We start from the raw sequence: 56,197 nt of genomic DNA, 5'->3' as shown, positions 1-56,197 counted from the left end.
GCGAGCCAGAAGAAGTTTTGCGCGGTGGCGTCATGCGTCGACAGCCACCAGCCGGTCGTCGCGATGTAGGCGAGCCGCGCGGTCTGCGCCAGCACAGGGCCAATCACCTTGGCTGCGCCTTGCGATGAGAAGTACATCGTCGAGGCCAGGCCGATGAAGGCGTAGAATGGTGCGACCGTCGACAGATATTGATGGCTGGTCGCGCGCACCGTGGCGCTGTCGGTAAAAATGTTGACCCAGAGGTCGGGGAACAGCGCGACGAGGCAAGCGGGCGCGCCGACCGCGACGAATGCAGACGCGCCTGCGATCCAGGCGATGCGCCGGGCGCGCGCGATACGGCCGGCACCGACCGCCATGCCGATCATCGGCACCGAGGCGATGCCGAACGAGAACGCGATCGAGGTCAGCAAAAATTCCAGCCGCGCGCCGATGCCGTAGCCGGCGAGGATCGCGGTGCCGAATTTTGCCAGCATGTGGGTGAAGATCGAGATCGTCAGCACCGATTGCAGCGGCGAGAAGCAGGCGATGGCGCCGACCTTCAGGATATCGAAGAACATCGCCCACTGAATGCGAAGTCCGCGCAGCTTCGGCACCACACGCGCGCGGCCAGAGAACAGATACCAGCCCATCACGCAGATATTCATGGAATAGGCGATCAGCGAGCCGGCCGCGACACCGCGCATGCCGAATTGCGGCACGGGCCCGAGCCCCAGACCCAGCGTGCCGCCAAGCACGACCTGCCAGACCGCGGAATTGAGGATCAACAGCGACGGCAGCTTCATGTTGCCGGTGCCGCGCAACACGCCCGCCATGGTGTTGAGCAGCCAGGGCAGCACCGCGCCGCCGAAAAATACCTGCGTGTAGGCGACCGCATGCGCCAGCACATTGCCGCGACCGCCGAGCATCTCGAGCACCTTGGGTCCGAAGATCAGCATGCCCAGCATGAAGACGACGCCGAAGGTGATGCCGATCAGCAGCGCATGTGCCGCGAGCGTGCCGGCGCGTTCGCGATCGCCGGCGCCGAGCGCACGTGCGATGGAGGAGGCCACCGCGCCGCCCATGGCGCCGCCCGACATCGTCATGGTCAGGATCACTGTCGGAAACACCAGCGCCATCGCGGCCAGCGCTTCCACGCCGAGACGTCCGATATACGAGGTCTCCGCGATCACCACGCAGGTGCCGGCCGACAGCGCGACCACATTGGGCCAGGCGAGGCCAAGCAGCGTGCGCAGGATCGGTCCGTCGGTCAGCGCGCTCCTCAGGGGGCGCAGAAGCGGCGGCAACGGACGTTCTTGCTCATCGACCGGGATTTCGGCGATGTCGGACATTTCCTCTCCCGGGCACGAGCGCCATTTGCGGCGCGGCAATGAGTAAGTGTGCCAATAAATTTGTTCGCGCACAGGGCGCAGCGAGGGCTTGTTAGCACGGCGCGCAGCGATTCCTCCTGCGCCACGTGCAGGCGTGCCCTGCGGCAGCGCATTTCAAGTGGTGGAATTACCCGATGGTCCAGACCATCGGCGAACGGCCGCCTGCCGTCGGGCGCAGGTGCACACCGATATGCCGCCCGCATCCCGCAGCGAGGCCCTCGAACAATCCCTCCAGCACCTTGGCGCAGGCGCGGTGATAGTCGGCGACGTCGTCCATCAGCTTCCAACTCTGCTGGCGGAGTTCGAACGTACCTTCGGATTGTGTCGCCTCGGCCGCATCGTCCTGCGCGGCGAACAGCGCGTTGAGGAACGACGCAAACTCGCTCGCACCGCCGCGGCTCATCGACAGCGCGGCCGCGACCTCGTCAAAGTATTGCATGCCGATCAGCTTGCCGGTGAGATGCAGCAGATAGCCGGCATCTTCAGGCCCGAACAATTGCACCATCACGGGCGCGGCGGTGCGCACATATTCCATCGCGTAGTTGCGATAGGCTTTTTCCAACCGCGGTTTTGGCCAGCTCGACACAGGCAATGCCGGGGCCGTCTTCGCATCGAACAGCGGCGCGTCCAGATGCCGCGCGAAGACGAGGCGTTGGTCCAGCTCGAGCGGCAGGTCGTACTGATGGTAATAGCCTTCGAGCCCGTCCTGGCCGTCGACGCTCTGCTTGGTGCAGACGAAGCCGAGCCTGAGATCGCCGAGCGCGACACCATTGTTGGCGTGCCAGCCGCGCAGCATCGCGCGCGAGACCTCGCCGGGCACGCCGCAGATCGCGGTGCCCTTCCAGATCCAGCGCGGCGGCGGATAGCGGATCCAGGCCTTGGTGTCGCTCTCATACATGTACTCGACATGCACGCCGCCGATCCAGTTGGAGAGATAGTGATATTGCGCAGCCGCGACGGCGGGCGGCAGATGGCTGAGCCCGAGCTTCTCGAGCCCTGGCAGAAAACGCTCTTGCTGCTGACGGCGAAACACGCGGAAGGCGAACTCGGCCGCATCCGCCGTGCCGCGCCGCGTGACGACGGTGAGGATGAGGCCCGTGAAGTAAGCGTGGTAGAGGTCAGCGACCGCGCGCCACCGTTTCCATTGGGCATCCTGCGCGGAGTCAGCTGCGGCGGTCATGTTCGCTCCCGGCTTGTTGTTTTGCGGGAGTGTGTCATCGCGAATGGAGCGGCGCAACCAGCCACACATTGGCTGTCATCGCCCGGCGAAGACCGGGCGATCCAGTATCCCAGAGGCGGTTGTGATTGAGCCGAGAGGCCGCGGCGTACTGGATTTCCCGCCTGCGCGGGGAATGACAGTGGAGGATGCGGCTACACCCGGAAATGCTTGCTCAGCTTCAGGCCCTGCGCCTGATAGTTCGAGCCGATGCGCTGGCCGTACATGGCGTCGGGACGCGCCAGCATCTTCTCGTAAACGAGGCGGCCGACGATCTGGCCGTGCTCGAGGATGAAGGGCACTTCGCGCGAGCGCACTTCGAGCACGGCGCGCGAGCCCTGCCCGCCGGCACCGGCATAGCCGAAGCCGGGATCGAAGAAGCCGGCATAATGCACGCGGAATTCGCCGACCAGCGGATCGAACGGCACCATCTCCGCGGCGTAGTCGGGCGGCACCTGCACGGCCTCTTTCGAGGCAAGGATATAAAACTCGCCGGGATCGAGGATCAGGCTGCCGTCGGGACGTGCGGAGATCGGCTCCCAGAAGTCTTGCACCGAATAGCCCGAGCGACGATCGACGTCGATGACACCGGTGTGGCGCTTGGCGCGGTAGCCGACAAAGCCAGACCCCTTCTCGCCGGAAAGATCGACGGAGACGGCGACGCCGCCGGAGAGATCGGCATCGTCGATATCGACGAGCCGCTCGGACGCGTGCAACGCGTCGAGCTCGTCGGCATTGAGGATGGCGTCGCCGGTGCGGAAGCGCACCTGCGACAGCCGCGAACCTTCACTGACCAGTACCGGAAATGTCTTCGGGCTGATCTCGGCATAAAGCGGGCCGTGATATCCTGCGCCGATCATGTCGAAACGACGCGTGCCGTCGGCGATCACGCGGGTGAAGACGTCGAGCCGGCCGGTCGAGCTCTTCGGGTTTGCGGCCGCAACGATCTCCGGCGGCAGCGCCAGGCTTTCCAGCAGCGGCACGATGTAGACGCAGTTGGTCTCCAGCACCGCGCCGTCACTGAGGCTGAACTCATGCAGCTTCAATTCGTCGATGCGCTCGGCGACGGTGGCACCGGGGCCGGGCAGGAAGCTCGCGCGCACGCGATAGGCGATGTCGCCGAGGCGAAGGTCGAGGCTCGCGGGCTGGATCTGGCTCTCGACGAAGTCGTAGGCAGGCAGGATGAGGCCCGCCTCCGCCATCGCCGCGATCATGCGGTCGGGCAGGATACCATTGGCGTCGGCGGCGACCGTGAACGTCAAACTTGGGTCCTCGTCAGGGGGCAAATGTATCCGGACATGCGGAAAATACAGCCTTTTACGGCTATCCGATGGACGCCTTGACGAAAAGGGCATTGCGGAATATGAGCATGACTTATCCCGTGGTGATTTGAGCCGGCCGGCTTGCAGCCACGTTAAATAAGTCGCTAAACAGGCCGGGGACCTCTGTGATCCCGGCCCGTGGAGATATCCAGGCCGGTTTTTTTGTGACCATTTTCGATGGTCACGCAGGAGGTCCTATGTCGAAGTCCCCGGCGTCCACCGCCCACTACCGCCCCGAAACCCGTCTGGTCCATTCCGGCACCCTGCGCTCGCAATTTGGCGAGACGTCGGAGGCGCTGTTCCTGACCCAGGGCTATGTCTACAACAGCGCCGAGGAGTGCGAGGCGCGGTTCAAGGGCGAGGACCCCGGCTTCATCTATTCGCGCTACTCCAACCCAACCATCGCGATGTTCGAGCGCCGCATGATCGAGCTCGAAGGCGCCGAAGCCGCCCGCTCGGCCGCGACCGGCATGGCCGCGGTGACGACCGCGATCCTCGCGCCGCTGAAAGCCGGCGATCACGTGGTGGCGTCCCGTGCGCTGTTCGGCTCGTGCCTTTACGTCATTCAGGACCTGCTGCCGCGCTACGGCATCGAGACCACGCTGGTCGACGGCTTCGATCTCGACCAGTGGCAGCGCGCGCTGAAGCCGAACACCAAGACATTCTTCCTGGAGAGCCCGACCAACCCGACGCTCGACGTGCTCGACATTCCCGCGATTGCCGAGATCGCGCATAGCGGCGGCGCGCGGCTCGTCGTCGACAATGTGTTCGCGACGCCGATCTGGCAGAGCCCGCTCGCGCTCGGCGCCGACGTCGTGGTTTATTCCGCGACCAAGCACATCGACGGCCAGGGCCGTTGTCTCGGCGGCATCATCCTGTCGTCGGAAGCCTTCATCGCGGAGCACATCCACAATTTCATGCGCCAGACCGGCCCGTCGATCTCGCCGTTCAACGCCTGGGTTTTGCTCAAGGGCCTGGAGACGCTCGGCGTGCGCGTGCGCGCGCAGACCGAGACCGCGGCGCGCATCGCCGACGCGCTGGCGAGCCATCCAAAAGTTTCGCGGCTGATCTACCCCGGCCGCGCCGATCATCCGCAGGCAGCTCTCGTGAAGAAGCAGATGCGCGGCGGCTCGACGCTGGTCGGCTTCGAAGTGAAGGGCGGCAAGCAGGGCGCGTTCCGCGTGCTCAACGAGCTCAAGCTCGCGAAGATCTCGAATAATCTCGGCGACGCCAAGAGCCTGGTGACGCATCCGGCCACGACGACGCATCAGCGCCTGAAGCCCGAGGATCGCGCAGCGCTCGGCATCAGCGAGGGATTCATCCGCTTCTCGGCGGGGCTCGAGCATGCCGATGATCTGATCGAGGATCTGACTGCGGCGCTGGAGAAGGCGTGAGGTTGCGACACGCTCGAAATCGTAGGGTGGGCGAAGCGAAGCGTGCCCACCATTCACGATCTCGATGTCGATAGATGGTGGGCACGGCGCTCTGCGCCTTTGCCCACCCTACGACATCACATCGGCCGATAGGTCCGCACGTCCGCGGGCACGTTCACGCCGAGCTTGATCTGGCCGACGGAGCGGATGATGTCGTCGCCGAGGAGTTGGGCGAAGCAGGCATAGCCCCAATCGTTCATGTGCAGGCCGTCGGCGATGACGAAGCTCTCGACCGGGATCGCCTGCTTCTCGTGCCAGTCGCGCATCACCTCGAAGCGCGGGAAGATGCCGACATGACGGAGCTCGGCGACCTTGCCGAGCAGCTTCACCATCTTGCTGGCGCTTTCGGCGCGCTGCGTCACCTGCGGCGAATATTGCGGATCGACCAGCACAACGTCGGCGCCGCCGGCGGCCTGGATGCGCGAGATACCGTCCTCGACCATTTTGGCGGTATCGCCGGGATCGAGGTTGCGCAGCACGGCATTGGTGCCGACCTGCCAGATCACGAGATCCGGATGCACGTCGATCACCTCGTTCTGGAGACGCTTCATCATCTCGGGCGCGTCCTCGCCGCCGACGCCGGCATTGATGACAGTAATGCTGGCGGTCGGATATTGCCGGCGCAGCTGCGCGGCGAGACGGTTCGGATAGTTGAAGTCAGGCGAGCTCGCGCCATAACCTGCGGTCGACGACGAGCCGAACGCGACGATCAAGACGGGCTGGCCGGCGACGAGCTTGTTCGCGACATGCGGCAGCGAGCCCATCGCTTTCGCGCCGCCCTTCGGCGACAGGCAAGGCACGCGGCTAAAAATGTCGCCCGCGGATTTCGCGACCTGCTTCACCTTGTCGATGGCGCGCGTCGTGAGGCCACGCTGCTCGGCGGGCGGATGGGTGGCCGCAACGGTGGTCTGGGACGGCGAGGATGCAGGAGCGGGATCAGCCGTCTGTGTGGGCGCGGGCGATGCCTGCGCGGTTTGTGCGTAAGCGGGTACCTGCGGCGCCAACATCAGCAGCGCCGCCGCTGCGAACGCAGCCAGCCATGCCGTCAGGCAAAAAGGGCGGAGAGAACTCATTAACGCTAGACCTCAATTTTGCTGCTGGGCCGGGCCCAGATGGGCAGCGTCGATCACAAACTGTGCCAACGCGCGGCCAAGGCAATCATGGACCTGTTTCGCCAGTTCAGGGCCGCGGGACGGGCTGAACAGGTCGAACTGACCCTGATCATTCCATTGCCGCATGATCGCGAAACGGTCGAACAGCGGGACATCATGCTCCTGCGCCACCACCCGCATATTGTCGAGATAAGGCGGCGCCGAGATCATGGTTTCGGTACGCGGGCTGTATTGCAAATTCATCAAGACGACGTCAGCCCCTGCATTTTGCAACGCAGCAACCCCATCGGTCACCGCGCCGCGAAAATCGTCGGGATCGATGGATCGGATAGCATCCACTGTCCCGGTCTGCCAGATGACCAAAGTAGGTGTTTTTGCTTCCATCAGCTTAACGAAGGTGGTGGCGGCCTCCTCCGCGGTTTTCTTGCTCTGTATTTCTACGGAGACGTGCACCGCCTCCGCAGGTGGCAGCTTTTCCTTCAAAATTGCCTGCATCCGCGCCGGATAGGAAGCCTCCTCCGAGGCTGGAATGGTCGTTGAACGGCTGCCGACGACCAGGATTTCAAGTGGTTTGCCGGCCTTGACGGCATCGGCGACCTTGTGGAGCTGGCTTTCGGTGGTGAGCAGATAGGACGGCAATTCGCAGGCTGCGGGGGCCGCAGGCGCAGTATCGCCCGCGCGCGCCGGGGGCGCGGCGAGGTTACCGCACAGCAGGATCAGGCTCAGGAGAACCTTCGCCTTCATCAGCCCCCTCCCGCCATATCGGCGCTGCCGACGGCGTTTTTGGTTTGCGAACCGCTCTTGTCAGCCACCCGCTTATACCACGAAATCACCCAGGCTACGGCCCACATGATCAGGATTCCGGAGAGACTAATCAGCGCATGCATGCCCGGGCCGCCCGAGACCTCGGCCAGGATGAAATGGCCGGCGAAGGCCAGGAAAACGCCGAGGCAGAAGATCTCGAGGGAATGCTGGCCGCACAGGATCAGCGGCCGCAGCAAGGGCGATTTCAGGCCCGGCCAGTCCCGCGGCAGGAAGCGCACGGTGAGCGCGGCCAGCGCCAGGAAATGCGTGAAGCGCAGCACGTCCAGGTCGGTCTTGTCGATCGGATACATCCATTGCTCGAGTAGCTTCGGCATGAGATGGCCGAGTTGCGGCACGTACCAGGTCAGCGTCACGTAGAACGCCGCGACCAGATAGGCGATCGATATCCACATCGTCACGGGCGACACCAGAATGCGCGACATGCGTCGCGCACCCCCGAGCGCGCACCATGCCCCAAACACGAAAAGCAATTGCCAGGCCAGAGGATTGAACGCCCAGAAGCCGTTCGGATAGGCGGACAGATACAGATCGTATTCCCAGGTGACGGCGTAGAGCAGGACCGAGAAGCCGAGCGTGACGTCCGGCTTCCACTTCATCGACCACAGGATCAAGGGCAGCGCCAGCATCAGCACGATGTAGAGCGGCAGCACGTCCATGTTGACGGGACGAAAGCGCAGCAGCAGCGCCTGCACGATGGTGACGTCTGGCTGCTTGAGGAAATCCATGATGCCCATCTCTTCGGTGTAGAGCGGGTTCTCGAAGCTGGTGGCGACGTAGGAGATCTCGGCGAGGAATATCGTGAACAGGAAGACGTGGGCGACATAGATCTGCCAGACCCGGCGCAGGATGCGCGCGGTGGCGATGACGACGCCGGACTCCAGCATCGCGCGGCCATAGACGAAGGCGGCGGTGTAGCCGGAGATGAAGATGAAGATCTCGGTGGCGTCGCTGAAGCCGTAATTGCGGATCGTGAACCAGGTCAGGAGATTCGGCGGCAGATGGTCGATGAAGATCAGCCACAGCGCCAGGCCGCGGAACAGATCGAGCCGGAGCTCACGCTCGCCGATGACGGGCAGCGTGATGGCCGGCGCGGCCGTGCGCGGCCTTGCGTCCACGGGCTTGGCATCCACAGGTTTTGCACCCGCGGTTCCCGCGATCGTCGATCCCGTCACTTGATCGGCAATGGTCATCGGGGCCCAAAAACCCTTCCGCAAATCGCGATGTTTGAGGAGTGTAGCGGTCCAGTCGCCGCCTCGCAAAGCGGCCGGATCACATCAGGGTGTATTTCCCTGGAGGTGTCCTTCCCTGTCAATTCTGGCGGGACGATGTCGCGAAAGCCGCCTGCGGCGTTTGGTTCCCGGCCGGGATTTCGTTATGATGGCAACCATGTACCGCGCCGTGACCCGCCAGATCGAAGTGACCGTCGAGCCGAACTTTGTTCCGGAGCAGTCGTCGGCCGACCGCTCGCGCTATTTCTGGTCCTACACCATCGTCATCACCAATTCCGGCGACGAGACCGTGCAGCTCAAGACGCGGCACTGGATCGTCACCGACGCCACCGGCCGGCAACAGGAGACCAAGGGCGAGGGGGTGGTCGGCGAGCAGCCGACGCTCGCCCCCGGCGAGCGCTTCGAATACACCTCCGGCGTCCCGCTCTCGACCGCGTCGGGCTTCATGACCGGCCGCTACCAGATGGTCAGCGAAAGCGGCGAACGTTTCGAGATCGACGTGCCGACGTTCTCGCTGGATAGCCCGGATAATAAGAGGGTGTTGAACTAGCCTGGCTGTCATTCCCCGCGAAGGCGGGGAATCCAGTACGCCGCGGCCTATCAGCTCGATCACTGCCGTCTCGGAGTACTGGATCGCCCGATCAAGTCGGGCGATGACACCGAGTGCGTGGCGCGCAATGACGGAGGATAGACAGGCGTCTACGCGTCTTCCACGCCCGCTTCTTGCGGTGTGAATCCGTACACCGAGCTACAGAACTCGCAGGTCACCACGACCTTGTCGTCCTTGACCATCGCGGCGCGGTCGTCGGGCGAGAAGCTCTGCAGCATGGCGGCAACGGCATCGCGCGAGCAGGAGCATTGCGCTTTCAGGGCCAGCGGATTGAACACGCGCACGCCGCGTTCGTGGAACAGGCGATAGAGCAGCCGCTCGCCGGACAGGTCGGGATCGATCAGCTCGACGTCCTCGACCGTCTCGATCAGCGAGCGTGCCTCGACCCAGGCATCGTCCTCGGCGACTGCGTGCACTTCCACGCCCTCAGGCGCATCGCCGGGATGCAGGTCGGCCTGCCGCGCGCGCTCCGGCGCCTTCGGCAGAAACTGCATCAGCATGCCGCCGGCGCGCCAGCGATGCTTGCCGCCGTCGCTCGAGCGCCATTCCTCGCCGACCGCGAGGCGGACGCGCGTCGGGATCTGCTCGGAGCGCAGGAAATATTCGTGGGCGGCGTCTTCCAGGCTGCCGCCGTCGAGCGCAACCAGGCCCTGATAGCGGCTCATGTCAGGACCCTGGTCGATGGTCATGGCGAGATGGCCGTGGCCGAGCAGCGTGCCGGAATCCTTGGCATCACCGAGGCGCGACGCGTCGTAGCGGGCATAGGCGCGCAAGCGATCCGGCGCATTGTAGTCCACCACCAGGAACGACACCGGACCGTCGGTCTGGGCCTGGAGGATGAAGCGGCCCTCGAATTTCAGCGCCGAGCCGAGCAGCGTCGTCAACACGATGGCCTCGCCGAGCAGCTTGCCGACCGGCGCGGGATAATCGTGCCGGGTCAGGATCTCGTCGAGCGCCGGGCCAAGCCGCACCAGCCGCCCGCGCACATCGAGCGCGTCGACCTCGTAAGGCAGCACGGCGTCATCGATCGGAATCGCCGATGGCGCGCGAACCGGGCCCTCGAGCCCGGTATTCATGTCAGGGGATTGGGAAACCATGGCGCATTATCTGGGGTCGGAGGGTAAAAATGGAAGGGGGGTGCGGGGTGGGATGTTCCGTCTATTGGATTGCATGCAGGTACGACAAACTCGGTGTCGTCCTGGCGAAAGCCAGGACCCATAACCCCAGGGAGAAGTTGTGGCGCGCGCTAGCAATTGCCGGTCTTCGCCAAACGAGCGCCGGTGGTAATGGGTCCTGGCTTTCGCCAGGACGACGATGAATATCTACTTTACTTCACCGCGTCGAAGCACCAGGCCAAAATACCCTTCTGCGCGTGCAGGCGGTTTTCGGCCTCGTCGAACACGACCGATTGCGGGCCGTCGATCACCTCGTCGGTGACCTCCTCGCCGCGATGCGCGGGCAGGCAGTGCATGAACAGTGCGTCGGGCTTGGCGAGCGACATCAGTTTCGCATTGACCTGGTAGGGCTTGAGCACGTTATGGCGGTGCTCGCCCTCCTTGTCGCCCATCGACACCCAAGTGTCGGTGACGACGCAATCGGCGCCGCTCACGGCGGCTTCCGCATCGGTGCCGAGCACGATCGGCGCGCCGGTGGCCTTGATCCAGTCGCGCATCACTTTTTTCGGCGCGAGCTCCGGCGGCGTCGCGACATTGAGCTGGAATTTGAAACGTTCGGCCGCATGGGCCCAGGACGCCAGAACGTTGTTGTCGTCACCGGTCCAGGCCACGGTCTTGCCTTCGATCGAGCCGCGATGTTCCTCATAAGTCATGAGGTCGGCCATCACCTGACAGGGATGCGAGCGCCGCGTCAGGCCGTTGATGACGGGCACGGTGGCGTTCGCCGCGAGCTCCAGCAGCGCGTCGTGGTTCAGGATGCGGATCATGATGGCATCGACATAGCGCGACAGCACGCGCGCGGTGTCGGCGATGGTCTCGCCGCGGCCGAGCTGCATCTCCGCGCCGGTGAGCATGATGGGCTCACCGCCGAGCTGGCGCATGGCGACGTCGAACGACACCCGCGTCCGCGTCGACGGACGCTCGAAGATCATCGCCAGCGTCTTGCCTTCGAGCGGCTTGACCGGCTGATGCGCCTTCTGCTTCGCCTTCATGGCGGAAGAGGCGGCGAGCATGCTCTTGAGCTCCGACAACGGGAGCTCATCGATGTCGAGGAAGTGTTTTGGCGTCTTGCTCATCAGCCTGCCGCCCGCTTGCTCTGACTGGCCGAGATCGCGGCGCAGGCGCGTTCAAGCCGCGAAACGCCGTCCTCGATCTCCGCTTCGGTCACGATCAAGGGCGGCAGGAAGCGCACGACGTTGTCGCCGGCGCCGACGGTGAGCAGCTTTTCGTCGCGCAATGCCGCAACCAGATCGCCCGAGGGCACCACGGCCTTGATGCCGATCAGAAGCCCCTCGCCGCGCACTTCGCTGACGACATCGGGATGACGATCGATCACGGAGGCGAGTTTCTGCTTGAGCAGCAGTGACATCTTCTGCACGTGATCGAAGAAGCCGGGCTTGAGCATGACGTCGAGCACCGCGTTTGCCGCGGAGACTGCGAGCGGATTGCCGCCGAAGGTCGAACCGTGCGAGCCGGGCGTCATGCCGGAGGCCGCTTCCGCGGTCGCAAGGCAGGCACCGATCGGAAAACCGCCGCCGAGCGCCTTGGCCAGCGACATCACGTCCGGCGTGATGCCGAAACGGCGATGCGCAAACAGATCACCGGTCCGGCCCATCCCGGTCTGCACCTCGTCGAACGCCAGCAACAGGCCCTTCTCGTCACAGAGCTGGCGCAACGCGCGATAGAATGCCGGCGGCGCCGAGCGCACGCCACCCTCGCCCTGGAGCGGCTCGATCAGGATGCCGGCGGTCTGCGGGCCGATCGCCTTCTTCACGGCGTCGAGGTCGCCATGCGGGACCTGGTCGAAACCGTCCATCGGCGGGCCGAACCCTTCGAGATATTTTGCCGAGCCCGTCGCCGCCAGCGTTGCCAGCGTGCGGCCATGGAAGGCGCCCTCGAAGGTGATCATGCGATAGCGCTCGGGATGGCCCTTGGCGGCATGATGGTGGCGGACCAGCTTGATCACGCATTCCAGCGCCTCGGCGCCGGAATTGCAGAAGAATACGAAGTCCGCAAAGCTCTCATTGCAGAGACGCGCGGCCAGCCGCTCGCCGTCCGGGCTCTGGAACAGGTTCGACATGTGCCAGAGCTTGGTGGCCTGCTCCTGCAACGCCTTGACCAGCGCGGGATGGGCATGGCCGAGCGCATTCACCGCCACGCCCGAGGTGAAATCGAGATAGCGATCGCCATTGGTCGCGATCAGCCAAGAGCCCTCGCCACGCTCAAAACCGATGTCGGCCCTGGCGAAAACGGGGAGCAAATGCGGCGCGGCGCTGTTGGTCATGACGCTCTCTTGGATGTTTCAGACGGCCTGAACGCGCGTTGCGCAGCGCGTCATTTGGTCCGGAAAACGAAACGTGCCGCCTTTTAAGGGCGGCACGCGTCACTATCTTATGCTTGGCACCACGGGTGTCAATGCCGCCGGGAAAGCCTCGCGAAACGCTGAATCCGTAGTCTTGCGGTGCCGAATTTGCGGATTTTGGCCACGGAACATGTGGAAGCGAGTCGGCGGACTCTTGCGCGTGAGTCACGCCATATTGTAGCGTTTGGTTTGTCAGATACGACATCTCGTGCAGCGGTTCTGATCTCTAAGTCCTCTTGTACCGGCGTAAACGTTCGGGCGCGTCTTCGTGCCCGGCGAGCCTTAAGGGATTCTGACGGCACGGGTTTTTCGAGACTTAGCATTCGTTGTGCGCCCCAGGATGGCTGGCGCGCGGCGAAGGAAAGGGTGCAATGACGGTTTTGACTTGGTCGGACGATCGCGTCGAGCAGTTGAAAAAGCTCTGGGAGGCCGGATTGTCGGCCAGCCAGATCGCGGCCGAGCTCGGCAACGTGACCCGCAACGCCGTGATCGGCAAGGTGCACAGGCTTGGCCTGTCGGGCCGCGCCAAGAGCCCGTCGTCGGCTGCTCCGCGGCCGCGCAAGGCGCGTCCCGCGCAGCACATGATGCGGGTGAGCCGGCCGATTGCGCGCGGCAACACCGCGCTGGCGCAGGCCTTCGAGGTCGAGGTCGAGGCTGAACCGGTCACCTACGACAACGTGGTGCCGATGAGCCAGCGGCTGTCGCTGCTTGAATTGAACGAGGCAACCTGCCACTGGCCGGTCGGAGATCCCTCGAGCCCGGATTTCTTCTTCTGCGGCGGCAAGGCGCTTTCCGGCCTGCCCTATTGCGCCCAGCACTCGCGGGTCGCCTACCAGCCGGCGTCGGATCGCCGCCGTGCGCCGGTGAAGCCGGGTCCGCGCTGAGTTAGTCGATTTAGCTGGTTGCTAACGGCTGCCGTCACATGATGACGGCGCAACAAATTCAGTGTCGTCCCGGCGAAGGCCGGGACCCATACTCCGAGAACGCAGTTATTGCGCGAGAGGGCGACTCCGAGTCTTCGCCAAACCACACCCTGTGGTTATGGGTCCCGGCCTTCGCCGGGACGACATCGGAGATGGTCGCGGCGGTTAACAAACTAACCGCAGAAACCTACGCCTGCTCCGCCTTCGCAAAACGATCGTCCAGCGCATAACCGGCACCGCGCACGGTGCGGATCGGGTCCTGCTCGCGGCCGAGATTGAGCAGCTTGCGCAGGCGGCCGATATGCACGTCGACGGTGCGTTCGTCGATATAGATGTCGCGGCCCCAGACGCTGTCGAGCAGCTGCTCGCGCGAAAACACCCGGCCCGGATGCTCCAGGAAGAACTCCAGCAGGCGATATTCGGTCGGACCGAGATCGATCGGACGGCCCGAACGCGCCACGCGGCGTTTTTCACGGTCGAGCTCGATGTCGCCAAAAGCGAGCACCGTGGCGAGCCGCTCGGGGCTTGCGCGCCGCAGCAGACCCTTCACGCGCGCCAACAGCTCGGGCACCGAGAACGGCTTGACGATGTAATCGTCGGCGCCGGTCGCCAGTCCCCGCACCCGCTCGCTCTCCTCGCCGCGCGCGGTGAGCATGATGATCGGGAGTTGCTTGGTGTCGGACCGCGCACGAAGCCGCCGGCACAGCTCGATGCCGGAGAGGCCCGGCAGCATCCAGTCGAGCACGATCAGATCGGGGATGTGCTCCTTGAGACGGGTGTCGGCGTCGTCGCCGCGCATCACCGTCTCGACGTCATAGCCGTCGCCTTCGAGGTTGTAGCGCAGGAGCTCGGTGAGAGCTTCCTCGTCTTCAACAACCATAATGCGTGCGCCCATGGGGTCGTCGCTCCTTAAGTCTTCAGGTGTTCGGGACCGTCGTGGCGAAGGTCGTCATGTCGCCCTTCGGGCGCTTGTCGGTCATCGCCTGACCTTCGATCATGTAGAACACGGTCTCGGCGATGTTGGTGGCGTGATCGCCGATCCGCTCGATGTTCTTGGCGCAGAACATCAAATGGATGCAGAACGAAATGTTGCGCGGATCTTCCATCATGTAGGTGAGGAGCTCGCGGAACAGCGAGGTGCAGATGGCGTCGACTTCCTCGTCGCCCTTCCACACCGCCATCGCCGCCGGCAAATCATGCGCGGCATAGGCGTCCAGCACCGACTTGACCTGCTGCTGCACCAGATCGGTCATGTGCTCGAGGCCGCGGAACAGCTTGAGCGGATGAAAATCCGTCTCCAGCGCCGCGACGCGCTTGCCCATGTTCTTGGCGAGGTCGCCGATGCGCTCGAGATCGGTCGCAACGCGCATGGCGCCGACGATCTCGCGCAGATCGACCGCCATCGGCTGGCGGCGGGCGATGGTGAGCACCGCGCGCTCCTCGATGCGCTTCTGGAGCGCGTCGAGCTCAACGTCGGTGATGACGACGCGCTGGCCGAGCGCGACGTCGCGGCGGATCAGCGCGTCGACGGAATCGACGATCATGCGCTCGGCAATCCCGCCCATCTCGGCAACCAGGCGCGTAAGTTCCTGGAGGTCGGTGTCGAAGGCCTTTGCGGTATGTTCAGAACCCATGTCCCGTCTCCTCAGCCGAACCGGCCGGTGATGTAATCCTGCGTGCGCCGATCAGTCGGCGACGTGAAGATCTTGCTGGTGTCGTCGAACTCGATCAGCTCGCCGAGATACATGAAGGCGGTCTTGTCGGAGACGCGGGCCGCCTGCTGCATGTTGTGGGTGACGATCGCAATCGTGTAGCTCTCGGACAATTCCTGGATCAGCTCCTCGACCTTGGCGGTCGAGATCGGGTCGAGTGCCGAGCAGGGCTCGTCGAACAGGATCACCTCGGGCCGCACCGCGACGGTGCGGGCGATGCAGAGGCGCTGCTGCTGGCCGCCGGAGAGCGACAGGCCGGACGCGTTGAGCTTGTCCTTGACTTCGTTCCACAGCGCGCCGCCACGCAGCGCCTTCTCGACGCGGCCGTCCATCTCGGACTTCGATATCTTTTCATAGAGACGGATACCGAAGGCGATATTCTCATAGATCGTCATCGGGAACGGCGTCGGCTTCTGGAACACCATGCCGACGCGGGCGCGGAGCAGATTGAGGTCGAGCTTGGGGTCGAGAATGTTGGTCTGGTCCAGCATGAGCTGACCGGTGACGCGCTGACCCGGATAGAGGTCGTACATCCGGTTGAAGATGCGCAGCAGGGTCGACTTGCCGCAGCCCGACGGGCCGATGAACGCCGTGACGCGGTTGGCACCGAGCGTCAAGTTGATGTTCTTCAACGCGTGGTGCTCGCCATAATAGAAGTTGAGGTTGCGCACCGTCACCTTGGGGGGCGCCTCGGGCAGCACCGGCGCCTGGGGCAGGCCGCCGGCCGCGCTCATCGAAACGGAAAGATCACTCATTTTGCGGTCCTCTCGGCGCCAAGGATGCGCGCACCAATATTCAGGGCAAGAACGGTCAGGGTGATGAGCAGCGCCCCGCTCCAGGCCAACTGCTTCCAGTAGGCGTAAGGGCTCTGCACGAAGTTGTTGATGGTGACCGGCAGGTTCGCCATCGTCTTGTTAAGGCTCAGGCTGAAGAACTGATTCGACAGCGCGGTGAACAGCAGCGGCGCGGTCTCGCCGGCGACGCGGGCGGTGGCGAGCAGCACGCCGGTGATGAGACCGGAACGCGCGGAACGATAAGCGATCCGCTTGATCACCAGCGAGCGCGGCAGGCCGAGCGCCGAGGCCGCCTCACGCAGCGCGTTCGGCACCAGCAGCAGCATGTCCTCGGTCGTGCGCAGCACCACCGGGATCACGATCACGGCGAGCGCGAGACAGCCGGCGAACGCCGAGAAGCCGCGCATCGGCACCACCACCGCGCCATAGATGAAGAGACCGATGATGATCGAGGGCGCCGAGAGCAGGATGTCGTTGATGAAGCGGATCACCGAGGTCAGGCGGTCGTTGCGGCCGTATTCGGCGAGATAGGTGCCGGCGAACATGCCGAGCGGCGCGCCGATGCCGACGCCGATCACGGTCATGATCAGCGAGCCGACGATGGCGTTGAGCAGGCCGCCCTCGTTCGATCCGGGCGGCGGCGTGTTCTCGGTGAAGAGCTGGAAATTGAGTCCGGCCAAGCCGTTGTAGAGCAGCGTGATCAGGATCAGCGCGAGCCAGGTGACGCCGAAGGCCGCGGCAGCGAAGCACAGACCGCGAATGACGATGTCCTTGCGGCGGCGGCGTGAATAGATCGGGTTCATGGCGTTAATTCCCCGCCTTCTTTTCCAGCCGCATCAGCATCAGCCGCGCGGCTGCGAGCACGAAGAACGTCAGCACGAACAGCAGCAGGCCGAGCAGGATCAGGCCGGACTGGTGCAGCCCGTCGCTCTCGGCGAATTCGGATGCGATCGCCGCCGAGATCGTGGTACCGGGGGCGAAGATCGAGGACGAGATGCGGAACGAGTTGCCGATGATGAAGGTCACCGCCATGGTCTCGCCGAGCGCGCGGCCCAGCGCCAGCATGACGCCGCCGATGACGCCGACGCGGGTGTAGGGGATGACCACGCTGCGGACGACTTCCCAGGTGGTGCAGCCAACGCCGTAGGCGGCCTCTTTCAGAACCGGAGGCACCGTCTTGAACACGTCGACCGAGATCGAGGTGATGAAGGGCAGCACCATGATCGCGAGGATCAGGCCGGCATTGAACAGGCTGAGATAGGACGGCGGGCCGGCGAAGATCGCACCGAGCACGGGGATGCCGTCAAATATCTTGATCATGAAGGGCTGGAAGCTGTTGGCCAGAAACGGGCCAAGCACGAAGAAGCCCCACATGCCGTAGATGATCGAGGGAATGCCGGCGAGCAGCTCGATCGCCATGCCGATCGGGCGGCGCAGCCATTGCGGGCAGAGCTCAGTCAGGAAGATCGCAATGCCGAGACCAACCGGAATGGCGATCAGCATCGCGATGAAGGAGGTGACGAGTGTGCCGTACATCGGACCGAGCGCGCCGAGCACGGGCGGATCGGCCGACGGCGCCCAGCGCTGCGTCCACAGGAAGGCGAAGCCGTATTCCTTCATCGCCGGGAAAGCGCCGACGATCAGCGACAGGATGATGCCGCCGAGGATGAGGAGCACCGAGATCGCGCTGAGCCGCGTGATCCAGTAGAAGGTAACGTCGCCGAGCTTGAACGCGCTCAAGGCCTTGGCGCGATCATACGGGCCGGCGTCGTCGACGATATCGCTCTGAACGGCCATCTCTGCCACGCCGATCCCCTGTACCAAATTATATACGCTTGTTGTTGGCCTCGTGCCCCGGATGCAGCGCGACGCTGATCCGGGGCCTTGTTCTTGTGGGTCCCGGCTCAGCCGTGCAGCATTTTCATGCTGCGCCGCGTCCGGGACACGAGAGCAGAGTGTTAGCTCTTGATGTCGGCAGCCCAGGTCTTCTCGATCAGCTGGACGACGCTGTCGGGCATCGGGATGTAGTCGAGCTCCTCAGCCGCCTTGCCGCCGTTCTTGAAGGCCCAGCGGAAGAACTTGATGGCTTCCTGCGAGGACGCCTTGTCGGTCGCATCCTTGTGCATGAGGATGAAGGTCGCCGCCGTGATCGGCCAGGACTTGTCGCCGGGCTGGTCGGTCAGGATGACGTAGTAGCCCGGAGCCTTGGCCCAGTCGGCGTTGGAGGCGGCCGCCTGGAAGGCTTCAACCGTCGGCTGCACCGTCTTGCCACCCTTGTTGACGAGGGCGGTGTAGGTCAGCTTGTTCTGCTTGGCGTAGGCATACTCGACATAGCCGATCGAGTTCTTGGTCTGGCTGATGTTGCCGGAGACGCCCTCGTTGCCCTTGGCGCCGACGCCGACCGGCCACTCGACGGCCGTACCCTCACCGACCTTGCTCTTCCAGTCCGCGCTGGCCTTGGCGAGATAGTTGGTGAAGTTGAAGGTGGTGCCCGAACCGTCGGAGCGGCGGACCACGGTGATCGCCTCGGACGGCAACTTCAGGTTCGGATTGAGCTTCTTGATGGCCGGATCATCCCACTTGGTGATCTTGCCGAGATAGACGCTGGCCAGCGTCTCGCCGTCGAACACCAGCTCGCCGGCCTTCACACCCTCGATGTTGACGACGGGAACGATGGCGCCCATCACCATCGGCCACTGTGCGAGGCCGTCCTTCTCGAGCTGCTCGGCCTTGAGCGGGGCATCGGTCGCGCCGAAGGTCACGGTCTTGGCCTGGATCTGCTTGATACCGCCGCCGGAACCGATCGACTGGTAGTTCAGACCGTTGCTGGTCTCCTTCTTGTAGGCGTCGGCCCATTTGGAATAGATCGGGAACGGGAACGTTGCGCCCGCACCGGTGATATCGGCAGCGAAGGCCGACGTCGATGCGGCGACCAAGCCAGCAGCGACGATAGTTTTGATGAAATTCATGCTGGTCTCCATACAGGGGAGCGAAGCGCATTCGCGCCCGATCGCGCTCCCCGTCCCGCCCCTTTAGGAGCAGTCGGCTGTGCTTTTACGAAGGTTTCGTGACAGTCGGATGACAGACCTAACCAGCTGAAATTGCTGTAATTTCAAGCGGAGATCGGAGGCTTGGCCTGGGGGAAACAGGCGGTGAAAGTGGCGCCCTGTTTGGGCACGCTTTCGATCAAAAGCCGGCCGCGATGCCGGTTAAGGATATGTTTCACCAGCGATAAACCGAGCCCGGTCCCGCCCTGTGAGCGGCTGTCGCCGACGTCTACCCGGTAGAAGCGCTCGGTCAGCCGCGGTAAGTGCTCGGGCGCGATGCCGGGGCCGAAATCGCGCACCAGGACCCGGATTTCCTGAGTTCCGTCGGTCGCCGGGTTCGCGGTCAGCGACACGATAACGCGCCCGCCGGAAGCGCCGTATTTGAGGGCATTCTCGATCAGGTTCTCGAACAGGCGGAGCAACTCCTCGCGGTCGCCCGCGATCATCACCGGCGCCTGCGGCAAGTGGATCTCGACATCGACCTGGCGCTCGCGCGCAAGCGGCTCGAGCCCGTCGGCGACCTGGAGGATGATCGGCAGCAGATCGACCAGCGTATCCGGCCGCACATGGGCCGACAGCTCTACCCGCGACAGCGACAGCAAATCGTCGATCAGGCGCGCCATGCGGGTGGCCTGGTTGTGCATGATGCCGAGGAAGCGCTCGCGCGCCTTGGGATCGTCCTTGGCCTGGCCCTGGAGCGTATCGATGAAGCCCGACAGCGCCGCGAGCGGCGTGCGCAATTCATGGCTGGCATTGGCGACGAAGTCGGCCCGCATCTCCTCGACCCGGCGCAGCGGCGTCTGGTCGTGGAAGGTCATCAGCATGCATTTGTCGGCGCCGCCGAAGGTGGTCGGTACCGGCACCGGCGTAATGGTCAGTTCCATCCAGCGGTCGACCGGCACATGGTCGAGATAGGTCGTGCGCCGCGGTTCGGAGGTCGCAATCGACTCGCGCAGCGCCGTGATGATCTCAGGCGAACGCAGCGCGAACTGGGCGAGCTCGTTCCTGCGCAGCGCCGGCGCAAGCTGGGCGGCGGCGGCATTGAGATGGATGACGCGGCCGGCGCGGTCGAGCAGCACCGCCGGATCCGGCATGCCGGCAACGACTGCGGCCACTGCTGCGCCCTCGACCGGATTGACGCGGCGGGTGTCCTCACGCGAAGCAGAGGTATCATGCAGCCGCCAGGGGATCAGCGCCGCGGCCGCGATGCAGAGGAACACCGTCGCCGCCCGCATCACCGACAATTCGCCGAGCGAAACCACCACCGACAGCGCCAGCGCCGCGGCGATCAGGATGATGGTCGAGTGCCGCAGCCGGTCGGACCAGGGCTGGGCGGAGGGAGACGATGGGGCGTCAATCGCCATCGGGGCGGGCTTCTCCTAAAGGCTTGCGCCGGTGCTCAGGCGCCGCTGTCGCTACGCTTTCGCACATAGGCGGCTTCAGGCGGCGGCCCTGGATCGAGCTTGAGCGCGGCCTGTTGCAGGCGTTTCGATCGGGCGCCAATTATAACTTCGCGAAACGTCAGCAAGATTACAGATATGACGAAGGGGGAAAGATAATAGAGCACCCGGAACAGCAGCATGCCGCCCAAGAGTTCCTCGCGGTCCATCTGCCAGAGGCCAACCAGCATGGCGGCGTCGAACACGCCGAGCCCACCGGGCGAATGGCTGGCGAAGCCGAGCAGCGTCGCCGAGACGAAGATGACTGCGACCACGACGAAGCCGAGATTGGGCTCGTCGGGGACCAGCACGTACATCGCGAGCGCGCAGAAGCCGAGATCAATGATGCCGATGGCGATCTGGAGCAGCGTCAGCGGCCCACCCGGCAGCACCACAGTCCAGGGACCGCGCCCAACCACACGCGGCTGGGTCCAGACCCAGACCACATAGCCGACCAGCGCTGCGAGGATCATCATCGCCAGCGTCCGGTTCAGCCAGGGCGGAAGCATATCGATCGCGGCGGCCGCCTCCGGATGGTAGGAGATGCCGAGGCCAAGCACGGCGGCATTGCCGAGCCAGAAGGTCAGGCCGGCGAGGAAGCAGATTTTTGCGACGTCGATCGCGTTCAGACTATAGGCCGAGTAGATGCGATAGCGCACCGCACCGCCGGTGAAGACGCTGGCACCGACATTGTGGCCGATCGAATAGCTGGTGAAGGCCGCGAGCGCATTGATGCGATAGGGCACGTGGGCATGGCCGATCGCGCGCACGGCAAACAGATCGTAGAAGGTCAGCGTGAAATAGCCCGCGGCAACGAACAGCGCGGCCATCGCAATCTGGCTCGGCTCGGTGCTCTTGATCGCTTCGATCACCTCGTTCATGTCGATGCCGCGCAGCATGTGGTAGAGCACATAGCAAGCGATACCGATGACCGCGACGCTGATCACAACTCCAAGCTTATGCAGGATTTGCTTCTGGCGCAGAAACGACATCGCCCTGCGTATGGCTTCCAGCATCTAGACCTCGAACAACGCTTCAGCGGCCAGGGTGGCCGGCGAACAGGCGGACGACGCACAGGCACTCAACGAACCCTCGCCGCCGGCTCCGGCATCGCGCATGCCCCCCACCCCTCCACTAGCGCGTTTTCGGGCGGAGTGGAATTCGCCAATACGAACAAAATCACGTGCCTTCAATATTTTAGGCAGGTTTGCGGGCTCAAGATGCACGGTTTGGCGCTTTCGGTGGCAGGTTCGACGGCAGGACTGACGCGAATCTCCACGGCAATCCTGCGCAGGGGCCGTGAAGTTTTGATGATTTCGGCCGCTCAATGTTCCGTCACGCCTTAAGCCGATCTCAATCTATGGGCCACGACAGCCTATTGAAAGAGGAGGCGATCCAATCGTTCCAGACGGATTTTCCGATTTCTGCAGCGAAAGCGGCGCGCCTTTGGGCAGTCCGAAAAACTCAGGCGGCCGGCTGGCTCCGCGACACCACCCGGTCGCGCAGCCAGGCGCCGATGGTGCAGCCGACGAGGTAGCAGGCAAACATGGTCAGGCCGAGGTCGAGCCAGTAGCCGAAGCGACCGGGGACGACATGTGCGAAGGAGGCCGCGACCAGGCCTGCGACCAGCACCGCCAGCCAGCGCGCGGTCACCTTCGAGGTGCCGTTGCCGCGTTGGACCACCGAGATCCAGCCCATGCAAAAGCCGAGCAGCAGCGCGCCGATCAGCCAGCCCATATGAAACGAGACGAGATAGGGCATCGTCACCTCACCAGAAATTCGATGCGGCGATTTTGCGCCTTGCCGTCGTCGCTGTCGTTGCCGGCGACGGGCTGGGTACTGCCATAGCCGACCGCGGTGAAGCGGTTGGCGGGCAGGCCGGCCTTGACCAGATAGTCGATCACCGCCTGCGCGCGCTTCTCGGAGAGCGCCTGGTTGAAGGCATCCTCGCCGTCGGAATCGGTGTGGCCTGCGACCTCGATATTGGTGGAGGGGCAGCGCAGCGCGGTCTCGATCAGATGATCGAGAATGCCGGCGGAATCGGGATCGATGTCGGCGCGCTTGGACTCGAAGCGGATATTGCCCTTGGCGAGCAGCTCCGAGAACAATTGCTGGCAGACGGTGCCGTCGACCGGCCCCGCCGCAGGCTTCACCGTGATCTCCGGCTTGTACTGCCAGTTTTTTGGAAAGTCCTTGCCCAGGCCTGCGCGGATGTCGTTCGCGGCGCCTTCATACAACGCATCACCCGACAGCTTCACCTCGCGATCGGAGACGACGAGCGTACCGGTCGACAGCCGCGACAGCGCGCCGAGCGCTGCGACCACGGCGGTGTTGAAGGCGCCGGGCGCACCGACGCTGGCCTTGAGATTGTCGACGACCTTCTCGTTGAAGAATTTTCGCGACGCACCGGTCGCGATGGTGGCGTGGACATTGTTGTCGGGCACGTAGCCGGTCAGTGTCACGGTGGCTGCGACCGGATCCTTGTAGGCCTGGAAGATGTAGGGCGGCGCCTTGATCTCGTTGGCGGCGATCGAAAAGCCTTCGGGCAGGTTTTTGAGCGCAGCCGCGATCGCCTCGCGGCCGCCGATATCGCGCGCCATGCCGGACAGATTGATCTTGGTGTCGGAGATCGTGATCTTGCCGTCCTTCAGCTTGCCGATCTGGTCGAGCAGCAGCGTGGCGGCAGCCTCGAAACGCGGCGGCGCACCGCGCGCCAGGCCCATCTGATCGGCCACCTCGACGCCACCGAGCTCCTTGCGCGCCGCCTCGGTCAGGCGGGCCTTCATCGACGGCAGAGGTGCGGAGCCCGACAGCGTGACCCGCACGACGTCACGCTCGGCGTTCCAGACGAATGGCTTGGCCTCGGCGACCAGGCGGGTCCCGTCATCGACCAGACGCACGCCGGGAACATTCTCGACCGCCATGACCGCGTCCCGCCGCCCCTCCTCGGAGAAGGCGTCGGCCGCCAGGCTGATGTCGCGGCCGTCGACCGCGATCCGGGTCTTGTCCAGAACGGTGTCCTTGAGCGCGGCGGCGCTGCGGGCCGAAAGGTCGGCCTCGACCGGCAAGGTGTTATTCCAGGCCGCAAATCCCCACATGACGGCCAGGGGGATCAGCCCCGGCCACCATTTACTTGCCCACCTGAAAAGCTTGTGCATTCGACGACCCGAACTCTGGAACCGGAGACAAAACAAACCCTTGGCGGGCTGTCAAACCGGAAATGGTGCCCTTCCGAAGGCCATGTGTGCGCAATTGGAATAACTTTTTCTTCAAGGGTCACACCCTAAGTTGAGGGCGGAATGCCCAGGGGTCGGCCAGCCGGTCATGAAACAACTCCGTAACAACGTCATTCGCGCCGGACTGGGAGCACTCTATTTCAGCGGGGCGCACCATTTGCTGCGCCCGCTTCTGTCGGGCGTCGGCGCCATTTTCATGCTGCACCACGTGCGGCCGGCCCGTGAGGGCGAGTTCCAGCCGAACCGGCATCTCGAGGTCACCCCCGACTTCCTGCGTGCGACCCTGTGCCATTTGCGCTCGCGCGAGATCGACATCGTCGGCATGGATGAGCTGCACGAACGGCTGGTGCAGGGCCGGTTCAACCGCCGCTTCGCCGCCTTCACCCTCGACGATGGCTATCGCGACAATCGGGACTATGCCCTGCCGGTGCTGCGGGAATTTGACGCGCCCGCGACCGTCTATGTCGCCAGCGATTTCGCCGAGGGCACCGGACGGCTGTGGTGGGCCGCGCTGGAGGCCGTGATCGCCAGGACCGAGCAGGTCGACGTGCAGATCGGCAATTCCGCGCTGCGACTCGATGCGACGACGCCAGCCGCAAAACAGGTCGCGTTCGACCGGCTGCACGATTGGCTGCGCGCGCTGCCGGGCGAGCACGATCTGACGCGCGAGATCGAGGCGCTCTGCACGAAATACGATGTCGACATGGCCGCGCTGTGCCGCAGTCTCTGCCTGTCCTGGGATGAGGTGAAGCTGTTGGCCGCCGATCCGCTGGTCACAATCGGCGCCCACACCATCAGCCATTGCAACCTCGCCAGGCAGAGCGAGGAGATCGCCGCGCAGGAGATGGCGGTGAGCCGCGTGCGGATCGAGCACGCGCTGGAGCGCCCCGTGCTGCACTTCGCCTATCCCTATGGCGACCGCGAGGCCGCCGGGATGCGCGAATTCGCGCTGGCCGCATCCGCCGGCTTCAAGACCGCAGTGACGACGCGGCCCGGCATGCTGTTCGCCGAGAACGCCGGCCACATGACCGCGCTGCCGCGGGTCTCGCTCAACGGCAACTACCAGGATGCGCGGATTCTGCCGGTGCTGACGTCGGGGGCTGCGACCGCGATGTGGAACGGCTTTCGCAGGTTCGCGGCGGCTTAAGCTCAGCTTTCGCCAGGACGACACCGAGATTGACTCCCCTCCCCGCCGCGCTCAAAACGTGGCCAAACCAAGGGAGGCACTATGTTCAACGATCTGTTTTCGCTCAAAGGCCGCGTCGCGCTGGTGACCGGCGGATCGCGCGGCATCGGCAAGATGATCGCGGCAGGCTTCCTCGCGCAGGGCGCGGCCAAGGTCTACATCACCGCGCGCAAGGCCGGGCCGTGCGAGGCCACGGCGAAAGAGCTGTCAGCCCAATATGACGGAGAGTGCATCGCGCTGCCGATCGACATCTCGACCGTCGAGGGCTGCGACAGGCTGGCTGGCGAAATCATCAAGCTGGAGCCGAAGCTCGACATCCTCGTCAACAATGCGGGTACGGCCTGGGGCGCGGAGTTCGACGAATTCCCGGAGAGTGGCTGGGACAAGGTGATGGACCTCAACGTCAAGTCGCTGTTCTTCCTGACCAAGGCGCTGGCGAAACCGCTGCGCGCGGCGGCTTCGCTCGAGCGGCCCGCCAAGGTCATCAACATCGCCTCGGTCGACGGCATCTTCGTCAATCCGAGCGAGACCTATTCCTACGCCGCCAGCAAAGCCGCCGTGATCCATCTGACGCGGCGCATGGCGACGAAACTGATCAAGGACAACATCAATGTCACCGCGATTGCGCCGGGCGCGTTCAAGTCGGACATGAACCGGGCCGCGCGCGACCACTCGGACGACGTCGCCAAGCGCATTCCGGCGCAGCGCATCGGCACCGACGAGGACATGGCGGGGGTGGCGATCTATCTCGCCTCGCGCGCGGGGGATTACGTGGTCGGCAACACCATCGCGGTGGATGGCGGCGTGGTGTACGCCAATGCCGGGTTGGAGATTGCGGGGTAGGCCCTCGCCTCACACTCCGCTGTCATGCCCCGGCTTGACCGGGGCATCAAGTACGCCGCGGCTTCTCGTTTTGTCTCTGCCGCCTCTGGAATACTGGATCACCCGCTTTCGCGGGTGATGACAGTCTTCGTGTTGTAAGAGCGTCCGCCCCTGAGCGTTACGACTCGATCTTCACGTACTCGAAGTCACCGGGCTTGTTGTCGATGCCGACCTTCGGCGGCGAGATCCAGGAGGCGAACTTGGCGGCCTCGGTGACGGGCTGCATCAGCGAGGTGATGAAGTCGCCGTCGGCAGTCGAGGGCAGCCAGTCATCCTTGCGCTCGGCCCAGGTGGCGTCGTCGATCAGAAGGCCATCCGGCGTCGCGTGGATGCTCTTGAACTCGCCGATGTGGCGATGGAAGGCGACGTTGGGCAGCTTGAGCTGGAAGTCGTAGCCCGCGGTCGAGATCACCTTGTTCCAGCGCAGCATGCCCTTGACGCAATCCTGGCTGTAGTCGTCGCGCAGGCGCATGTTGAGCGCGGTCAGCGCCGGCTCGTCGACCAGCTTGATCTCGCCGTCGATGAACTTGAGCACCGGATAGGTGGCGTTCTTGAGCTGATGATCGTCCTCGATCTGGGTCTCGTGATAACGGCCCTTGATGCCGGTGTTGAAAGCGTTGGCCGCGTTGGTCGAAACTTCCGAGCCAAAGAGATCAAGCGACAAGGTATAGTGCAGGTTCAGCTTCTTCTGGATCGTCGGCAGGTCGATCACGCCGAGCGCGCGGACCTTTGCGATCTCGGTGGGATCGGTGATGCCGGCTTCCTTCATCGCATCGCAGGTGCGCTGAACGACGCGGGTGATGCCGGTCTCGCCGACGAACATGTGGTGCGCTTCCTCCGTCAGCATGAAGCGGCAAGTGCGCGACAACGGATCGAAGCCCGATTGCGCCAGCGAGTGCAATTGCATCTTGCCGTCACGGTCGGTGAAGTAGGTGAACATGAAGAAGGACAGCCAGTCCGGCGTCGCCTCGTTGAAGGCGCCGAGCATGCGCGGCGAATCTGCGTCACCGGAGCGGCGGCGCAACAAATCGTCGGCTTCCTCGCGGCCGTCGCGGCCGAAATATTTCTGGAGCAGGTACACCATCGCCCAGAGATGGCGGCCTTCCTCGACATTGACCTGGAACAGATTGCGCATGTCGTAGAGCGAGGGCGCGGTCTTGCCGAGGTGGCGCTGCTGCTCGACGGAGGCGGGCTCGGTGTCGCCCTGGATCACGATCAGACGACGTAGCATGGCGCGATATTCGCCGGGGACTTCCTGCCAGGCCGGCTCGCCAAAATGCTCGCCGAACGGCACCACACGGTTCTCTTCCTGCGGCGCAAGTAGAATGCCCCAGCGATAATCGGGCATGCGGACATAATCGAACTTGGCCCAGCCGCGCGGATCGACCGAGTAAGCGGTGCGCAGATAAACCAGCGATTCCTGGAAGCCCTCCGGCCCCATGTCGCTCCACCAGTCCATATAGCCGGGATGCCAGCCCTCCAGGGCTTTGAGCACCTGGCGGTCTTCGGCGAGATTCACGTTGTTCGGAATCTTGGTCGAGTAGTCGACGTTCATGATGTTCATGCTCATGGCCGTGCTTCTCCCTAAACTCTTGTCATATCGAATTTCGGCTTCTGGCCGCTGCCGTAGCGGCGCAGCGCGCCTTCCTCGCCGACGGCATTCGGGCGCTGGAAGATCCAGTTCTGCCATGCGGTCAGCCGTGAAAAGATTTTCGATTCCATCGTCTCCGGACCTACGAAGCGCAGGCTCGCTTCCATGCCGGTGAGGCTGTCGGGCGAGAAGCTGGCGCGCTCCTCGAGGAACACGCGGACCTCGTCGTCCCAGTCGATGTCGTCGAGCGCGAAGGTGATGAGGCCAAGCTCTTCGGCCGCCTCGGCGTCGAGGCTGGTACCGACGGTGTCTTCGGCGCGGTTCACATCGGACGGATCGGCCTGGAAGCGCGATTGCAGCCGCGTCAGGCCATGGCTCATCGGATACGGGCCAAAATTCATGGCCGAAAGCTCGATCGACGGCGGCGGACGGTTGTCGCCCTGGCGCGTGCCGATCAGCATGTAGGAGCGGTCGGCGGCGAAGACGAACTCGGCGAGCGTGCCGACAAAGCAGGAGCCGGGCTCGACCAGCGTCACCAGCGTGCGCGAGGTGACGTCAATGCGCTTCAACACGCGCTTCCAGTAGTGGCGGATCTCGTTGACCAGCCAGTGCGCCTTGTTGGCTTCGAGGAAGGCGTCGGACGCCAGCACATGGGCGCGGTCGCCATGGCTCTTGAACACCAGCATGGCGATCTCGAGCTCGTTGATGCGCAGATGCAGGATGGCGTCATCGAGCTCGCGCGCCACTTGCAACGGCCAGAACGACGCGCCTTGCGCCATCATGCCGACGATGTCGGCGGGCGGTGCAGCCTCGGGCGCCTTGATCGAGATGGTGGCGATGCGCGCGGTGCGATCGATGTCGACGGTGACGAAACCATAGCGGATGCTGGTCTCGTCGATGATGCGCTTGAGCGGCGTCAACGCGACGCCCTTGCCGGAGCCGTTGCGCTTGGAGCTGGCCGCGAATTCCTTCGCGCGCTCGACGACCTTCGCTTCCAGCTTCGAATTCGGCGCGATCTCGTCGACGAGCCGCCACTGCACGGCACGCTTGCCCTTCACGCCTTCCTCGATGGTGCAGAAGAAGTCGGCATGGTCGCGGCGCACCTTGCGCTTGTCGACGACACGGGTGAGACCGCCGGTGCCCGGCAGCACCGCGAGCAGCGGCACTTCAGGCAGAGCGACAGCAGACGCGCCGTCATCGGCGAGGATGATGTGATCAGTCGCAAGCGCGAGCTCATAGCCGCCGCCGGCGGCCGAGCCGTTCACCACCGTGATGAAACGCTGGCCGGAATTCTCGGAGGAATCTTCCATGCCGTTGCGGGTCTCGTTGGTGAATTTGCAGAAGTTCACCTTGTGGGCATGGGTCGAGCCGGCGAGCATGCGGATGTTGGCGCCGGCGCAGAACACGCGGTTCTTGGCCGAGCGCATCACCACCACCTTCACCTCGGGATGCTCGAAGCGCAGCCGCTGGACCACGTCCGCGAGCTCGATATCGACGCCGAGATCGTAGGAATTGAGCTTGAGCAGGTAGCCCTCGAACAGGCCGCCATTCTCGTCGACATCCATGGTCAGCGTCGCGACGTCACCGTCGACCGCGAGCTTCCAGTGCCGATAGCGGGACGGCTGGGTCTGGAAATCGATGAATGTCGCACCGCCTGCGAGGCGCCGATCTTCCCCGGCCATGGGCAACCCTTGTGGTTCGTCTTGGTTTTACCGTTAGATGCACAATAGTGCATATTTCTGGGCGCGTCTAGTGCCCAACTGCCAATACATGCACTTTGTTTCATAGCGCCTACTGGGACCGCACGATCGCGCTGAGCGCAATCCAGTCCGCCTTAGTGAGCTCCGCCCGGCCGAGCTTGGCCTGGAGCAAGGCCGTCAGTGCCGGGACCGGAAAGCTCTCGACAAAGCCGTCGCCCGCGGCCGCGACCTTGCGCGAGCTCAGCGCCCGCAGCTCCCCGAGCGCCTCCCCGAACATGCGTGCGGCCGAATGCGCCTTCTGCATGCGCAGCCGCAAATTCGCATTGGCGGTGTGGATACAGGCGCGGAGCAGAATGCGCTCGCGGCCGCCTTGCGGGGCTGCGGCCCACACCGCCTCCAGCACCTCCTGCGCTTCCCAGAAATAGCCGCGATCGTTCAGCGCGAGCCCGTAGCGCAGCGCCGGATGGCGCGCCGGCACATAGCCGCGGAAGACCGGGGGCACCAGCGCCTTGGCGAGAGCGAGCGTCTCGTAATCGGCATCCAGCCCCGCGGCCTCGCCAGGCACATAGGCCCATTGCGGCCATGGCAACGGGCCGTGCACATTCGGTGGCACACTCATAGGAGATGTGCCTCCGCAAAATCATGCGGCGCGCACCCCGAGTCCCTGATCGTCGCGCAGGGCCGCCTTTGCAAATTGCTCAATCGCGTCAAGCGTCGCCTCCGGCGCTTCACGATGCGGGGAATGTCCCGCGCCTGAAATGACTTTCAAATCTACTGGACAGTAACACTCTTCCTGCGCGATCTCGACCTGACGCAGTGTCCCATATTGGTCGTCCACACCTTGCAGGACCATGACAGGAACGCGGATGTAGGCCAGATATTCCGAGATATCCCAGTCGCGGAATTTCGGGTCGAGCCAGGCGCGGTTCCAGCCATAGAAGGCGTTGTCGACATCCTTGTGCCAGCGCCCGAGTTTTGCCTTGAGGTCCGTGGTCTCGTAGGTGGTCTTGATCGCGGCGATCGAGGCCACCGAAATGTCCTCGACGATGAAGTGCGGTGCCATCAGCACGAGGCCTTGCAGACGGTGATCCTGATGCGCCCCGGCATAGATCGTCGCGATCGAGGCGCCATCGGAATGGCCGAGCAGCAGGCCGCGCCTGAAGGAAATCGCGTCGAGCAGCTTCGGCAGCACATCCAGCGCCTCGCGCTGCATGTAGTCGAGCGGCCGCGGCAGCGTTGCCGGACTCGACTGGCCATAGCCCGCGCGCGAATAGACAAAGATGCCGGCGCCGGTCGCCTCTCGAAGTTTTTCCGGGAAGTCGCTCCACAGCCCGACCGAGCCGAGGCCTTCATGGAGCATCACGATGGTCGGCGCATCCGATGATTGCGGCGCGAGCCATTTGTATTCCAGGCTGGCGCCGTTGATGGTGAGGAAGCCTGTGGGGGTGAGATTGGTCATGCTGTCACTCTGCTTTTCAGCCTTGTCGAACGTGGGACGTCATCACGCGCCACTCGCTCAGTCGTTCCCTCCCCCCTTGCGGGGGAGGGCTAGGGAGAGGGGTGCCACGCGGGGACCCTCAGTGTGGCGGAGAACGTCTGGCGCACGACAACAAACACCACTTCCTGGGCTACCCCTCTCCCCCGCCCTCCCCCGCAAGGGGGGAGGGAGCTCAGTGGAGTTGGCCGTGGCAGCGCGAGTCATACGCCGCGCAGTCACACTTAGTTCGCCCCGTCGCGCAGCTTGAAGCGCTGAATCTTCCCCGTCGCCGTCTTCGGCAGCGACTCCACCACGTCGATCCAGCGCGGGTATTTCCATGGGCCGATCTTCTGCTTGACGTGATCCTTCAGCATCTCCTGCAAGTCCGTCGTCTTCACGCCTGGACGCAGCACGACGAAGGCCTTCGGCTTCAGCAGGCCTTCCGGATCGGCCTCAGGCACGACGGCGGCCTCGAGCACTGCGGGATGCGTGATCAGCGCGCTCTCGACTTCGAAGGGCGAGACCCAGATGCCGGAGACCTTGAACATGTCGTCGGCGCGGCCGCAGAAGGTGTAGCGGCCCTCGGCATCCCTGACATATTTATCGCCGGTGCGGGTCCACGGTCCCTCAAATGTGCGGCGGCTCTTGTGGCGCTGGTTCCAGTAGCCCTCGCCGGCGGAGGGCGCATCGACCAGCAACTCGCCGACCTCGCCGTCGGCCACATCCTGGCCCGCTTCGTTGACAAGCCGCACCGCGTAGCCCGGCACCGGTTTGCCGGAAGAACCGTATTTGATGTCGCCGGGCGCGTTCGACAAGAAGATGTGCAGCAGCTCGGTCGAGCCGACGCCGTCCAAGATGTCGACGTTGAAGCGGCCTTTCCAGCTGTTGCCGACGGATTCCGGCAACGCCTCGCCGGCCGAAGTGCAGATGCGCAGCGACTTGCCGCCGCGCTCGCTCTTCATCGTCTCGTCGTTAAGCATCGCCGCGAACAGCGTCGGCACGCCGTAGAAGATCGACGGATTGTATCGGTTCATCAGGTCGAACATCCGCGCCGGCGTCGGACGCTCGCTGTTCAGGATCGTGGTGGCGCCGACCGACATCGGAAAGGTCAGCGCATTGCCGAGGCCATAGGCAAAGAACAGTTTTGCAGCAGAAAGGCCGACATCGTTCTCGCGGATGCCGAGCACCTGGCTGGCGTAGGTGTCGGCGGTGGCCTGCAAATTCGAATGCAGATGCCGCACGCCCTTGGGCATGCCGGTCGAGCCCGACGAATATAGCCAGAATGCCGGCTCGTCGGGATGCGTTGCGGCGGTCGTGAACTGATCGCTCTCGCGCGCGAGTTCTTCGGTGAGCTGCTTGTGGCCGTTGGTCTTGCCGCCGGACACCACGACATGCTCGAGATCCGGCATGCGGCCGACCACGTCCTTGATGACGGGGTAGAGCGCCTCGGAGACGAACAGCACGCGCGCGCGGCAGTCGGCGAGAATGTAGGCGTATTGATCTGATGTCAGCAGCGTGTTGAGCGGCACCGGCAAAATGCCGGCGCGGATCGCGCCCAAAAACACGACCGGAAAATCGACCGTATCCAGCATGATCATCGCCACGCGCTCTTCGCGGCGGACGCCGAGACGGCGCAGCATGTTGGCGATGCGCCGCGTCTGTTGCTGGAGCTCGCCATAGGCGAGTCGCGAGACGGTGTCGTCGAAAACGAGCTTGCTGCCGCGGCCCTCCTCGACGTTGCGGTCGAGCAGCCAGGTCACCGCGTTATAGGATCCCTCGCTCACGGACGTCTCTCCCGAATTTAGAATTATAATTCATAGAAAGACACCGCATCGGCTTGCTGTCAATGCTATCAGGCATTATGTTTCCATTTAAACGCGCCGCAGGACCTTCTTCAAGGAAGGCATCCGCTAAAGAAGGCTCATGACCGAAAGTCCCGACGCCGAATCCCGCTTTCTCGAACAGCTCGGCCAGCGCGTGCGCACCATGCGCGCGCTGCGCGGCATGTCGCGAAAAGTGCTCGCCAAGGTATCGGGAATTTCGGAGCGCTACATCGCGCAGCTCGAGAGCGGCAAAGGCAACGTCTCCATCGTGCTGTTGCGCCGCGTCTCGGACGCGATGGGCGCGCATCTGGAAGATTTGCTGCCCTCAGTCGACCCGACGCCGGACTGGCAGATGTTTCGCGATCTCCTGCGCAAGGCGACGCCCGCCCAGATCGCGCAGGCCAAGGATCTGCTCGCCGGCGGCAGCGCGTCGGCGCCACGGCGCGCGCCGTTCTGCGGCATCGCGCTGATCGGCCTGCGCGGCGCCGGCAAATCGACACTTGGGCGGATGCTGGCGAAGAAGGTCGGCTGGAGTTTTGTCGAGCTCAACAAGGAAGTCGAGCAGCAGAACGGCCTCTCGGTCGCCGAGATCATCGCGCTCTACGGCCAGGAGGGCTTTCGCCGTATGGAGCAGGCCGCGCTGCAACAGCTGCTGGCGCGCAACGAGCTGATGGTGCTGGCGACCGGCGGCGGTATCGTCTCGGAGCCTTTGACCTTCGACCAGATCCTGTCGTCGTTCTACACGATCTGGCTGAAGGCCGAGCCCGAAGAGCACATGGCCCGCGTGCGCCGCCAGGGCGATCTGCGCCCGATGGCCGACGATCGCTCCGCAATGGCGGAACTGCGCAACATCCTGCTCAGCCGCGAGCCGCTGTATTCGCGCGCGACGGCGGTGGTGGACACGGCGGGGCTGAGCGTCGATGCCGCCGCCGCGCGGCTGATCGATGCGGTGCGGCCGGTGCTCCAGAACGAGGCGCGCAGCTTTGGGCTGCGCAGCGTAGCGCTGTAGGCTGGGCCGCGGAATGACCGACAGCGACGTCGCAATCTCCATGTTCGCACGGATCGGCGGAAGTACCACGATCGACCGGCTGGTCGACCGCTTCTACGACCGCATGGACACGCTGCCGGAGGCGAAGGTCATCCGCGCCATGCATGCCGGCGACCTCGGCCTGATCAGGGACGTGCTGAAACGCTATCTCACCGAATGGACCGGCGGCCCGAAACTCTACTCCATCGAGAAGGGCCATCCGAGGCTGCGCCAGCGCCATATCGGCTTTGCCATCGGCGACGCCGAGCGTGACGCGTGGCTGCTGTGCATGCGCGGCACGCTGGAGGAGACGGTCACTGACGCTACCGCGCGGCAGGATCTTGATCGCGCGCTGTCGGGGCTCGCTGACTGGATGCGCAACCGGTAGTGATGTCTCCACCAGTCGTAGCCCGGATGAGCGGAGCGACATCCGGGATTCTTCGCGAGAGTTGTCCCGGGTATCGCTTCGCTCACCCGAGCTACAAGAGCTACAACAACTGCGACCGCACCGACTCCGCACCCGCGCGCAGCAGCGGCAAAAATCGATCGATCAACTCTTGCTCCGGTACGCGGTCAACGTGAGCGCCCATATTGATGGCGGCGACGATCACATCGTCGTAGCGACGCACGGGGACGGAGATCGAGCGGAAGTGCGGCTCGGCCTCGCGATCGACCAGCGAATAGGCCTGGGCTCGGTCGGCAGCGATGCGTGCGAGCAGCGCCTTGGGATCGGTCACCGTCTGCGGCGTCAGCTCTTCGCGTTTCATCGTCTTCAGGCGCGCGGCCAGCTCGGCATCATCAAGCTGGCCGAGCATGGCGCGGCCGACCGAGGTGCAGAAGGCCGGCAGCCGGTAGCCGATTTCGAGCCCGCCTGAAAACATCCGCGCCGGGCTGCTGCGCGCGATGAACACGACCTCATCACCGTCGAGCACCGCGAGCGAGGAGATTTCATTTGCCGCAGTCGCGACGCGATCGAGCACCGGTTGCAGGACCGCGACGAGCTGATTGGACCGCAGATACGACGCCGCGAGTGTCAGCACATGCGGTGTCAGCGAGAACAGCTTGCCGTCGCCACTGACGAAGCCACCGCGCTGGAGCGTGAACAGCATGCGGCGCGCGGTGGCACGCGGGAGATCGGCGGCGCGGGCGAGATCGCTCAGCGTCATCGGACCGGTGGTCGCGCCAAAACATTGCAGCAGTCGCAGGCCGCGATCGAGGCTTTCGACCCAATCCGTCGCGCGCTCGTCGGTGTCACTCCGCTTCAGCTTGGGCATGGGCTCGGGGATAGTCCTGCAAAATAGTGCTTGCTGCCGATCCCAAGCATGGCATAATTCGCCCATTCGTTCAATAGGCGAACAGACGCCACTCCAAGAAGGATGCACTCGCCATGATGAGCCAGGAGCAGAACGACCTGATCACCCGCACCGGTCCGAAGGACCCCTGCGGAAAGCTGATGCGGAGCTATTGGCAGCCGGCGGCGCTGGTCGATGAGCTGGAGGGCGCGCGGCCGATCCGCCCCGTCAAACTGCTCGGCGAAAATCTGGTGCTGTTTCGCGACGAGACCGGACGTTACGGCCTGATCGATCGCCACTGCGCGCATCGCGGCGCCGATCTCGCCTTCGGACGGCTCGAGCATGGCGGCCTGCGCTGCGCTTTCCATGGCTGGCTGTTCGACGCAACCGGCCAGTGCATCGAGACCCCGGCCGAGCCGAAGGACTCAAAGCTCTGCCAGAATGTCCGCCAGCGCTCCTATCCCGTGGTGGAGAAGAGCGGCATCCTCTGGGCCTATCTCGGCGAAGGTGAGCCGCCGGCATTCCCGGAGCTCGACTGCTTCGTCGCGCCCGGCACGCACACTTTTGCGTTCAAGGGCCACATGGCCTGCAACTGGCTTCAGGCCCTCGAAGTCGGCATCGATCCCGCGCACGCCTCCTATCTGCATCGCTTCTTCGAGGACGAGGATACATCCACGGCCTACGGCAAGCAGTTTCGCGGCGCCTCCGCCGGCTCTGACCTGCCGATGACAAAGATCCTGCGCGAATACGATCGGCCCATCATCAATGTCGAGCACACCGAATACGGGCTGCGGCTGATCGCGCTGCGCGAGATCGACGAGGAGCGCACCCATGTACGCGTCACCAACCAGCTCTTCCCGCACGGCTTTGTCATCCCCATGAGCACGGAGATGACGATCACGCAGTGGCACGTGCCGGTCGACGACAAGAACTGCTACTGGTACGCGATCTTCACCAGCTACACGAACCCGGTCGATAAAAAGAAGATGCGCGACCAGCGGCTCGAACTCTACGAGCTGCCCGACTACAAATCGCGCAAGAACAACAGCAACGATTACGGCTTCGATCCGCACGAGCAGCAGACCGCGACCTATACCGGCATGGGCACCGACATCAACGTCCACGACCAATGGGCGGTGGAATCGATGGGCGCGATCCAGGACCGCACCAAGGAGCATCTCGGCACGAGCGACAAGGCGATCGTGCAATATCGTCGCCTGCTGCGGCAGGAGATCGAGAAGGTCTCGGGCGGCGAGAAGCCGATGCTGTTTCTCGACGAGGCCAACGCGCGCAGCATCCAGGGGCCGGCGACCATGGACGGCATCGGGCCGACGCGCGGCTGGGAGACCTACTGGATGGAAGTCGACGTCAAGCGCCGCCGCGGCGCGCCCTGGACCGCGCCGGTGCCGAAGGAAATCGCGGACAATGTGCATCGGCTGACGGCGGCGGAGTGACGATCTTGCACGGAGCCCGTAGGGTGGGCAAAGGCGCAAAGCGCCGTGCCCACCATGCTTCCATGCGAACGACAGACATGGTGGGCACGCTACGCTTTGCCCACCCTACGGCAGTTGAAGGAGTAGCAAAGTGACTTTCGTCGCGCGTCATGCGCTGTGGTCGGATGAGCAGAAGGACGCGGCAACGCGGCTGCGCCGCATCGTCGAGGAGAAGAACCTCGAAGTCATCCGCCTCGCCTTCCCCGACCAGCACGGCATCTTGCGCGGCAAGACCATCATCGCCTCCGAGGCGATCGCCTCGCTGGAGAGCGGCTGCTCCATCACCACCACCATGCTCGCCAAGGACACCTCGCACCGCACGGTGTTTCCGGTGTTCACATCAGGCGGCGGCTTCGGCATGAAGGAGATGGAGGGCGCGGCCGATGTGCTGATGGTCGCCGATCCCACCACCTTCCGCGTGCTGCCCTGGGCGCCGGCCACGGGTTGGGTGCTATGCGATCTCTATTTCAACAACGGCCGTCCCGTACCGTTCGCGACGCGCGGGCTCTATCGCAAGGCGCTCGATGAGCTCGGAAGCCGCGGCTACGATTTCGTCGCTGGGCTCGAGGTCGAATTCCACATCTTCAAGCTCGACGACGCGCATATGCGACCCGAGGATGCCGGCCAGCCCGGCACACCGCCCTCGGTGAGCCTGCTCAGCCACGGTTATCAATATCTGACCGAGCAGCGCTTCGATCAGATGGAGCCGGTGCTGGAGATTCTTCGTCGCGACATCCTGGCGCTCGGGTTGCCCTTGCGCTCGGTCGAGGTCGAGTTCGGACCGAGCCAATGCGAGTTCACCTTCGCGCCGAAAAAGGGCATGGAGCCCGCCGACAACATGGTGCTGTTTCGCAGCGCCGTAAAGCAGATCGCACGCCGCCACGGCTATCACGCCACCTTCATGTGCCGGCCGAAGCTGCCGAACCTGGTCGCGAGCGGCTGGCATTTGCATCAATCGATCGTCTCACGCGTGAGCGGTGAGAACCAGTTCATCGCGCAGGAAGGCGGCGAGCCGCTCAGCCAGTTCGGCCGCTCTTATCTCGCCGGCCTGCTCGACCACGCCCATGCGGCGACCGTGTTCACGACGCCAACCATCAACGGCTACAAGCGATATCGTTCCTATTCGCTGGCGCCGGACCGCGCGATCTGGGGCCGCGACAATCGCGGCGTGATGATCCGTGTCCTCGGCGGCGCCGGCGATGCCGCGACGCGCCTGGAAAATCGCGTCGGCGAGCCCGCGGCCAATCCCTATCTCTACATGGCTTCGCAGATCCTCGCCGGGCTCGACGGCGTCGACCGCAAGCTCGACCCCGGTCCGTCCGCCGACACGCCCTACGAGAGCGACGCACCGCTATTGCCCAAGTCGCTGCGCGACGCGGTCAGCGCGCTCAAGGACGATCCGTTCTTTCGCAAAAAATTCGGCGCCGAATTCGTTGACTACTACACCCACATCAAGAACGCCGAGATCGACCGCTTCCTCGCCGAAGTGACGGATTGGGAACATCGCGAATATTTCGAGATGTTCTGAGCACCCTCCGTTATGCCGCCTTCTTCTGCCTGAGGTAGAGGTAGGTCGGCAGAAGACCAAGCGCGACGATCGCGACCATCACCCACCAGCCGCGCTGGAATGCGACGAGGCGCTCCGGCAACGATGCCGGTGTGCCGATGATGGCCACGAAGATCGCGACGCCCACTGCAAGCGAGGCCTGACGGATCATGTTGATGACGCCGGAGCCCGTCGCAAAGGACGAGGGCGGCAATCCGGCGGCACTGACGCCCATCAATGTCGGGAAGGTCAAGCCGACGCCGATGCCGGTCGGGATCATGCCCATGATCACGAACGCCATGTGCGGCTCAGGACCGATCAGAGTTGCCCAGGCGACCAGACCGGCCGCGAAGATGACGATGCCGGCTGTGACGACGGGCGCGGCGCCGAAGCGCGCGATCAGCCGTCCTGCGAACAGCAGCGAGGTGATCGGCACCATCAGCGGCCCCGGCGCAATCGCAAGTCCCGTCTGCAACGCCGACCATCCCCACGCGGTCTGCTCCCACAGGGCAACCGAAAGCAGCATGGCGCCAAAGGCCGCCGAATAGGGCGCCATCACCAAGGCAGCCCCGGTGAATGGACGGACGCGAAACAGCGCCGGATCGACAAATGGATTTTCCAGGCGAAGGCAGCGCCAGACAAACAAGCCGAGCAGGATCGTGGCGGCAGCGAAGCTGTAGCCGATGGCCGGCGCGCGCAGTCCCCAGTCACTGACCTTCACGATGGCGAAGACGAGCGCGCCGATTCCGCCGGTCACCAGCACGGCGTCGAGGAATTTCGGGCGGGGCGCATCATGCCCCTCGATCTCCGGAAGCTTCCACCAGCCGATCACCATGGCGGCAAGGCCGATCGGAACATTGACGAAGAAGATCCAGCGCCAGTTGACGGTAACGAGCACACCACCGACGACGGGCCCGAGCGCCGCGGCGAGGCCGCCGATCGCCGTCCAGGTCCGCACCGCACTGCCGCGCTTCTCCGGGGCGAACACCGCCAGCAGCAATCCGAGCGAAGTCGGCGTCATCAGCGCGGCGCCCGCGGCCTGGACGATACGAAACGCCGTGAGCATCCCGACATTGTTGGCGGCGGCGCAAGCTGCGGACGCCACGGTGAAGAGGCCGACACCGAGCAGGAAGCTAAGATTTCGGCGGTGACGTTCGGCCAGCCGTCCGAAGAATACCAGCAGCGCCGCATAGGCGATCGCGTAGCCGTTCAGGACCCACGACATGTCGTCGAGGGAAGCGTCCTTGAAGTCTCGCCCGATATTGGGAAGCGCGACGTTGACGATGAAGAGGTCGAGATTGGCAAGGCAAATGCCGACGCACACGATCGCCAGCACCGTGTTAGGCGAAGCTGACGAACGGGGCTTAGGCGACAGCGAGAGATCATCGAGCGGCACGGCGCGGGCGAAGGCGCCGCGTTCAATACTGTTCATTGGTTATGCCTTTTCGTGATGCAATTCGTGTCGCTCGGGAATCAGCGACTGATCGCCGGCGATGCCAACCAGCACGTTTCGCAACTCGGCCGCAGCGCGCCTGCCGAATCCATCTTCGAATTTCTCCTGCGCCGCGCGCCACAGCGGCAGGGCGTCGGCAAGGCGCGAACGCCCTGTCCGAGTCAGCTTGACCCGGCGGCTTCGGCGATCAGTCTCATCGCGCTCCAGTGTGACCAGACCGTCACGCTGGAGGGGACGCAGGTTCTGGCCGATGGTCGACTGGTCCATGACCAGCGCATCGGCGAGGTCGCCGATCGAAGGCGCGGCATCTCCGCGGCGATGGATCTCGGTCAGGAGCGCGTATTGGGTGGAACGAAGCCCCGAAGGCTCCAGCGCCGCATCGTAGAACAGCGTCATGTGGCGCGACGCCTTGCGCAACGCCACGCAATTGCAACGATTACGCTCCATCACAGGCAGATCTTGGTCAGCCATGACGCCCCCATTATCGGGATATCCCGATATACAAATAGAGGGATATCCCGGTATTCTTGGGGCGTCAACCCGCGGGATGCTTTCCGGCCGCGGCGAGCGCGTGTCTCACACGCCTGTGATGCGACTTCGTCCGGCCTGTTCCGACGACATCACTCCATCCCTGACGAAGCCGTTTTCCCCGCGGATCGAAAAACGCCGGAAAGATACGAGGCCTATTGTTGGCTTCAATGATCAACAATGGAGTTCGGTCATGTTGGGTCAATTGTTCAGTCTGATCTATCGCCTGTCCTGCCGGACCACCCTGATCGAAATCGGCGTGCACCGCCTCGCCCGTTAGCGATTGGCGATACGATTTAGGTAAGACGGACTGACGAGATAACGGGCGTTTCCATGCGCAAGCTGGTCCTGATCGCAGTGATATCGCTGCTCGCAACACAAGCCCATGCCGGCGGTCCACGGGGCTTGAGCCTGGCGAGCCAGCCAGCAACTGAACAGCCGGCCGCAGCGGCAGCGCCACAGGTCACACCGGCGGCAACACCTCCAGACAGCGACCACCGCACCCGCTTCAACTCCGCCGGCAACAACAGCGCCAGCCGCGACGGCTACGGCTGCAATGCCCGCTCGGTCTACCGCAGCACCAGTCGCCAGCACGACCGAGACGGCCAAGCCAAAGCACCGCCAGCCGTCTACCGAGGCGCGCGTGATCCGCGAGCTGCATCGGCATGGGATTTATTGGTAATTGGTTGTCACGCGTTCTCCCCAGCGTCGTCCCGGCGAAGGCCGGGACCCATAACCACAGGGAGTGGTTTGGCGAAGACCGCCAGTTATCTCATCACAGCGCGGTACTGCTATCGAACCATCACCGATGGATCACGCGGTATGGGTCCCGGCCTTCGCCGGGACGACACTGATTGTAAGGCGGCAGCAAGCCGTCGCTCGCCGCTAAATCCCCAAATACTTATGCTGCAAATCCGGCTCGGCCATCAGCTGGTCCGACGTGCCGCTCCACACCGTTTTGCCGCGCTCGATGATGGTGTGGCGGTCGCAGATGCGGGCGAGGTGGTCGACGTTCTTGTCGACGACCAGGATCGACTGTCCCCGGCTCTTCAGCATCGAGAGACAATTCCAGATCTCTTCTCGGATCAGCGGCGCGAGGCCTTCGGTCGCCTCGTCCAGGATCAGGAGTTTTGGATTGGTCATCAGCGCGCGGCCGATCGCAAGCATCTGCTGCTCGCCGCCGGAGAGCTGGTTGCCCATGTTCGAGGCGCGCTCGGCGAGCCGCGGAAACAGCGCATAGATCGCGGCCAGCGTCCAGGGATTGGCGCTGTTGAAGCGATCGGCGGCGGCCGCGACCAGATTTTCGCGCACGGTGAGGTTCGGGAAAATCTGGCGTCCCTCAGGGACCAAGCCGACACCGAGCTTCGCGATCCGATACGACGGAAACTGCCGCACCTCGGCACCCGCAAAACGGATGCTGCCCGCGCGCGCCGGCGTCAGGCCCATGATGGAGCGGATGGTGGTGGTCTTGCCCATGCCGTTGCGGCCCATGAGTGAAACCATCTCGCCCGGCTTGATCGACAGCGACAGGCCGAACAGCACCTGGGAGAGGCCGTAGCAGGTCTCGATGCCTTCGACGTCGAGCAGCGTGTCAGCCATCACCTTTTCAGACATGGTGCGTCACCACATGCTGGTCGCCGAGATAAGCGCGCTTGACGTCGTCGTTCGCGCGGATCGCGGCCGGATCACCGGAGGCAATGACGCGGCCATAGACCAGCACCGAGATGCGGTCAGCGAGCGCGAACACCGCCGGCATGTCGTGCTCGACCAGCACGATTGAGACTTCCTTTCGCAGTTCCTGGAGCAATTGCACCATGCGCTGGGATTCAGTGACGCCGAGGCCCGCCATCGGCTCATCGAGCAGCAGCAATTTCGGCTTGCTGGCGAGAGCGACGGCAAGCTCGATCTGGCGACGCTCGCCATGGCTGAGCCGGGACACCAGGACATCGGCGCGGTGCAGCAGGCCGACGCGATCGAGCGCGGCATGCGCGGCATCGCGCAGGCCCTTCTCCTTCCGTGCGTTGGCAAAGAAGCGGAACGAGTGGCCTGCATGCGCCTGGGCCGCGAGTGCAACATTGTCGGCGGCGGTGAAGTCGGGCAGCAGCGAGGTGATCTGGAACGAACGGGCCAATCCCAGCGCGCAACGGCGATAGGCCGGGAGGTACGTGATGTCACGGCCACCGAGCGAAACGCTGCCGGAATGCGGCTCGAGATGTCCGGTGAGCTGGCTGATCAGCGTGGTCTTGCCGGCGCCGTTCGGGCCGATGATGGCGTGCAGCTCGCCCGCCGCGACATCGAGCGAGACGTTGTCCGTGGCGGTGATGCCGCCGAAGCGACGCACCAGCTTTTCGACGCGAAGCAGCGGTTCAGCCACGGTTGAGCCTCCCGAGCAGGCCCATGATACCGCCGCGGCCGAACAGCACGATCAGCAACAACAGCGGCCCCATGATCAGCGCCCAATATTCGGTGAGCTGCGACAAGAACTCTTCCAGCAGCAGATACACCACCGCGCCCATCACCGGGCCAAACAGTGTGCCCATGCCGCCGAGGATCACCATCACCATGAGGTCGCCGGAGCGGGTCCAGTACATCACCGCCGGGCTGATGAAATCAGTGTTGTTGGCCAGCAGCGCACCCGCAAGGCCGCACATCATGCCGGAGATGACAAAGCAGACCAGCTGGTAGCGTTTTGCCGGAAAGCCGATCGCCTGCATGCGCTGCTCGTTGGAGCGCAGGCCCTGCACCACGAGGCCGAAGCGTGAATTGACGATGCGCCAGATCAGGAAGACGACACCGAACAGGCAGGCGAGGCAGAGATAGTAGAACTGCGTGCGATTGCCCAGATTGATCAGGCCGGAAAAGTCGCTGCGCTTGTAGACGGTGAGCCCGTCGTCGCCGCCATAGCGCGCCAGCCCTGAGGCGACGTAATAGGCCATCTGCGCGAAGGCGAGTGTGATCATGATGAAATAGACGCCGCGGGTGCGAAGCGAGAGCGCGCCGATCACCAGCGCGTACAGCGCAGAGGCTGCGAGCGCTACCGGAAACTGGATGAAGCCGGAGCCCACACCTTCCTGCGCCAACATGCCGACGGCATAGCCGCCGATGCCGAGATAGGCGGCGTGGCCAAAGCTCATCATGCCGCCATAGCCCATCATGAGGTTGAGGCTCGCCGCCGCCAGCGCCAGGATGACGACGCGGGTGAACAGCGTCAGGATGAAGATGTTGCCCGAGAGCTGCGAATAGAGCGGCAGCAGCACGAGGCCGGCCAGCATCAGGGCCGTGACGGCCTTGCTCACAGTGAAAGCTTTCATCGACGGCTGGCCGGAAACAGCCCCTCCGGCCGCACCACCAGCACGATCGCCATCAACAGATAGATCAGCATGGACGACAGCGCGGGCGCGGCGGTGGAAGCTGCGGCGCCGCTCAGCACCTGCCGCAGCAAATTGGGCAGGAAGGCGCGGCCGAGCGTGTCGATCATGCCGACGAAGATCGCGGCGAGGAAGGCGCCGCGGATCGAGCCGATGCCGCCGATCACGATGATGACGAAGGCGAGGATCAGGATGTTCTCGCCCATGCCGATCTGTACAGTGAGGATCGGCGCCTGCATCAACCCGGCAAGGCCGGCGAGCGCGGCACCGAGGCCGAACACCAGCGTGTAGAGTAGCTTGATGTTGATTCCGAGCGCCCCGATCATCTCGCGGTTGGAGGCGCCGGCCCGGATCAGCATACCGACGCGGGTGCGCATCACGCCGAGATAGAGCAAGAGCGCCACCAGCAGCGCCACCACGATGATGGCAAGCCGATAGGCGGGGTAGTGAATGCCGGGCAGAATTGGCACCGGCACCGTGAGCCAGGCGGGCAGCGGCAGCGCCAGGCCCGCAGGGCCCCAGATCAGCCGGACGGCTTCATTGAAGAACAGGATCAGGCCGAAGGTCGCGAGCACGTGGTCGAGATGGTCGCGGCCGTAGAGGTGCCGCAGTGCGCTCATCTCGAGCACGATGCCGAGCACCAGCGTCGCGCCGAGCGCCAGCAGCGAACCGAGCAGGAAGCTGCCGGTCCAGGCTGCGAAGGTCGCGGCGAAATAGGCGCCCATCATGTAGAGCGAGCCGTGCGCGAGGTTGACGAGATCCATGATCCCGAACACCAGCGTCAGGCCGGCGGCGAGCAGGAACAGAAGCAGGCCGAACTGCAATCCGTTCAAGAACTGTTCGACGACGAGCAGCATCAAAACTCTTTCAGGCGCACGCGGAATCGCGCCGATGTTCGAACACAGTCGCCATCAGTGAAAGAGCTCCCCCTGCCTGTTCAAGGCCGAAAAATGGGTAAAGGCAGTATCGTTCCGAGGCAAGAGCGATTCCGCGCCAGACATGCACTTTGTTGCATCCCAGCGCTTGCGGTCGACCCCGCCCTCTCTGCGCCCTGCAAGAAGGCTGCCGCGCGGGATGGGTCAACCTGCCGCACCTAAACGATCACCCTCCCCCCGTTGCCGGGGAAAGGGTGCAGACTTCTTCGGAATGAAATGAAGGGTGCGTCTAGTGCGACGTCACCTGGTGGGGAAGATCATCGGGCTCGCCGAGCTCGGTGTTTGCCGTCGAGGCCTCCAGCGCTGCCATCCGGAACAGATAGGCAAGCGTTGCCAGTCCGGTGTCTTCCGCCATCTGCGCAAGCTCAAGCGCCATGTCGGACATGTAGCCGAGATTCTCGTCCTTGGTTTGCGCCATGATCTGGCCGTCCCGCATCATGTTCGACATCTCATGCGCTCTTTCGTTGGGCGGCGGAAAGGCCGCAGAGGTTGGCAAGGGCGATACAGTCGAGACGCGGTCCGTCCTGCTGGATGACATTCTTCATCCCGATGCGGTCGCGCACGATCTCGAGCGACTCCTGACGGACCTCGATGGTTGCGGCCATCGTCCAGGAGTCCTGGATCAGCGCAGGCAATCCCAGCGGCGTGACGACGAAGCCGATCTCCTGGAAGCGCGGCAGCCACCATGTCTCCATGACCAGGCAAAGGCGCTCGATACCTTGATCGAGACAGAACTCCTGCGCCGCCGCCATCAGTTGCAGGTTGAACGCACCGTCGCGACGCTCGCGCGACACGAAGAAGCGCGACCACTCCCAGATCAGCGGATCGACGGGGCAGCCCCGTACCGCGGCAAGGTGGGGGAAGACCTCGCTCATCATCGTCGGCTTGGTGGTTGGATACAGGCGGTAGCCACCAAGCACGCGGCGGTTTTCGAGCGCCAGCAGGTAGATCGCGTCCTCATTGTCGTAGACGTCAATCTCGCGGCCGTCGGGCTTGCGCAGCGCCTCCCATTTCCGCTCTTCGACGAAAATCTCGTGACGCATCCGGAAATGTTGCTCGATGACGTCTTCGTAAAGATGCCGGTTAGTGGCAGAAATGACATGAATCATGAATTCCCCCATGGCTTGAAATGGGGGCAGCCTCAGCGAAAAAGGCCAAACCTACTATTGGGAAATTTCCCAGTAGGCGATGATTTCAGGGATTGATGATTCTCTGGCGGATCGCGATCGCGACCGCATGCGTCCGGTTGACGGCACCAAGCTTGCGCGCGGCGGTTGCGAGATGCTCTTCCGCGGTGCGCTGCGTGATGTTCAATATCTCGCCGATCTCCCAGGCGGACTTGCCTTGCGACGCCCAGGCGATCACCTCGCGCTCGCGCGGGGTGAGGCGTGCCAACGGATGCGGGGCCGGAGCGAGCAGACGGCGGATGTGGTCGAAGCCGTACATCGCGATCAGGTGCAGTGCCGGCTTGCTGCGGGCATTGAGATCGAGATGGACGCCACCGAGCGAGACGCCGGCCTCATAGCCGGTCAAGCCGTGGATCGGCACGACGAAACCGCGTGACATGCGGAAATCGGCAGCGCGCCGCATCACCTCGACCGCACCCGGTTCGAGCTCTGCGTCGTAAGGCGCCTCCGACCATTCGAACGGATTTACCGTGTGCCGGCACTTGCGGATCACGGGATCGACGCGGTCGTAGCTCTTTTCGGTATAGAGGTTGAACCACTCGGCCGGCCACTTCTTGGCCAGCACCATCTGGGAAAAGCGTTGATCGGGATTCGGCAGGCCCGTCACGATGATATGCTCGAAGCCGTAACGGCCGAACGTCATCGCAAGCGCATCCATCGCGTCCGGAACCTTGCCATAGGCTCCGAGCCCTTCGATGAAGTCCAGCGCTTCCCGGCCATAATCGACGGCGGACATCGGTGCGTTCCCTGCCCCTCGCCGTTCCGTATAGCACGTCTTTGGGGGCTGCCTCAATTCACCCGCTTCGGTATTTTCCCGGTGTGCCGCTGGCTCCGCAGATTCAATCTACTTGTGGAGGAAGTGACGTCAAGTTACACCTAAGGCGTCTAGAGCGGGAAAGCCACGATGGAAGACGAGAACATCGCCCTCAACAGCGTGCTCGGCCTGGAATTGAACCGCGTGTTTTTCGCCGTCCGCGATACGGCAAACAAGCAGAAGATCATCGAGTTCGCGCGCGAAGTGCTGCAAGGCGAGCGCGAGGAGCGGCCGGGCAGCGTGTCTCCGGATGGACCGGCGAGCTAGAACGCAGTCGCAGCAAACACAACGCCGCGCTCAGGCGCCGTTGTCTCTCCTGAACACGGTCCCTCCTGAACGCGCCGCTTTGGCCAATACAGTCCGCCCGCGAAGTCGGGTTTCCGTCTCCCGTTCACATCAACAGGCATTTGCCGCTGGATGACCGCGCGCTGCTCGTGAGATGATCGCTGCCACGATCGTCTTTCGGGAAGTTCAGCACATGATGACGCTGCGCCAGGTTGAAGTGATCCGTGCCGTGATGGTGACGGGCACCATTGGCGGCGCGGCGAAACTCTTGAACGTGTCGGCGCCGGGCATCAGCCGGCTGGTCAAATACACCGAACGCTCGCTCGGCATCCGCTTCTTCCAGCGTCAGAACGGACGCTACTTCCCGACGCCGGAAGCCGAGAACATTTTTGAGCAGATCAACGGCGTCTACAAGAAGGTCGACGACCTCTCCGAGATCATCTCCAAGATCGGCCGCGGCGGCCTCTCGGAACTGCGCATTGGTTCGGTGCCGAGCATCTCGCAGGTGATGGTGCCGCGCGCGATCGAGCGCGTCCGCCGCCGCTATCCGGATCTCGGCATCGACATCAACATCCTCAAGCTCGAGGAGGCCATCGACTATCTCCTGCTCGGCCGCGGCGAGTGCGTGGCGATGAGCTACCGGTTAGAGCATTCCGGGCTCGACTTCATGCCGCTCGCTTCGGGCGAGCTGTATTGCATCGTGCCGCCCGGCCACGAGCTCGCCGGCCGCAAGCATGTCTCGGCCGCCGAGATCACCCGCTATCCGCTGATCGGCATCGATCCCAACGACCCCTACGGCCGGATCATGGCCGAGATCTTTGCGCGCCACCGGCTCGACTACAACATCACCATCCGCGCCCGCTTCGGCACCACGGTGTGCGCGCTGGTGAAGGCCGGCCTCGGCATTGCCATCATCGACCAGTTCACGGTGGCCCATGGCGGCTACCCCGGGATCGAGTTGTTGAAGATCACCGAGCCGACCCGGTTCGACACCTACATTGCGGTCAAGCGCGGCGCGCCATTGTCGCTCCATGTCGAGTATTTCATCGAATCCCTGCGCGCCGAGATGCGCGCGGTCGAGCCGTCCCGTGGCAACGGCAAGGCTGTCTCAGGGCGCGGACGCAAGAAATAACATTATGTTAGGTTTACCAGATAAATGGATAATTGTGTTAGGCGGGGGAAAGACTATCGTCCCACTTCGAAAACCCCTTGGAATTGCGCGAATTTCGCGGCTAATGGCCGGAAATCAGTGCACCTCACCAGGCGATAGTGGATCATGTCAAAGCGCGGACCTGCCGCATCCGAGAAGCTCCTGACCGGCCTGATCGGCGCGCCGATCGCGCATTCCGCCTCTCCCGCCATGCATGAGCGCGCCGCTGAGGCCCTTGGCTTGCGCGGTCACTACCAGCTTATCGAGGTCGCCGGTGCTGACGCGGCCGGGCTCGGCATGATGCTGGAGGGCGTGCGGCGATTAGGCTTTGCCGGCGTCAACGTCACCTTTCCCTACAAGGAAGCGGTGGTCCCTCTGCTCGATGAGCTGGCGCCGGCTGCGGCCGCTATGGGGGCGGTCAACACCGTCGTCGTCAAGGACGGTCGCCTGATTGGCCACAACACCGACACGACGGGCTTTGCGCACGCCGTCACGCCGCTGCTGGCGCCCACCGGAAATGCGGTTGCCGTGATCGGCACCGGCGGCGTCGGCAAGGCGATCGCCTTTGCGCTGGCGAGCCTGAAGGTGGCCGACATCCGCATCTTCGACAGTGAACCGGTGCGGGCCGAAAGACTCGCCGCGCTGCTCGCCAAACAGGGTGGCGCCAGGGTGGCCACGAGCGTCGAGGACGCGCTCGACGGTGCAACCGGCCTCGTCAACGGCACGCCGGTCGGCATGCTCCCGAACCGGGAAACGCCGGTCGCGCCGGCGCTGCTGCGTGAAAACCTGTGGGTTGCGGACGCCGTCTACTCGCCGCTGATCACGCCGCTGCTGGCGGCCGCCCAAGCCAAGGGCGCACGGATCATGACCGGGCGCGAGCTTGCAATCTACCAGGCCGCAGACGCCTTCGAACTGTTCACGGGCCTTGCCCCATCGACGGAAGTCATGGGAGAGGCATTCGACGAGGTGATGGCGGCACGAAGCGCAGCCTATCACGCAGCGTAACGGAAGCGGCCGGACACAAGGCCGCGGGCACGATCAAAGTCAATAAATGGGAGGAGAGACCATGAAATCCACACTACTGGCAGGCGCATTGCTTGCCTTCGCCGCGGCAACAAGCGCACACGCGCAGGCGATCAAGCTCGCCGACGTCGCCGAATTATCAGGGGGCGGCGCCACCGTCGGCACCAACTGGAAGAACGGCATCGACCTCGCGATCGAGGAGATCAACGCCAAGGGCGGCGTGCTCGGCCGCAAGTTCGAAGTCACCCACGCCGACTCGCAGTCCAACCCGGGCGTCGCGCGCGCGCAGGTGCAGAAGGCGCTCGACGCCGAGCCCTATGTGCTGCTCGGGCCCGGCTATTCCGGCTCGGTGAAGGTCACCGCGCCGCTCGCGGCCGAAGCCGGCATCGCACAGATCATGGGTGGCGAAGCCGCCGAACTGACGCAAGCCGGAAACAAATTCCTGTTCCGCACTTCGTTCGGCCAGCAATCCTCGATGCCGAAAGTGGCAAAGTACATCCACGACGAGATGAAGGCGAAGTCGGTCGCGGTGGTCTGGGTCAACAACGACTTTGGCCGCGGCGGACGCGACGTCGTGGTCAAGGAGCTCGACCGGCTCGGCTCCAAGGTGGTCGCCGACCTCTCCACTGAAGCGGGCCAGGCCGATTTCGCCGCCGATGTCGGCAAGATCAAGGCCGCCAATCCCGATGCCGTCTTCGTCTATCTCAACGAAGAAGAGAGCGCGCGAATCCTGAAGGAGCTGAAGCGCCAGGGCGTCACCGCGCCGCTGATGGGCGAGACCACGCTGATCGGCCAGAAGGTGATCGAGCTCGCGGGCGACGCCGCCAACGGCGCGCGCGGCCATGTCGGCCTCACCACCGACGCGCCGGTCGACCTGATCAAGGCGTTCCGTGACAAGTTTGCCAAGAAGTACAACTACGTGCCCGACCATAACGGCCTGAAGGGCTACCTCGCCGTCTACATGGTGAAAGCCACCACCGAGAAGATGGGCAAGGTCGATTCCAAGGCGTTCGCCGACGCGCTGCACGGCCTGACGATCAAGGCCGCGGATGAGCCGGGTATCTTGATGGACGTCACCTTCAGCGACACCGGCGACATCGATCGCCAGAGTTTTCTGGTCGAGGTGATCGAAGGCAAGCAGGTGGTGAAGCAGGTGCTGCCGAAGGTGAAGTGAGGTCTTCGCCTCTCCCCGCACACGGGGAGAGGAAAGAGGGGAATATGTCCAATCTGTTGGATCTTCTGGTCGCGGGACTTGCCACTGGCGCGATCTATGCGTTGGTCGCGGTCGGCTTCACGCTGTTGTGGCAGACCTCGCAGACCATCAATTTCGCGCAAGGCGAGTTCGTAATGCTGCCGGCATTTCTGATGCTGGCGGCGATGCATGCCGGCGCGCCGTTCTGGCTCGCGATCATTCTCGGCATTTTGCTCTCGATGATCCTGCTCGGCCTCGCCTTCAAGATGCTGCTGGTCGATCCGATGATGCGCCATGGTGTACTGCCGCTGGCGATCGCGACCATGGCGCTCGCCATCGGCATCAAGGAAGCCGTGAAGCAGTTCTTCAGCGCCGAAGCCTCGCCGTTCCCCTCGATCGTGCCGACCGGTGACATCTCGATCCTCGGCCATATTGTCTCGCTGCAAAGCATCAGCGTGCTCGCGCTCGCCATCCTCGCCGTGCTCGGTCTGACCACGCTGCTGAACCGCACCTCGCTCGGCCACCAGATGCAGGCGGCGGCGCAAAACCCGACGGTTGCGCGCATCATCGGCGTGCCGGTCGAGCGGATGATCTTGCTGACCTTCCTGATCAACGCCTTCCTGGTGGCGCTGGCCTCGCTGCTGATCACGCCGATCTATCTGGCAAAATTCTCCTCCGGCGAGGTGCTGGGCCAGGCCGCTTTCATCGCGGCGATCGTCGGTGGCTTCAACCAGGTGCGCGGCGCGATTGCCGGCGGCCTGCTGATCGGCGTGCTCGATAATCTCGCTGCATCCTACGTCTCGACGCAGTATCGCGCGGCGGTGCCGCTGATCTTCCTGATCCTGGTCATCCTGTTCCGGCCGCAAGGACTGCTCGGCCGCGCCGAGGAGCGCACGGTATGAGCGGTCTCGGCAAATCCCTGAAGATCGCGCTCGGCCTCGCCGTCATCGCCGGCCTGATCATCGTGCCCATGAACTTCAATCGCTACGGCCTGTTCATCCTGAGCCAGTGGGCGGTGATGACCATCGCCGCGATGGGGCTCAACCTCACGCTCGGCTATGCCGGCCAGGTCTCGCTGGCGCAAGGCGCCTTCGTCGGCATCGGCGCTTATGCGGCGGCCATCATGACCACGCATGGCTGGCCGTTGCCTGTCGCAATCCTGGTCGCGATTATCTTGAGCTTCGCGGTCGGCTGGGTGCTCGGCTATCCCGCGCTACGCGTGCAGCACCATTACCTTGCCTTCGTCACGCTGGCCTTCTCGACGCTGGCCTTCCTGGTGTTCCGCAACGAGAGCTGGCTCACCGGCGGCATTTACGGCATCTCCAACATTCCGCGGCCGCACTTTTTTGGGATTCCGACCAACAAGCCGCTGCCGTTCTACTATGTCTGCCTCGGATCGCTCGCGATCGTGTCAGTGGCGGTGTGGTGGCTGATCCGCTCACCCTGGGGCCGCGCCTTCATGGCGCTGCGCGAAAATCCGCTGCGCGCACAGTCGCTCGGCGTCGACACAAGGCGCTACACGCTGATGGCGTTCGCGATCGGCTCGGCCCTCGGCGGCGTCGCCGGCGCCCTCTATGCCCCGCTGACGCAATATATCGATCCCGTGCCGTTCAACCTGTCGCTCTCGCTCGACCTGCTGATGATGGTGATCGTCGGTGGTGCCGGCTTCTTCCTCGGTCCGTTCCTCGGGGCGATGATCGCAGTGCTGCTGCCGGAATGGCTGCGCTTCACGGAAGGGTATTATCTGATGCTCTACGCGGTCGCGGTGATGCTGCTCCTGATCTGGTCGCCGACAGGCATCCTGGGAATCCTCGACCGCTATCTCGCCGAGCGCCGCACCAAGGCCGCATCCGCACTGCGCGCCGTCGCAAAGTCCCGGCTGGAGACGGCGCAATGAGCGCGGTCCTCGAGGTCACCGACATCAAGAAGAGCTTTGGCGGCATCACCGCGGTCGACGGCGTCTCCTTCGACGTCCGCGAGGGCGAGATCCTCGGCCTGATCGGGCCGAACGGTTGCGGCAAGTCGACCCTGTTCAACTGCATCCTCGGCCAGCTCACGCCGACCGGCGGCGAGGTCAAGCTCGACGGCAAGGTCGTGACGGGCCTGCGCCCGGCCGAGCTCAACAAGCTCGGGGTCAGCCGCACCTTCCAGCTCTTGCAGGTGTTTCCAAAGCTCTCGGTGCGCGAGAACCTGATCCTCGCTGGGCAAGAGCATCAGGGCAACATGGCCTCGCGCCTGGTCGGCCGCTCCGATGCCGGGCTGACGGAAACCGCCAACCAGATGATCGGCTTCTTCAAGCTCGATCACCTCGCCGCCGAGCCCGCGGGTGGCCTGTCCTATGGACAGCAGAAGCTGCTCGACGCCGCCATGGCCTTCATGGGTGGACCTCGCCTGGTGCTGCTCGACGAGCCTGCCGGCGGCGTCAATCCATCGATGCTGTCGGACCTGAAAGAGCGCCTGGTCGCGATCAACCGCGAGAAGAACGCCACCTTCGTCGTGATCGAGCACAACATGGAGTTCGTGATGTCGCTGTGCTCGCGCGTGATGGTGATGGCGGAAGGCAAGGTGCTGGCGATGGGGCGGCCGGACGAGATCCGCAAGAATCCCGCCGTGATCGAAGCCTATCTTGGACATTAGGGAGCGAGCCATGAGCGACCCGATCCTCTCGGTTCACAATCTCGTCGGCGGCTACGGCAAGATGACGATTCTGAACGGCACCACGTTCGCCGTGCCGCAGGCCACGATCACCACCATCATCGGCCCGAACGGCGCCGGCAAGTCCACCGTGTTCAAGGCGATCTTCGGCCTGTTGAAGCTGCGCGAGGGCAAAATCAACTTTGCGGGCCGCGACGTCACGAACTTAAGCCAGCGCGCGCTGCTCAATGCCGGCATCTGCTACGTGCCGCAGGGCCGCAACATCTTCCCCGAGCTCTCAGTCCGTCACAATATCGAGCTCGGTGGCGTCGCCGCCGGCAAGGATATCGACCTACCGACGCGGATCGAGGCCGCGCTCGACCTGTTTCCAGTGCTGCGGCGCAAATCGGCGCAGCAGGCATCGACACTCTCGGGCGGCGAGCAGAAGCAACTCGAGATCGCCCGCTCGCTGCTGCTCGAGCCGAAACTGGTGCTGATCGACGAGCCCTCGATCGGCCTGTCGCCACTGATGGTGCAGCAGACCTTCGACATCCTGAAGAGCTTGCGCGACCGCGGCGTCACGATCTTGATGATCGAGCAGAACGCGCGCTCGGCGCTTGAGATCTCCGATTTCGGCATCGTGCTCGAGCTCGGTCAGACCCGCATGTTCGACAAGGCTGAGAGCATTCTGAATGATCCGCGCATCGGGCAATTGTTCCTCGGTGGTGCCATGGAGGAGAGTGCGGCATGAACAAGCACTCGATCGCGACCGTTTCCCTTTCGGGGGCTCTCGACGAAAAATTGCGCGCCATCGCATCCGCCGGATTCGCGGCAGTCGAGATCTTCGAGAACGATCTGCTGTCGTTCGGCGCAGGCCCGCGTGACATCGCAAAGCTCTGCCGCGATCTCAATCTCGAGATCTGCGCGTTCCAGCCATTCCGCGATTTCGAGGGCATGCCCGAGCCGCAGCGTTCGCGCAACTTCGCCCGCGCCGAGCGGAAGTTCGACTTGATGCAGGAGCTCGGCACCGACCTGCTGCTGATTTGCTCCAATGTCTCACCTCACTCGCTCGGCGGCATCGACCGCGCCGCAGACGACTTTCGCGAGCTCGGCGATCGCGCGGCCAAACGTAACTTGCGCGTCGGCTATGAGGCGCTGGCCTGGGGACGGCATGTCAACGACTACCGCGACGCCTGGGAGATCGTGCGGCGCGCCGATCATTCGGCGATCGGCGTCATCCTCGACAGTTTTCACGCGCTCGCCCCGGGGTTCCCGGTCCGCGCGATGGCCTCGATACCCGGCAACAAGATCTTTCTGGTGCAGCTTGCCGATGCGCCAAAGCTCGAGCTCGACATCCTGTCGTGGAGCCGGCACTTCCGCTCCTTCCCTGGCCAGGGCGATCTGCCGGTCGGCGAATTCATGCAGGCGATCGCGGCGACCGGCTATGCCGGACCGCTATCGTTGGAGATTTTCAACGACCAGTTCCGCGCCGGCTCGTCCGCGCAGACCGCGGTCGACGGCCTGCGCTCGCTGATCCTGTTGCAGGACCAACTCGCGCCAGATTGGCCAAAACTCGTCGGCGAGCCGCTGGCGCCGAAGGCCAAGAGCGGCGGCACCGGCTTCATCGAGTTCGCCGTCAACGAGACCAAGGCGAGCGAGCTCGCGGACCTGCTTTCACAGCTCGGATTCCGCAGAAGCGGCAAGCACCGCAGTAAGGCGGTGGAGCGCTGGTCGCAGGGCAAGATCGAGCTCGTGATCAATTGCGAGACCGACGGCTTCGCGCATTCGCACTACGTCACCCACGGCCCCGGTGTCTGCGCGATCGCGCTCGATGTCGACAATGCCGGCCTCGCCATGCAGCGGGCCGAGGCCCTGAAGACGCGCACCTTCTATCAACCGGTCGGCCCGGGCGAGCTGGAAATCCCGGCGATCCACGGCGTCGGCGGCAGTCTTCTTTATTTCCTCGACCAGGCCGGCAAGAACTGGGACACGGATTTCGAAGCCGTCGCGAGTGACGCTGGCGCGGACGCGCTGCTCGCCGTCGATCACATCGCCCAGTCGATGCCCTATGACGAGATGCTGTCCTGGCTGTTGTTCTACACCGGCATCCTTGACCTGACGCGCCTACCACAGATGGAGATCGCCGACCCTAGGGGTCTGGTGCAGAGCCAGGCCGTGATCAACGGCGACCAGAGCCTGCGCTTCGTGCTCAACGGCTCCTCCGCCAACCGCACGCTACCAGCGCGCTTCATTTCGGAGTTTTTCGGCTCAGGGGTGCAGCACATCGCGTTCTCGTGCGAAGATGTTTTCGCGACGGTCGCGGCGATGCGCGCGCGTGGAGCGGACTTTCTGGATATCCCCGACAATTACTACGACGACATCGAAGCCAAGTACGACCTGGCTCCCGAACTGATGGCGCAACTGCGCGCCAACCACATCCTCTACGACCGCGAGGGCGACGGCGAGTTCTTCCAGGTCTACACCCACATTTTCGACGAGCGGTTTTTCTTCGAGATCGTCGAGCGGAGGAGCTATCAGGGATTCGGCGCGGCCAATGCCGGCATCAGGCTCGCGGCGCAATCGCGTGAGGTAAGGCCGGTGAGCATGCCGAGGGTGTAGGCTCTATCCCTCTCCCCCTGTGAGGGCTTTGCACAGAGGGGCGAGCGGGCGCTTGAGGTGCGTCGCGGGCTTTTTTGATGTCAGCCCGCTACAGTGAGCGGCATTTTGCTCATTTCATCCCCTGTTGTCCTCTGTTTTTTCATGCGGAGACGGACTCCTGGCGTTGTGCGGCCAATGCGCCGGCCGCACGCCGTAGGTTGTAGGCGCAGCAGGCCAGCACGATGTGCACCTGATTGCGCTCGAAGTTGAAGAAGCGCATCCGCCGGAGACCATAATGCTCCTTGAACACGGCGTACGGACGCTCGACGGCGGCGCGCACCTTGGCGATTAGTTTGTTGCGCAGCTTCTGCCGCGGCGGCAGTTCGGGATGATGCTTGTTGGGCCGATGCATCAGGCGGTCCTTGATGCCAGCTTCTTTAAGACGCGCGTGCCGGGCATGCGTGTAGTAGGCCTGATCGCCATAGACCGCGGCCTCATCGCCGCAGAACAGACGATCCGCTGGCTCGGTATCGGTGATTGAGGCGTCCGTCACATGGACGCGACGAATGAGGGTGTGACCTGCATCCACGCCCGTGTGGATTTTATAGCCGAACACGCTCTTTTTGCCTTTCCGGCCCCAGCGAGCATCGCGATCCGCAGATGGTTTGGGTGGCGTATCCTCGCCATCCTTGCGTGCCTTGCGGGGCGGAGTGGCTCGTGCCGCGATTAACGAGGCGTCGACCAGCGTTCCCTGCTTGAGGATCAGCTTCTTGGCCTCCAACTGCCGATTGATCTCAGTGAAGATCTTCTCGATCAGACCGTCCTTGGCGAGTTCCTGCCGAAACCGCCACAATGTCGTGTGATCCGGGGTCTGATCGTGCAGGCTCAGACCAACAAAGCGGCGGAACGACAACCGGTCTGCAATGGCCGCTTCCAGCGCGGGATCAGACAGATTGTGCCAGATCCCGGCGAGCAAGCAGCGAAGCAAGACTTCCGCCGGATAGCTGCTGTTGCCGGCACCATCGCCGCCCCGCTTGCCAAGCAGCGAGCGCAGCGGCGCCCAATCCACAACAGCCTCCACCTCATCCAGGATGCTGCTTCGCGGTGCCCGAACCAGGCCATCCGCCAAGCTCATCTGACCGACATTGCGCTCAACCATGGCTCCCCTCGCTAGAATCAGCCATGATTCAAAGAATCACGTGCAGCCGATT

At 63.9% G+C, this 56,197-nt stretch carries 54 protein-coding genes and 1 riboswitch (1 of these 55 cut by a window edge); of the genes, 19 read left to right on the top strand and 35 right to left on the bottom strand.

The genetic code is table 11. From position 1 onward, the window contains the following. The 3 genes from UP06_RS23745 to UP06_RS23735 all read right to left on the bottom strand — a co-directional run. Positions 1-1,328 carry the 5' portion of an MATE family efflux transporter gene (locus UP06_RS23745; RefSeq protein WP_045006087.1) on the bottom strand. It extends 118 nt beyond the left edge of the window, so only the first 1,328 of its 1,446 coding nucleotides appear in the window; its start codon is at positions 1,326-1,328; its stop codon lies off the left edge, out of view. Positions 1,329-1,494: 166 nt separating this feature from the next. After that, positions 1,495-2,547 carry a hypothetical protein gene (locus UP06_RS23740; RefSeq protein ID WP_045006101.1) on the bottom strand — a complete coding sequence of 351 codons (1,053 nt, stop codon included), beginning with the start codon at positions 2,545-2,547 and terminating at the stop codon, positions 1,495-1,497. A 191-nt stretch (positions 2,548-2,738) separates the two neighbouring features. Beyond that, positions 2,739-3,845: a 2'-deoxycytidine 5'-triphosphate deaminase gene (locus UP06_RS23735; RefSeq protein WP_045006086.1), complete on the bottom strand. Its 1,107-nt coding sequence runs from the start codon at positions 3,843-3,845 to the stop codon at positions 2,739-2,741. A gap of 109 nt (positions 3,846-3,954) precedes the next feature. Then, positions 3,955-4,034, top strand: a riboswitch (SAM riboswitch). A gap of 68 nt (positions 4,035-4,102) precedes the next feature. On the opposite strand from UP06_RS23735, the gene UP06_RS23730 reads away from it, so the two are divergent. Further along, a complete protein-coding gene (locus UP06_RS23730; RefSeq protein ID WP_045006085.1) occupies positions 4,103-5,299 on the top strand; it encodes an O-succinylhomoserine sulfhydrylase in 1,197 nt (398 codons plus the stop codon). 116 nt (positions 5,300-5,415) lie between these two features. Here the strand turns inward: UP06_RS23730 and UP06_RS23725 are convergent, their stop codons facing one another. Genes UP06_RS23725 through UP06_RS23715 form a run of 3 tightly spaced genes read right to left on the bottom strand, consistent with a single transcriptional unit; the run spans position 5,416 to position 8,465 of the window. Then, on the bottom strand, positions 5,416-6,411 hold the full coding sequence (locus UP06_RS23725; protein WP_045006084.1) for an SGNH/GDSL hydrolase family protein: 996 nt from the start codon (positions 6,409-6,411) through the stop codon (positions 5,416-5,418). A gap of 12 nt (positions 6,412-6,423) precedes the next feature. Next, entirely contained in the window at positions 6,424-7,194 is a 771-nt protein-coding gene (locus UP06_RS23720; RefSeq protein WP_045006083.1) for an SGNH/GDSL hydrolase family protein, read from the bottom strand. Beyond that, entirely contained in the window at positions 7,194-8,465 is a 1,272-nt protein-coding gene (locus UP06_RS23715) for an OpgC domain-containing protein (RefSeq protein WP_045006082.1), read from the bottom strand. Before UP06_RS23715 ends, UP06_RS23720 begins: the two co-directional genes overlap by 1 nt. A gap of 196 nt (positions 8,466-8,661) precedes the next feature. On the opposite strand from UP06_RS23715, the gene apaG reads away from it, so the two are divergent. Then, a complete protein-coding gene (apaG, locus tag UP06_RS23710; RefSeq protein ID WP_045006100.1) occupies positions 8,662-9,054 on the top strand; it encodes a Co2+/Mg2+ efflux facilitator ApaG/CorD in 393 nt (130 codons plus the stop codon). A gap of 149 nt (positions 9,055-9,203) precedes the next feature. On the opposite strand, the gene UP06_RS23705 is transcribed toward apaG, so the two are convergent. From UP06_RS23705 to UP06_RS23695, 3 genes are all read right to left on the bottom strand, one after another. Then, positions 9,204-10,211, bottom strand: a complete 1,008-nt coding sequence (locus tag UP06_RS23705; protein ID WP_045006081.1) for an Hsp33 family molecular chaperone — start codon at positions 10,209-10,211, stop codon at positions 9,204-9,206. Positions 10,212-10,441: 230 nt separating this feature from the next. Next, positions 10,442-11,365: an ornithine carbamoyltransferase gene (argF, locus tag UP06_RS23700; protein ID WP_045006080.1), complete on the bottom strand. Its 924-nt coding sequence runs from the start codon at positions 11,363-11,365 to the stop codon at positions 10,442-10,444. Continuing rightward, a complete protein-coding gene (locus UP06_RS23695; protein WP_045006079.1) occupies positions 11,365-12,573 on the bottom strand; it encodes an aspartate aminotransferase family protein in 1,209 nt (402 codons plus the stop codon). Before UP06_RS23695 ends, argF begins: the two co-directional genes overlap by 1 nt. A 449-nt stretch (positions 12,574-13,022) precedes the next feature. On the opposite strand from UP06_RS23695, the gene UP06_RS23690 reads away from it, so the two are divergent. After that, a complete protein-coding gene (locus UP06_RS23690; RefSeq protein ID WP_045006078.1) occupies positions 13,023-13,535 on the top strand; it encodes a GcrA family cell cycle regulator in 513 nt (170 codons plus the stop codon). Positions 13,536-13,761: 226 nt separating this feature from the next. Here UP06_RS23690 and phoB read toward each other — a convergent pair whose 3' ends face one another. From phoB to UP06_RS23640, 10 genes are all read right to left on the bottom strand, one after another. Then, complete coding sequence (gene phoB / locus UP06_RS23685; RefSeq protein ID WP_027533133.1) at positions 13,762-14,469, bottom strand: phosphate regulon transcriptional regulator PhoB; 708 nt, start codon at positions 14,467-14,469, stop codon at positions 13,762-13,764. Positions 14,470-14,491: 22 nt separating this feature from the next. After that, the gene (gene phoU / locus UP06_RS23680) at positions 14,492-15,208 is read right to left on the bottom strand and encodes a phosphate signaling complex protein PhoU (RefSeq protein ID WP_045006077.1); all 717 of its coding nucleotides are present in this window, start codon (positions 15,206-15,208) and stop codon (positions 14,492-14,494) included. 11 nt (positions 15,209-15,219) lie between these two features. Continuing rightward, positions 15,220-16,041, bottom strand: coding sequence for a phosphate ABC transporter ATP-binding protein PstB (gene pstB, locus UP06_RS23675; protein WP_045006076.1), 822 nt, complete (start codon positions 16,039-16,041; stop codon positions 15,220-15,222). Then, positions 16,038-16,883 carry a phosphate ABC transporter permease PstA gene (gene pstA / locus UP06_RS23670; RefSeq protein ID WP_045006075.1) on the bottom strand — a complete coding sequence of 282 codons (846 nt, stop codon included), beginning with the start codon at positions 16,881-16,883 and terminating at the stop codon, positions 16,038-16,040. The genes pstB and pstA overlap by 4 nt, the downstream gene beginning before the upstream one ends. Positions 16,884-16,887: 4 nt before the next feature. Beyond that, positions 16,888-17,877, bottom strand: a complete 990-nt coding sequence (pstC, locus tag UP06_RS23665) for a phosphate ABC transporter permease subunit PstC (RefSeq protein WP_045006074.1) — start codon at positions 17,875-17,877, stop codon at positions 16,888-16,890. Positions 17,878-18,038: 161 nt separating this feature from the next. Next, positions 18,039-19,049, bottom strand: coding sequence for a phosphate ABC transporter substrate-binding protein PstS (pstS, locus tag UP06_RS23660; RefSeq protein ID WP_045006099.1), 1,011 nt, complete (start codon positions 19,047-19,049; stop codon positions 18,039-18,041). 143 nt (positions 19,050-19,192) lie between these two features. Continuing rightward, positions 19,193-20,491 carry an ATP-binding protein gene (locus UP06_RS23655; protein WP_045006073.1) on the bottom strand — a complete coding sequence of 433 codons (1,299 nt, stop codon included), beginning with the start codon at positions 20,489-20,491 and terminating at the stop codon, positions 19,193-19,195. Positions 20,492-20,526: 35 nt separating this feature from the next. Then, positions 20,527-21,582 (bottom strand): putative bifunctional lysylphosphatidylglycerol flippase/synthetase, encoded by a 1,056-nt coding sequence (locus tag UP06_RS23650; protein WP_045006072.1) that lies wholly within the window; start codon positions 21,580-21,582, stop codon positions 20,527-20,529. A gap of 448 nt (positions 21,583-22,030) precedes the next feature. Beyond that, positions 22,031-22,327, bottom strand: a complete 297-nt coding sequence (locus tag UP06_RS23645) for a hypothetical protein (RefSeq protein ID WP_045006071.1) — start codon at positions 22,325-22,327, stop codon at positions 22,031-22,033. A gap of 2 nt (positions 22,328-22,329) precedes the next feature. Then, positions 22,330-23,724, bottom strand: a complete 1,395-nt coding sequence (locus UP06_RS23640) for an OmpA family protein (protein WP_045006070.1) — start codon at positions 23,722-23,724, stop codon at positions 22,330-22,332. Positions 23,725-23,890: 166 nt separating this feature from the next. On the opposite strand from UP06_RS23640, the gene UP06_RS23635 reads away from it, so the two are divergent. Further along, entirely contained in the window at positions 23,891-24,949 is a 1,059-nt protein-coding gene (locus UP06_RS23635; protein WP_045006069.1) for a polysaccharide deacetylase family protein, read from the top strand. Between the two features lie 81 nt (positions 24,950-25,030). Further along, positions 25,031-25,831: an SDR family oxidoreductase gene (locus tag UP06_RS23630; RefSeq protein ID WP_045006068.1), complete on the top strand. Its 801-nt coding sequence runs from the start codon at positions 25,031-25,033 to the stop codon at positions 25,829-25,831. A 157-nt stretch (positions 25,832-25,988) separates the two neighbouring features. Here UP06_RS23630 and boxB read toward each other — a convergent pair whose 3' ends face one another. The 5 genes from boxB to UP06_RS23605 all read right to left on the bottom strand — a co-directional run bounded on the left by boxB (position 25,989) and on the right by UP06_RS23605 (position 32,422). Further along, entirely contained in the window at positions 25,989-27,440 is a 1,452-nt protein-coding gene (gene boxB / locus UP06_RS23625; protein WP_045006067.1) for a benzoyl-CoA 2,3-epoxidase subunit BoxB, read from the bottom strand. 14 nt (positions 27,441-27,454) lie between these two features. Further along, the gene (gene boxC / locus UP06_RS23620; protein ID WP_045006066.1) at positions 27,455-29,143 is read right to left on the bottom strand and encodes a 2,3-epoxybenzoyl-CoA dihydrolase; all 1,689 of its coding nucleotides are present in this window, start codon (positions 29,141-29,143) and stop codon (positions 27,455-27,457) included. A 109-nt stretch (positions 29,144-29,252) separates the two neighbouring features. Next, entirely contained in the window at positions 29,253-29,780 is a 528-nt protein-coding gene (locus UP06_RS23615; RefSeq protein ID WP_045006065.1) for a DUF309 domain-containing protein, read from the bottom strand. A 21-nt stretch (positions 29,781-29,801) separates the two neighbouring features. After that, positions 29,802-30,620 carry an alpha/beta fold hydrolase gene (locus UP06_RS23610; RefSeq protein ID WP_045006064.1) on the bottom strand — a complete coding sequence of 273 codons (819 nt, stop codon included), beginning with the start codon at positions 30,618-30,620 and terminating at the stop codon, positions 29,802-29,804. Positions 30,621-30,880: 260 nt separating this feature from the next. Beyond that, the gene (locus UP06_RS23605) at positions 30,881-32,422 is read right to left on the bottom strand and encodes a benzoate-CoA ligase family protein (RefSeq protein WP_045006063.1); all 1,542 of its coding nucleotides are present in this window, start codon (positions 32,420-32,422) and stop codon (positions 30,881-30,883) included. A 139-nt stretch (positions 32,423-32,561) separates the two neighbouring features. Here UP06_RS23605 and UP06_RS23600 point away from each other — a divergent pair, with 139 nt between their 5' ends. Further along, positions 32,562-33,470 (top strand): helix-turn-helix transcriptional regulator, encoded by a 909-nt coding sequence (locus tag UP06_RS23600; protein WP_045006062.1) that lies wholly within the window; start codon positions 32,562-32,564, stop codon positions 33,468-33,470. Between the two features lie 13 nt (positions 33,471-33,483). Continuing rightward, positions 33,484-33,876 (top strand): group II truncated hemoglobin, encoded by a 393-nt coding sequence (locus UP06_RS23595; protein WP_045006061.1) that lies wholly within the window; start codon positions 33,484-33,486, stop codon positions 33,874-33,876. 100 nt (positions 33,877-33,976) lie between these two features. Here the strand turns inward: UP06_RS23595 and UP06_RS23590 are convergent, their stop codons facing one another. After that, positions 33,977-34,762, bottom strand: a complete 786-nt coding sequence (locus UP06_RS23590; RefSeq protein WP_045006060.1) for an IclR family transcriptional regulator domain-containing protein — start codon at positions 34,760-34,762, stop codon at positions 33,977-33,979. A 113-nt stretch (positions 34,763-34,875) separates the two neighbouring features. Between UP06_RS23590 and UP06_RS23585 the strand changes: the two genes are divergently transcribed. Continuing rightward, the gene (locus UP06_RS23585) at positions 34,876-36,234 is read left to right on the top strand and encodes an aromatic ring-hydroxylating dioxygenase subunit alpha (RefSeq protein WP_045006059.1); all 1,359 of its coding nucleotides are present in this window, start codon (positions 34,876-34,878) and stop codon (positions 36,232-36,234) included. A 130-nt stretch (positions 36,235-36,364) separates the two neighbouring features. Next, entirely contained in the window at positions 36,365-37,801 is a 1,437-nt protein-coding gene (locus tag UP06_RS23580) for a glutamine synthetase family protein (RefSeq protein ID WP_045006058.1), read from the top strand. Between the two features lie 10 nt (positions 37,802-37,811). Here the strand turns inward: UP06_RS23580 and UP06_RS23575 are convergent, their stop codons facing one another. Both UP06_RS23575 and UP06_RS23570 read right to left on the bottom strand, forming a co-directional pair. Further along, a complete protein-coding gene (locus UP06_RS23575) occupies positions 37,812-39,251 on the bottom strand; it encodes an MFS transporter (protein ID WP_050031977.1) in 1,440 nt (479 codons plus the stop codon). A gap of 3 nt (positions 39,252-39,254) precedes the next feature. After that, on the bottom strand, positions 39,255-39,668 hold the full coding sequence (locus UP06_RS23570) for a MarR family winged helix-turn-helix transcriptional regulator (protein ID WP_245305525.1): 414 nt from the start codon (positions 39,666-39,668) through the stop codon (positions 39,255-39,257). Between UP06_RS23570 and UP06_RS41595 the strand changes: the two genes are divergently transcribed. After that, positions 39,667-40,080 (top strand): hypothetical protein, encoded by a 414-nt coding sequence (locus UP06_RS41595; RefSeq protein WP_197087364.1) that lies wholly within the window; start codon positions 39,667-39,669, stop codon positions 40,078-40,080. The genes UP06_RS23570 and UP06_RS41595 overlap by 2 nt on opposite strands. Positions 40,081-40,685: 605 nt before the next feature. Here the strand turns inward: UP06_RS41595 and UP06_RS23565 are convergent. The 7 genes from UP06_RS23565 to UP06_RS23535 all read right to left on the bottom strand — a co-directional run bounded on the left by UP06_RS23565 (position 40,686) and on the right by UP06_RS23535 (position 46,026). Beyond that, on the bottom strand, positions 40,686-41,414 hold the full coding sequence (locus UP06_RS23565) for an ABC transporter ATP-binding protein (RefSeq protein WP_045006056.1): 729 nt from the start codon (positions 41,412-41,414) through the stop codon (positions 40,686-40,688). Next, positions 41,407-42,174, bottom strand: a complete 768-nt coding sequence (locus UP06_RS23560) for an ABC transporter ATP-binding protein (protein ID WP_045006055.1) — start codon at positions 42,172-42,174, stop codon at positions 41,407-41,409. Before UP06_RS23560 ends, UP06_RS23565 begins: the two co-directional genes overlap by 8 nt. Further along, entirely contained in the window at positions 42,167-43,111 is a 945-nt protein-coding gene (locus tag UP06_RS23555; protein WP_045006054.1) for a branched-chain amino acid ABC transporter permease, read from the bottom strand. The genes UP06_RS23560 and UP06_RS23555 overlap by 8 nt, the downstream gene beginning before the upstream one ends. Then, entirely contained in the window at positions 43,108-44,025 is a 918-nt protein-coding gene (locus UP06_RS23550; protein WP_045006053.1) for a branched-chain amino acid ABC transporter permease, read from the bottom strand. Before UP06_RS23550 ends, UP06_RS23555 begins: the two co-directional genes overlap by 4 nt. Positions 44,026-44,332: 307 nt before the next feature. Further along, on the bottom strand, positions 44,333-44,551 hold the full coding sequence (locus UP06_RS23545) for a hypothetical protein (protein ID WP_045006052.1): 219 nt from the start codon (positions 44,549-44,551) through the stop codon (positions 44,333-44,335). A gap of 1 nt (position 44,552) precedes the next feature. Then, on the bottom strand, positions 44,553-45,212 hold the full coding sequence (locus UP06_RS23540) for an acyl-homoserine-lactone synthase (protein WP_045006051.1): 660 nt from the start codon (positions 45,210-45,212) through the stop codon (positions 44,553-44,555). A gap of 85 nt (positions 45,213-45,297) precedes the next feature. Beyond that, positions 45,298-46,026 carry a LuxR family transcriptional regulator gene (locus UP06_RS23535; RefSeq protein WP_045006050.1) on the bottom strand — a complete coding sequence of 243 codons (729 nt, stop codon included), beginning with the start codon at positions 46,024-46,026 and terminating at the stop codon, positions 45,298-45,300. Positions 46,027-46,194: 168 nt separating this feature from the next. Between UP06_RS23535 and UP06_RS41000 the strand changes: the two genes are divergently transcribed. From UP06_RS41000 to UP06_RS23495, 9 genes are all read left to right on the top strand, one after another. Continuing rightward, positions 46,195-46,371, top strand: coding sequence for a hypothetical protein (locus tag UP06_RS41000; protein ID WP_156163164.1), 177 nt, complete (start codon positions 46,195-46,197; stop codon positions 46,369-46,371). 211 nt (positions 46,372-46,582) lie between these two features. Next, the gene (locus tag UP06_RS23530) at positions 46,583-47,521 is read left to right on the top strand and encodes a LysR family transcriptional regulator (RefSeq protein WP_045006097.1); all 939 of its coding nucleotides are present in this window, start codon (positions 46,583-46,585) and stop codon (positions 47,519-47,521) included. A 144-nt stretch (positions 47,522-47,665) separates the two neighbouring features. Further along, entirely contained in the window at positions 47,666-48,544 is an 879-nt protein-coding gene (locus UP06_RS23525; protein WP_045006049.1) for a shikimate dehydrogenase, read from the top strand. A gap of 61 nt (positions 48,545-48,605) precedes the next feature. Then, positions 48,606-49,736, top strand: coding sequence for an ABC transporter substrate-binding protein (locus UP06_RS23520; protein WP_045006048.1), 1,131 nt, complete (start codon positions 48,606-48,608; stop codon positions 49,734-49,736). Between the two features lie 44 nt (positions 49,737-49,780). Beyond that, positions 49,781-50,656 (top strand): branched-chain amino acid ABC transporter permease, encoded by an 876-nt coding sequence (locus tag UP06_RS23515; RefSeq protein ID WP_045006047.1) that lies wholly within the window; start codon positions 49,781-49,783, stop codon positions 50,654-50,656. After that, the gene (locus tag UP06_RS23510; RefSeq protein WP_045006046.1) at positions 50,653-51,651 is read left to right on the top strand and encodes a branched-chain amino acid ABC transporter permease; all 999 of its coding nucleotides are present in this window, start codon (positions 50,653-50,655) and stop codon (positions 51,649-51,651) included. The genes UP06_RS23515 and UP06_RS23510 overlap by 4 nt, the downstream gene beginning before the upstream one ends. After that, positions 51,648-52,391, top strand: coding sequence for an ABC transporter ATP-binding protein (locus UP06_RS23505; RefSeq protein WP_045006045.1), 744 nt, complete (start codon positions 51,648-51,650; stop codon positions 52,389-52,391). Before UP06_RS23510 ends, UP06_RS23505 begins: the two co-directional genes overlap by 4 nt. Positions 52,392-52,401: 10 nt before the next feature. Continuing rightward, positions 52,402-53,139: an ABC transporter ATP-binding protein gene (locus UP06_RS23500; RefSeq protein WP_045006044.1), complete on the top strand. Its 738-nt coding sequence runs from the start codon at positions 52,402-52,404 to the stop codon at positions 53,137-53,139. Continuing rightward, the gene (locus UP06_RS23495) at positions 53,136-55,007 is read left to right on the top strand and encodes a bifunctional sugar phosphate isomerase/epimerase/4-hydroxyphenylpyruvate dioxygenase family protein (RefSeq protein WP_045006043.1); all 1,872 of its coding nucleotides are present in this window, start codon (positions 53,136-53,138) and stop codon (positions 55,005-55,007) included. The genes UP06_RS23500 and UP06_RS23495 overlap by 4 nt, the downstream gene beginning before the upstream one ends. A gap of 139 nt (positions 55,008-55,146) precedes the next feature. Here the strand turns inward: UP06_RS23495 and UP06_RS23490 are convergent, their stop codons facing one another. Then, entirely contained in the window at positions 55,147-56,145 is a 999-nt protein-coding gene (locus UP06_RS23490) for an IS5 family transposase (RefSeq protein ID WP_044999899.1), read from the bottom strand. Between the last annotated feature and the right edge of the window lie 52 nt (positions 56,146-56,197).

The organism is Bradyrhizobium sp. LTSP857 (assembly GCF_000938285.1).
GTDB lineage: Bacteria > Pseudomonadota > Alphaproteobacteria > Rhizobiales > Xanthobacteraceae > Bradyrhizobium.
The sequence above is the reverse complement of the archived record's forward strand: the minus strand, read 5'-3'. Positions and strand labels throughout refer to the sequence as shown.

Coding starts and splice junctions, on each gene's coding strand:
- UP06_RS23740 (WP_045006101.1), bottom strand. CDS start 2,547: ATGACCGCCGCAGCTGACTCCGCGCAGGATGCCCAATGGAAACGGTGG.
- UP06_RS23540 (WP_045006051.1), bottom strand. CDS start 45,212: ATGATTCATGTCATTTCTGCCACTAACCGGCATCTTTACGAAGACGTC.
- UP06_RS23505 (WP_045006045.1), top strand. CDS start 51,648: ATGAGCGCGGTCCTCGAGGTCACCGACATCAAGAAGAGCTTTGGCGGC.
- UP06_RS23495 (WP_045006043.1), top strand. CDS start 53,136: ATGAACAAGCACTCGATCGCGACCGTTTCCCTTTCGGGGGCTCTCGAC.
- UP06_RS23650 (WP_045006072.1), bottom strand. CDS start 21,582: ATGCTGGAAGCCATACGCAGGGCGATGTCGTTTCTGCGCCAGAAGCAA.
- UP06_RS41595 (WP_197087364.1), top strand. CDS start 39,667: ATGTGGCGCGACGCCTTGCGCAACGCCACGCAATTGCAACGATTACGC.
- UP06_RS23610 (WP_045006064.1), bottom strand. CDS start 30,620: ATGACCAATCTCACCCCCACAGGCTTCCTCACCATCAACGGCGCCAGC.
- UP06_RS23570 (WP_245305525.1), bottom strand. CDS start 39,668: ATGACGCTGTTCTACGATGCGGCGCTGGAGCCTTCGGGGCTTCGTTCC.
- UP06_RS23640 (WP_045006070.1), bottom strand. CDS start 23,724: ATGCACAAGCTTTTCAGGTGGGCAAGTAAATGGTGGCCGGGGCTGATC.
- UP06_RS23635 (WP_045006069.1), top strand. CDS start 23,891: ATGAAACAACTCCGTAACAACGTCATTCGCGCCGGACTGGGAGCACTC.
- UP06_RS23630 (WP_045006068.1), top strand. CDS start 25,031: ATGTTCAACGATCTGTTTTCGCTCAAAGGCCGCGTCGCGCTGGTGACC.
- UP06_RS23535 (WP_045006050.1), bottom strand. CDS start 46,026: ATGTCCGCCGTCGATTATGGCCGGGAAGCGCTGGACTTCATCGAAGGG.
- UP06_RS23725 (WP_045006084.1), bottom strand. CDS start 6,411: ATGAGTTCTCTCCGCCCTTTTTGCCTGACGGCATGGCTGGCTGCGTTC.
- UP06_RS23585 (WP_045006059.1), top strand. CDS start 34,876: ATGATGAGCCAGGAGCAGAACGACCTGATCACCCGCACCGGTCCGAAG.
- UP06_RS23595 (WP_045006061.1), top strand. CDS start 33,484: ATGACCGACAGCGACGTCGCAATCTCCATGTTCGCACGGATCGGCGGA.
- pstB (WP_045006076.1), bottom strand. CDS start 16,041: ATGAGTGATCTTTCCGTTTCGATGAGCGCGGCCGGCGGCCTGCCCCAG.
- pstS (WP_045006099.1), bottom strand. CDS start 19,049: ATGAATTTCATCAAAACTATCGTCGCTGCTGGCTTGGTCGCCGCATCG.
- UP06_RS23555 (WP_045006054.1), bottom strand. CDS start 43,111: ATGAAAGCTTTCACTGTGAGCAAGGCCGTCACGGCCCTGATGCTGGCC.
- pstA (WP_045006075.1), bottom strand. CDS start 16,883: ATGAACCCGATCTATTCACGCCGCCGCCGCAAGGACATCGTCATTCGC.
- UP06_RS23510 (WP_045006046.1), top strand. CDS start 50,653: ATGAGCGGTCTCGGCAAATCCCTGAAGATCGCGCTCGGCCTCGCCGTC.
- UP06_RS23615 (WP_045006065.1), bottom strand. CDS start 29,780: ATGAGTGTGCCACCGAATGTGCACGGCCCGTTGCCATGGCCGCAATGG.
- UP06_RS23730 (WP_045006085.1), top strand. CDS start 4,103: ATGTCGAAGTCCCCGGCGTCCACCGCCCACTACCGCCCCGAAACCCGT.
- UP06_RS23590 (WP_045006060.1), bottom strand. CDS start 34,762: ATGCCCAAGCTGAAGCGGAGTGACACCGACGAGCGCGCGACGGATTGG.
- UP06_RS23645 (WP_045006071.1), bottom strand. CDS start 22,327: ATGCCCTATCTCGTCTCGTTTCATATGGGCTGGCTGATCGGCGCGCTG.
- UP06_RS23530 (WP_045006097.1), top strand. CDS start 46,583: ATGATGACGCTGCGCCAGGTTGAAGTGATCCGTGCCGTGATGGTGACG.
- UP06_RS23490 (WP_044999899.1), bottom strand. CDS start 56,145: ATGGTTGAGCGCAATGTCGGTCAGATGAGCTTGGCGGATGGCCTGGTT.
- UP06_RS41000 (WP_156163164.1), top strand. CDS start 46,195: ATGGAAGACGAGAACATCGCCCTCAACAGCGTGCTCGGCCTGGAATTG.
- UP06_RS23545 (WP_045006052.1), bottom strand. CDS start 44,551: ATGTCGAACATGATGCGGGACGGCCAGATCATGGCGCAAACCAAGGAC.
- UP06_RS23520 (WP_045006048.1), top strand. CDS start 48,606: ATGAAATCCACACTACTGGCAGGCGCATTGCTTGCCTTCGCCGCGGCA.
- boxB (WP_045006067.1), bottom strand. CDS start 27,440: ATGAGCATGAACATCATGAACGTCGACTACTCGACCAAGATTCCGAAC.
- UP06_RS23565 (WP_045006056.1), bottom strand. CDS start 41,414: ATGTCTGAAAAGGTGATGGCTGACACGCTGCTCGACGTCGAAGGCATC.
- UP06_RS23600 (WP_045006062.1), top strand. CDS start 32,562: ATGACCGAAAGTCCCGACGCCGAATCCCGCTTTCTCGAACAGCTCGGC.
- boxC (WP_045006066.1), bottom strand. CDS start 29,143: ATGGCCGGGGAAGATCGGCGCCTCGCAGGCGGTGCGACATTCATCGAT.
- UP06_RS23705 (WP_045006081.1), bottom strand. CDS start 10,211: ATGGTTTCCCAATCCCCTGACATGAATACCGGGCTCGAGGGCCCGGTT.
- UP06_RS23515 (WP_045006047.1), top strand. CDS start 49,781: ATGTCCAATCTGTTGGATCTTCTGGTCGCGGGACTTGCCACTGGCGCG.
- UP06_RS23500 (WP_045006044.1), top strand. CDS start 52,402: ATGAGCGACCCGATCCTCTCGGTTCACAATCTCGTCGGCGGCTACGGC.
- UP06_RS23525 (WP_045006049.1), top strand. CDS start 47,666: ATGTCAAAGCGCGGACCTGCCGCATCCGAGAAGCTCCTGACCGGCCTG.
- UP06_RS23655 (WP_045006073.1), bottom strand. CDS start 20,491: ATGGCGATTGACGCCCCATCGTCTCCCTCCGCCCAGCCCTGGTCCGAC.
- argF (WP_045006080.1), bottom strand. CDS start 11,365: ATGAGCAAGACGCCAAAACACTTCCTCGACATCGATGAGCTCCCGTTG.
- UP06_RS23695 (WP_045006079.1), bottom strand. CDS start 12,573: ATGACCAACAGCGCCGCGCCGCATTTGCTCCCCGTTTTCGCCAGGGCC.
- apaG (WP_045006100.1), top strand. CDS start 8,662: ATGTACCGCGCCGTGACCCGCCAGATCGAAGTGACCGTCGAGCCGAAC.
- phoU (WP_045006077.1), bottom strand. CDS start 15,208: ATGGGTTCTGAACATACCGCAAAGGCCTTCGACACCGACCTCCAGGAA.
- UP06_RS23720 (WP_045006083.1), bottom strand. CDS start 7,194: ATGAAGGCGAAGGTTCTCCTGAGCCTGATCCTGCTGTGCGGTAACCTC.
- UP06_RS23715 (WP_045006082.1), bottom strand. CDS start 8,465: ATGACCATTGCCGATCAAGTGACGGGATCGACGATCGCGGGAACCGCG.
- UP06_RS23550 (WP_045006053.1), bottom strand. CDS start 44,025: ATGCTGCTCGTCGTCGAACAGTTCTTGAACGGATTGCAGTTCGGCCTG.
- UP06_RS23690 (WP_045006078.1), top strand. CDS start 13,023: ATGACGGTTTTGACTTGGTCGGACGATCGCGTCGAGCAGTTGAAAAAG.
- phoB (WP_027533133.1), bottom strand. CDS start 14,469: ATGGGCGCACGCATTATGGTTGTTGAAGACGAGGAAGCTCTCACCGAG.
- pstC (WP_045006074.1), bottom strand. CDS start 17,877: ATGGCCGTTCAGAGCGATATCGTCGACGACGCCGGCCCGTATGATCGC.
- UP06_RS23575 (WP_050031977.1), bottom strand. CDS start 39,251: ATGAACAGTATTGAACGCGGCGCCTTCGCCCGCGCCGTGCCGCTCGAT.